The following is a 57,671-nucleotide window of genomic DNA, read 5'->3' as shown; positions in this document are numbered from 1 at the left end:
AAGCCCAGAACGACGGCGCAACCACCGGCCTTAAGGTCGGAGAGAAAATACCGGACTTCGCGCTTGCGGATCAGGACGGTAATCGAAGAACGTTTCGCGATCTGACCGGCCCTTCGGGCCTTCTTCTGGTCTTTAGTCGAAGCGCCGATTGGTGACCCTACTGTAGAAGCCAGCTCGTGGAGCTGGAACAATCGCACCAGGGCTTCGAAAAGCAGGGTGTAAGGATCGCGGCCATTACCTACGATTCTCAGGATATTCTGCAGCGCTTCAGCGCCGCTCATCAACTTGGTTACCCCTGCCTATCCGACAAGGGTAGCGTCGTCATTCGCGAGTTCGGAATCCTCAATCCGAATGTCCCGAAGGATCATCCGTTCTTCGGCATTCCGTTCCCCGGTGACTACCTGATTTCGCCCGATGGTGTAATCAAGGCCAAGTACTTCCTGCCCGACTATCAGACAAGAGTAGCCTCGTCAGAGATCCTGCTTAATGAATTCGGCGCGGACACGAATACTCAATCAGTGTCGCTAGCAGCCGGGGACATCCGAATCGTGATCACCCCTTCGACCGATCACGCGGTCGCCGGCCAGGAAATCGGAGTAGCCGCCCAGTTCACAATTGCAAAGGGCTGGCACATTTACGGACAGCCACTTCCGGCGAACTACACTCCGACGACGATCGTGTTTGACAGCGACTGCGTCGCCGAGCAGTCGTTCGAATATCCAGATCCAAAGAAGGTCGCCTTCCTCAATATCGGCGAGACACTTCCCGTCTACGCGGGCAACTTCCGAGTCAAGGGAAAAATTCTCGCGAGACGCGGACTGAAGCCGGGCGACTACAAACTAAAGGGAAAACTCAGCTTTCAGGAATGTAGCGAGCAGATTTGCAAGATCCCGCAATCGGTCACGTTCGAGATTCCTTTCAGGATCGAGCCAATGGCATCGGCGGCGCCCAAGCCTTCGACCGGAACTCGATCATAGACAACCGTTAGAGCTGAGCGGCTTGACCAACTAAGATTCGGAAACGCACGGCAGCCGGTAACAAATGCGCCCAAGAATACAGCCGGGACCGAGTGACAGCCGCACGCGAAGTCGCGATCTTTCGTTCTAGAGTCACCGGAAGGTCCAAGAGGTCGCAAACCTTCCACTCTGACGGCGGAAGCCGACGATCGTCACAAACTGCTGATTCTACAAGGAGAGTTGGTGGAGCGGGCGACCGGGGTCGAACCGGCGACGTCCAGCTTGGGAAGGGCGCCGACCAGGGTGAGCCAGGGAAACCCGAGGATGAAAATCCTTGAGCTATAAGGATTTTCTAATTTTCGACTTCCCGCCTTTGACCTCGATTTTGACCGCTCTCCCGGCAACTTTGACAGAAATTTGCCAGAAACTGACGTCCAGCTAAGGGGGTCTACAGTCGGCGGTCGCCAGCGATTTTTCAGATCTGTTCGACGTCCAGCCAGGTGTGAAAAACGTCAAAAACGGTGTTGGCCACGGAGCATCGAAATCATCGAGGCGCCCTACTTCCCTAATGCGACATCTCGCGCTCGCGAAACTCAACAGCGCCTTCCTCGGGTTGAAATACCACATCGAACTCTTTTCGACCGTAGTACCACGCTGGCTCGCGAGGTTTCGTCATCCAAGCCGCGACTTGTGGCAGCGCCTCGCTCGTCAGTTTCTCCTTGACCCTCGATTTCAACGATCGAAGCACGGGAAAGACATCGAGAGTCCACTTGCCTCGAAGATACTCTTGAATCCACTGGTCATCGCCGTAGCTCAGTCGCTTGTCCCAGCGCACAAATTGCACGCGGAGCACAACATACGGCCGCCGGTTCTCGAGCATTCGTCGGAAATCGGACTCGCTGAGTATGGGGCTCGAGGTGAAGCGCAGTTCAAGCTCCGGTAGTTCAGGTTGCTTTTCGAGCTCCTGGCTCAACAGCTCCGCGCCGATAGGGTAGGACAACCGTTCAGAGAGCTTCTGTCGCCATCGTGGATGCAGCACGTTTTTTATCTACCGGTCGGGGCTGTTCCGCTCAGCACTGCGAGCACAAACGCCCAGAAGCGGTTGCTCAATTCCAATCGCTCAAGTCGCTTATGCAGGTATGGCTGTCGAATGCTGAGCGCGCGCCTTCTCCGCCTCGACAACCTTCATCATCTCGTAAACGGCCTTTCGCTTCCCCAGATTCAGAGGCACTAGACGAAGAGCGGTATCACGAATCGCACATGCTATACTCGCCTCGAACTGAGCCATGACTCCGAACAGACGCGAACGTCTCTGCATCAGATTCACGCGCTTGAAGCGAATAGATTGATATCTTCCGAATGCCTCTTCGACGCTGCGATTTTCCGCCAGCAATCGCGCCAGCACGATTGCATCTTCAATGGCCATCGCCGCCCCCTGACCGAGATTCGGCGTCATCGCGTGCGCGGCATCTCCAAGCAATGCAACCCGCCCTTTCACCCAGCTACTAAGCACCACGTTCTCCAGATCGGTCGGAACTAGCTGCGCAGCCTCTACGACCTGCTCCAAAACTGCCGGTGCGGAACCTCGGAAATTCCTGAACTCACTGTGGAAACGCGCGACCCTTTTTTCGGGCGGGTCTCCTGAAGAGTCGCGTCCGACCGGGGGACCATTGAGGGTAGTGAAGCAATAGAGTTCATCTTCACTGATAGGTACAAGGCCAAGCCGGCGCCCCCGCCCCCACATCTCGATCGGACATTCGACCGCCCTTGGGCGCTGTACGATTGTTCTCCAAGAGAAGTAACCGACGTATTTTGGTTCACGTGCATTGAACAGTAATCTTCGAACGCGCGAATGCACGCCGTCGCAGCCGACAACCACATCGTAGTTTCCACGCGACCCATCGCTGAAGAATACGCTTAACAAATCCGCCGAGATGTCCACCGAATCAACGGTCGTCCCAAGCCTGATCTCAATACCCTCTGCGTTTCTCAGAAGCAGGTTGTGTAAAACAGCGCGATGCATCGCGACTCCCAAGATCTTCAGACCGAGGTCAGCGAATTCTGTCGAATTGATCTCACGCCCTCGATCGTCTGTAACGCGCGCGAGCTCGAACTGATGACCGCTTGCCAGAATTTCTTCCCTCAGCCCCAAGAGATCCAAACATGCAAGCGCGTTGGCTGCGAGCCCGATTCCCGCCCCAACCGGATTGAAAGAACCCGCGCGCTCAACGACATCGACCAACAGTCCCCGATGTCGAGCAGCTAATCCCAGTGTAAGTCCGCCGATACCAGCGCCGACTATCAGCATTCTCTTCTGGCGCATGCCGGACGAATATCAGGCTTTCCCTCCGAGAGGAATTGTAAATCAACGCGTCATCCGCGCGCGACTACTTCGATCACATTCAGGGACTCCAGGGAAATGGATCGTGTTTTGCTCACCGCTACAAGTGGCACCTGCACGGAACAGCAACGACTCGGAGCAGCACCGCATGGACAGCGAGTTCTATCTTCAGGCACGACGGGAGTGGGACGAACGCTACGGCGACCTCGTTCTCGGAAAACGCAACTGGCAGATCACCTCAGCCGGCCTGATGCTCCTGAGCCTAATTCTCGCTCTCGGCATCGTCTGGATGAGCGCGCAAACCAAAGTGATCCCATTCGTGGTCGAAGTCGACAAGCTCGGCTACGCCATCACGATCCCGACCGCACTCACCGCATCGAACACGCCGGCAACGGTCGAACGCATGAAGCGATACGAGATCGCCGCGTTCATCCGCAACGCGCGATCCGTCTGCAGCGATCCGGCCGTGGAACAAACCATGCTGAACGACTTGCTCGCACATGCACACGGCGCGGCGAACAAATTCCTCGAGTCGTACTTCCACGCTGATGACTTCGCGAAGAACCCGTTCCAGCTTGTGAAACACCAGACCGTCAGTGTCCAGATCGAATCGATCCTCCAAGCTTCGCCGAAGAGTTACGAGGTCCGGTGGAGCGAGACCGCCCTCGATATGAGCGGTGCGCCGCTCGGGACCAGTCATTGGGAGTCGATCCTCGAAACCGAGATTTCGCCGCAGAACTCGACCGACACCATCATCAGCAATCCTCTGGGATTTTATGTAACGCGGCTCAGTTGGGCCGAGCAGCAGAGCTGAGGAGCACCGAGATGAACCGCCTTGCAATTATCGGGGCCCTGTTGTTTGGAGCATTGGCGCTTAGTGCTTGCGCCGCAAAGCAACCCACTCCGCCGCCGCCGCTTGAGATCGTTCCCCAAGATGCGCCCGAGGCCGAGGCCACGGCGACACCACCCACCGCCGAAGACCTGCTCGCACAACAACCGCCCGACGTCCGAGCAGCCGTCAAGCAGCACGAGCAGGACGGATCATGGCAAGTGTTCAGGACCGATCAGACTCAGCTTTACCCCTACGGCGAACGCCCGGACCCTGTCATCGATTGTGAGCCGCTCCGATCGACCGACATTCAGCTTCAATCCGGAGAAACCATCACCGACGTCGTGATGGGCGACTCCGAACGCTGGCAAGCCACACCGGCCGCTTCCGGTGACCCCAGGAACCCGGTTCCTCATGTGGCGATCAAGCCGCAAGCGCCCGGCATCAGAACCAATCTTGCGATTTACACCACGCGCCACATCTATCACCTGAATCTGCGATCGAGGCCGGGGCACGGTGTCGAGCAGGTCGAGTTCTACTATCCGGATGAGCTGCTCGCTGCGATGAGAGACGCCGACAGACAGACGAGCCAGACAGGAGTGGACCATGCGAGCGGCAGCGACGGCGTCGTTGTCGCCAGCCTCAAGTCGGCCGATCCAGCGGATCTCAATTTCTCGTACAAGATTGCCGGACCCGACGTGCCGTGGCGTCCCGTGCGCGCGTTCGACGACGGCGCCCACGTGTACATCCAGATGCCTCCCACTATGAAGACCGCCGATGCACCCGCGCTTTTGATCGCCGCCTCGGGCGGAAACCAGATGGTCAATTATCGCGTGCGCGGCAACTACTACGTGGTCGACCGGCTCTTCGACAACGCCGTGATGGTCGCCGGCGTCGGACGCGAGCAGGACCGTGTGAGCGTCGCCTACACGGGAGGAGCGAGGTGAGCGCCATGTCGCAAGCTGAGCAACACGAGCTCCCAGCCGAGGAAGGCGGTGGCCGTCTCAACTGGCTGCTTGCAGTGCTGGTCCTCGTCCTCGCGATTGTGATGGGAATCGTGCTCGCCGCGGGCGTGCAATCATCCGGCGTCTCAAGTCAGTCGAGCGCCTCCTCTGACCCAGGAGATGCCAGCGAGACTGCCAACAAGGGCGAGGTCGCCGATCTCCTCTCGCACGGCGGGAAGGTTCCAGACACCGCACCCGCTCTTCCGTTATCGCCACCGCCGGCGAAGCTCCCGGTCGTCATGACCCAGCAACCGCCCCACAACCCCAGCCCATACGAGCAATGGGCCGAGCAGAAGTACATGAAGGCGCTGGAGTCGCCGCAGATCGTCGCTGCGTTCCACAGCTCCGCGCTGGAACTCCCGCAGACTCAAAGCCAGAGCGGCGGCTCAAGTGTCGCTTTCGGCGATTCCGGGGGCACGCCTGCGATCCGACTTCATCCGGCTCCTTCGCCGTACACCGTCATTGCTGGAAACGTGATCCCGGCGCTGCTCGTAAGCGGCATCGACTCGGACCTGCCGGGACCGATCGTCGCCCAGGTACGAGAGAACGTCTTTGACTCCGCGACCGGCCGCTATCTGCTCCTCCCCCAAGGCAGCAGGCTGCTCGGCTCGTACCAGAATGCTTCAGCTTACGGACAACAGCGTGTGCAGATCGCATGGCAACGGCTGATCTTCCCTAACACTTCCAGCATGGACATCGCGGGCATGCCGGGCGCCGATCAGAGCGGCTACGTCGGATTCTCCGACCAGGTCGATAACCACTACCTGCGCACATTCGGGACCGCGATCCTGATGAGTACCATCAGCGCCGGCCAGATGGTCGGACAGATCAGTTCTTTCGGAAGCGGGACTTACTCGCCCTACGGTTATGCGCCGCCGAGTCAGTGGGCGATGGCGGGCGAGGCCGCGGGCACAGGAGTGAGCGGACAGCTCGGACAAGTCGGGCAGCAGTCGCTGCAGCAAGGAATGAATCGTCCGCCCACGCTAACCATCCGGCCCGGTTACCAGTTCAACGTGATCGTGACACAGGACCTCGTAATGCCGGGTCCGTACAAGAACTAGGGAGCGAACCAACAATGAAACTCAAGCTGCGAGAAAAAGAGTTGCCTCCGGTTCAGTTGCGCCTGGTCGTGCCCGCCGGACTGAAGGCGAGGCTCGACCAGTACGTGGCTTTCGTGCACGAGGGTTCCGGGCGCGAGGTAGAGGCCAGGGAGATCGCCGTCGAGATGCTGGCGCAGTTCATGGAGAGCGACCGTCAGTTCAGGCGGTGGCAGAGGCGCGATCAGAGACCAGCGTTGCAGCGAAGCGTGCACGGATCTCAGAGAGCGGTCCAAATCAACGGAGAGGCGTCAGCCTGAGTAACGCGGGAGGTACGGAGTTGGAAATGGCGTGGAGTCAGAGATGGGGCGGGTCGGTCATAGGGCAAGATAAAGTGAACACGGCAAGGTACAGTACCGCGCGCACATTTTCCGCGAATCCCTTCGGGTTTTCGCACGGTCAGCGCACGGTGCGCGAGGTGTTGCGCGGTAGACCCCGACCCGCCCCATCAAGCCAGCAGATTCACACTCTCAAGCGCGCTCCCGGAGCCACTTTCCGGCTCCTCTGCGAGCAAGTCATATGGCTCGCGATGGGCGCGATTCTTATAATGCTGCTCGCCGCCGCAACGCGCGCAGGCGGCCTCATTTTCGTCGTGACGGACAGCTCCTGTCCGATCGGAATCTACCACGTCGTTCACCAACCTCTCGCGCGCGGCGAACTGGTCGAAGCATGCCTGCCCGAAGCGATCGCGAGCTATGGAATGGCCCGCGGATACCTTGCTTCAGGCGAATGTCCGAATGGCGCGGAGCCAGTGATCAAAGTCATCGGCGCGTTGGCCGGCGACCGCGTCGATCTATCGTCGGAAGAGATTCACGTGAACGGCACCGCATTGCCGCAGAGTTCAATGCGTCTACGTGATAGTCGCGGACGCGCGGTACGAACTCTGCCGCGCGGGAGCTACGAAACCACGGCCAATGAAGTGTGGCTCTTCGGGCTCCACGACGCGCGCAGTTGGGACTCCCGATACTTCGGACCAGTACCGGTCAACGCTGTTCTCGGAGCCGTGGAACCTGTGTTCACGTTGGGCCGATTCACGCCCGCGAAATGAGGAAACTTGTTATGGCGACGCACTCCAGAGAGCAAGGATTAAGAGTCCATCACCTCACCAATCTCGGCGGCCTCGTCGCGATCGCCGGGCTGGATTCGGAGCCACCGGATCTCCTGCTTGGAGCGTTGCTCAAGATCGCCAGCGATCTCTCGAATTCGAACGTCGAACTGCGCCGCCAACTTGCATCTCTCGGCCGCAAGAAACTCGATGAACGCGGCGCTGAAAAGCGCGCATTCAATTCGTGGCTGCGCGCGAACAACCTGCACAACCTGACGCTCAGCAGCGAGCAAATCGCCCGAATCGTCGACGCGCTTGGCTCGCCCGCACCATCGGATCGATCAGCGCTTGTCCCCGCGCTCAATGCCGCCCTGGACGGAGCGAGATGATGCGCCGCAGACGCTTCATAGATCGCAAAGAGGTCGAGATTCTCGTCCGTCACGCCCGCGGTCGCGAGCACAGGGCAACGCCATGGTGGAAGCTCGCAGGTGAGCGAGTCGGCCGAGTCCAACGCGCATCAACGCGCCGAGGCAGCGCTGGCATCGGGTCTCGCGGCAAGCTTCACACGCGAAGAAGCGTGGTCAAGGTGTCGTACTCGCGAAACGATCGAACCGGTCGTTGGACCGCTCACGCGCGTTACCTGACCCGAGAAGGCGCACAGCGTCAGCAAGCGCACGGGATCGGATTCGACTCGGCAGCGGACGGCCTCGACGTTGTGACCACAGTTCGTGGCTGGGAAAAGAGCGGAGACCAGATTATGTGGCGCCTGATCGTCTCACCCGAAGACGCTTCGCGACTCGATCTCGAAACGCACGCACGCGATCTCGTGGCGTCAATGGAACGCGATCTCGAAACGCGTCTCGAGTGGATCGGAATCGATCACAACAACACTGATAATCCCCACGTTCATCTCCTGATCCGAGGGCGAGACGAGCATGGCCAGAAGCTGGAGATCGCGAGCGAATATGTGAAGTCGGGCATTCGCGCGCGTAGCCAGGAAATCGCGCAACGAGTGCTCGGCTTGAGGCCGGAGCGCGAAGTCTTAGCTGCTCGCGAGAAGGTCATCGACCAAAGCAGGTGGACCGACCTCGACTGGTCCATCAAGCAGCGCAGCGGCGGAGATTCGAGGGTCTCCTACCACGGCGATTTGAACGCGCTCAGTGAGTGGCAGCGCGAACGCTACGGCCAGGAAGTGCGCCGCCTTCGCGCTCTGGAACGGCTCGGATTGGCTTCGAAACGCGGCGAAATGACTTGGGAACTCAAACAGGATTGGGAGCGCGAACTTCGTCGCATGCAACGCGACAACGATATCCAGAAGTCACGTGGCCGCAAACGCGATCACGGCCGGGAGGTGGAACGTGGCTGAGCACCGTCCGTATCGACCGCCGCATGCGTCATCCGGCGACTTGCGACGAATCAAAGCGCTCGCGGGAACCGCGATCGCACTCGCGTTTGTTGCCACCAATTCCGTGGCAGCTCAGCACGCTGCAGCCATGCTCGCCCACTCGACTTATCTCGGCTCGGAGTTCATCCGACTGCCCCGAATCGGCCGACTCTACCTGCCTTGGGAATGGCTCGTCTGGGCCGCAAGATGGCATTCAGTTCCGCAACTTTGGCCGATTTGGGTCACGTGCCTGCGTACCGCCGTCTACCCGATGGCGCTGATCGCGCCGGCCGCCATCGGCGTCATCGCAATCATACGGGGCGACGTATTCGGAAGGCGCGCCGATCTTCACGGTTCCGCCCGCTGGGCCACGAGCCGCGACCTGCGAAGAGCCGGGTTGTTGCCGCCACGCACGATTGTTCGGCGTTTGGGTCGTTATCTCCTGCGCATTCAATCTCGAACGCATAGCGCTGGAATCTATCTGGCTCGCTGGGAGGGTAGCTCGCGAATTCGCTTCCTCCGCGATACCGGCCCCGGCCACGTGCTGGTCTTCGCTCCGACTCGCAGCGGAAAAGGCGCCGGAGTAGTCGTACCCACTCTTTTGACTTGGCCTCATTCTGCGCTGATTCACGACCTCAAGGGCGAAAATTGGGCGCTCACCGCGGGCTGGCGGAAGCAGATGGGCCACGTTTGCCTGAAGTTCGATCCGACCAACACCACGGGCACGAGCGTCAAGTACAACCCGCTCGAACAGGTGCGCCTCAGAACCGAGCACGAAGCCGAAGACGTTCAGAACATCGTGCACATGATCGTCGACCCCGACGGTCGCGGCCTCCACGATCACTGGGTCAAAACCGGCGCCGCGCTGCTCACCGGGACCATTCTTCACGTGCTCTATGCGGAGCCGAACAAGACGCTTCGCGGCGTCGCAGGTGTGCTGAGCGATCCCAGCGCGGCGATGCCTGAGACTATCCAGCGGATGCTCTCTACGGAGCACGACCCCGATGGTTCGATGCGCTGGCGAAGCTATCGCGGCGAGCCGATTCGCACGCATCCGATCGTCGCCGAGAGCATGCGCGAGCTCCTCAACAAGAGCGAGAACGAGCGCTCCGGCGTTTTCTCAACCGCCATGTCGTTCCTTTCCCTCTACCGCGATCCGGTCGTGGCGGCGAACACAGAAAGATCGGAATTCCGGATCTCAGATCTCATGAATCACGCCCGTCCGGTCTCGCTTTACCTCGTCGTGCCTCTCTCCAGCCGCGACCGGCTTCGACCGCTGATGCGGCTGATTCTAAACCAGATCGTCCGCACCCTCACGACCACAATGAACTACCGCGACGGAAAAGCCATCGCGGACTACAAACATCAACTATTGCTGATGCTGGACGAATTTCCGGCACTCGGCCGGCTGGAAGTTTTCTCCGACGCGCTCGCGTTGATCGCGGGCTACGGACTTCGCGCCTGTCTCATCGCCCAGGACTTGAGCCAGATTCACGCAGCATATGGTCACGACGAAGCGATCACGAGCAACTGTCACACACGAGTCGCGTTCACCCCGAACCGCGTCGAAACAGCGCGCTTACTGTCACAAATGGCGGGCGAGGCGACCGTCAAGCACGCGCAGCGCACCTTCTCCAACTCAGGAACTTCAATTTCGGAACCCGAGATCTCGCGTCCGCTGTTGACCACCGACGAAGCAATGCGCCTCTCCGAAGACGCGGCTCTTGTGTTCAGCACCGGGATGCCAACCGCCAGGGCAAGCAAGCTCAGATACTACAAGCTCCCGGAGTTTGCCCGGCGCGTGCAAATTCCACCACCCGAGGTGAGCGATCGCCTAAGAGAAGTCGAAGGAATTGCCACCGAAGCGAACCACTGCGGCAAGAGTGTTTCGCACGCGCCGATTCTCAACAGCTCAGCAAAATCGGTTCAGGACATTTCCGACTCCGCGAGGCTCCTGTGAGACCACGAATTACCGTCTATTTGAGCGAGGGCCAACTCGATTACTTGCGCCGCGAGGCTGCGAAGCGCAGGCGTTCTCTATCGAGCTACGTCACCGATTGCCTACTCGATTACCACGTTGAAGCGGTGCCGCTTCCGAAAACCAGCACGGAGAGTTCCCCTCCTTTCAGTGCGCTGCTCCGCGACACTGAGGAGCACATCGCCGCTGAAATCGAGAAACGGACCTCCGGCGCAAGCAGGCAGTTGTCGAAACAGCTGATGGTTCTCACGGCGATGTTCGATCGCTTCGTGCTCAGCAATTTGGTTCACACGCCCGAAGTCCCCGAGGCCAATCGATCGGACGCCATCTCGAGCGGTGAGCGCCGCTACGCGAACTGGCGAGCTGCGGTTAAGGAAGTTCTCGACCAGCTCGGCGCGCCACCTCCCGAAGCTTGGCTTCAGAACCACCACCCAGAAACGCGCGAGGAGGACGCGGCATGACACCTCGCGACGTTCAGACCGCACGCCTTTCAGAGAAACTCCGGCGCGAGCTCGGGCCAGTAGTCCTCAAGGCTCTGTCCGATCCCGACGTGATCGAAATCATTCTCAACCCGGATGGTCGGATCTGGGTTGAGTCCCACACAGCCGGGATGTCGCAGACCGACGCATCGATGGCGCCAACGCAAGCAGAAAATCTGATCGGCACGGTTGCAGCGGCGCTCAACGCGGTCGCAAATCCGCAGAATCCGATCATCGAGGGCGAGCTTCCGCTCACCGGCAGTCGTTTCGAGGGGCTGCTTCCGCCCATCGCGCCGTCGCCATGCTTCGTGATCAGAAAGCGCGCGTCGGTCCTCTACACGCTCGACCATTACATAAAAGACAACATCGTAACCCGCGCCCAAGCGATCGTTTTGCGAGATGCCATCGCCAAGCGCCGGAACATCGTGATCGCAGGCGGAACCGGCTCCGGGAAAACCACGCTCGTCAACGCACTCATTCACGAGATGGTCAGTCTGGGCGATCAGGCCGAGCGCTTCGTCATCATCGAGGACACGTTGGAGCTTCAATGCGCCGCGCGCAACGCTCTCCAACTTCATACCACCGACGCCGCGGATATGACTCGGCTCGTGCGCGCAACCATGCGACTCAGACCAGACCGGATCATCATCGGCGAGGTTCGCGGCAAGGAAGCGCTCGCCTTGCTGAAGGCCTGGAACACCGGACATCCGGGCGGCATCACCACGCTACACGCCAACAGCGCTTCCGCGGCCCTACTGCGCCTTCTCAGCCTCGTCGAAGAGGCCGGCGTGCCCGCACAACCTCAATTGATCGCGGAGGCGGTCAACTTGCTCGCATTCATGGAGCGCACGTCGATTACGGGGCGTCGCCTTACCGAGCTTGTACACGTCGAAGGGTATAGCCAAAACGCCGGTTTCAAATTTGCGTCAGCAATTTAGCTGAAGGAGCCAAAATCATGTCGCGACTCTATAGACGAATTGTTCAATTCTGGACTGCCGTGTTCGTGCTCATGCCGATCAAAGTTTACGCGGCAATCGCTGCTGGTGGAGCGCTTCCTTGGGATCAACCGCTGAACACGCTCCAAACCGATCTTCAGGGTCCGGTCGCGCACGCAGTCACGACCGCGGCAATCATAGGAACCGGACTGACGTGGTCATTCAGTGAGCATGGCACCGGCGTGCGCAAGATGTCCTCGCTGGCGTTTGGCGGGGCCGCCGCGCTCGGCGCGACCCAGCTCATGACCGCGCTGTTTCCGCTGGGCGGAGGCGCTTTACTCTGACCAGCTCTCCAAGGGAATCGAGATGATCTACCGCGCCACCATCCACCAGTCGCTCACGCGCCCGATGCTCCTCGCGGGAGCCGAAAGAGCGCCAGCACTCGCCAATTGGATCATGGCGGCCGGAATTCTTTTTGGCGGCGGACTGCACTGGTACACAATCGCCACAAGCGCGATGCTCGTCACAATCGGGCATTGGGCTTTGACGCAGGCCGCGAAGTTCGATCCCGAACTGAGCCGAGTTTACTTGCGGCACGTGCGATATCAGCGCGTTTACCCGCCTCGCACCTCGGTCGCCGCGCCGCCAGCGCGCGTTCATTCATCTGTGCCGACACCTCGCGAGATTCGTCGCTGACACGGAGTACTTACGATGTTGCTGCCAGAGTTTAAGAAGCTTCGAAAAACGCCAGACCACGCAGTCGGCCTTCCAGACCTGCTGAATTATGCTGCGTTCGTCGCACCCAGCACCATTCTCATGAAGGACGGAGCCCTGCTCGCCGGATTTGCGTACGCCGGTCCCGATTTGAACTCATCTAGTCCGGAAGAACTCGCGTCGCTAACCCAGCACGTGAATTCGGCGCTGGCCCGCTTTGGTGACGGCTGGATGCTGAACGTTGATTTGATCCGCCACGAGAGCGCCAGCTATCCCGAGGACGGTGAATTCCCTGATCCGACGACCAGGCTGATCGATCGCGAACGCCAGATTCATTACACGGCCGAGCGGCGCCACTTCGAAACCAGTTTCGCGTTAACAACCACCTTCAGGCCTCCGCCCGACCTGCACCGAAGAGCCGCGCGTCTGTTCTTCTCGGACAACGCCACGACGACGGATTGGAGCCGCATGCTCGACTCTTTCCAGCGGACCGTTGCCGAGTTCCAGGATGCCCTCAGTGCAAGCTTGCGCGTCGTCCGGATGGATGACGCAACCCTTCTGACCCACCTGAATGCCTGCATCATAGGCCGCCTTGAATATCGTCGAGCACCGAAGTTTGCCAACTACCTGGACGCCCTCCTTGGAAATCATCGGTTCGTGAGCGGCTTCAAACCCGCCGTTGGCGGCCGGCATATTCGACTCGTCGCACCCGCGGGCTTTCCGCTTGAATCGCACGCCGAAGTCACGGCGTTTCTCAACGAGCTGGCGATTCCGTATCGATGGTCAACGCGCGCTATCTTCCTCGATCCGCAAACTGCCGTGCGCGAACTCTCTGTCTGGCGGCGGAATTGGTTTCAGAAGAGGCTCGGCTTCGCCGGGATTCTGAAGGAGACCTTCGGTTCCGGCACCACAGCGGCTTTTCAAAACCAACACGCTCTGCAAATGGCGACCGACGCGGATAACGCCGTCGCCGAAGCACAAGACGCACTGGTTCGATATTGCTTCTACACCACCGCGGTCGTCGTGACCGAAGACGATCCACAGACGGCGGATACGAACGCCCAGGAGGTTCTCAAACAATTTCAGCACCACGGCTTCGACGCGCGCATCGAACACATCAACGCCAACGAGGCATTTCTTGGTTCGCTTCCCGGACACGGTCACTACAATGTCCGCAGGCCGTTGCTACACTCGCGAAATCTCGCGGACCTTCTGCCGCTCACCAGCGCGTGGCCAGGCGAGGAGCGCAACCCGTGCCCGTTTTATCCGCAAGCCAGCCCGTCACTCTGCTACGCGGCGACGACTGGTGCGACACCGTTTCGCCTGAATATCCACGTCGGCGATGTTGGCCACACGCTGGTCTTCGGTCCAACAGGTTCGGGAAAGAGCACGCTGCTCGCACTTCTGATGGCGCAGTTCTTCCGCTATCCCAACGCACAGGTGTTCGCCTTCGACAAGGGATACTCCGCGTACGTTTTGACAAGCGCCGCTGGCGGAAATCACTACGACCTAGGGCTCGAAGACATTTCGTTTTGTCCCTTTTCGCTGATCGACCGCGACACCGAGCGTCTGTGGGCGCACGAGTGGCTGGAACTCCTACTGCGGCTCCAGAACGTCGCTTTGCTTCCGGAGTATCGAAAGGCGCTTTGGCGCGCGCTCGAGCTGCTCGCGAGCAGTCCATCGTCCGCGCGAACCGTCACGGATCTGATCAACACTGTTCAGGAGCACGCTCTTCGCGACGCGCTCGGGCGCTACTCCGTTACCGGACCGCTCGGAAGATTCCTCGACGCCGACCAGGACGGACTCGATGACGGCCGCTTTCAGACCTTCGAGATCGAGACGCTCATGTCGTTGGGAGAGCAGGTGCTTCTACCCGTGCTCACCTATCTGTTTCATGCAATCGATCGGCGGCTCGACGGTAGACCGACACTGATCGTCCTCGACGAAGCGTGGGTCATGCTCGCCAACGGCGCCTTCGGGGCCAAAATCGAGGAATGGCTGCGCACGCTTCGGAAGAAGAACGCAGCGGTGGTTCTTGCCACTCAGAGCCTCACCGAGGTCGCCAACTCGCCAGTTCGAGACGTGATTCTCGAGTCATGCCCGACGAAGATTCTTCTTCCGAACCCAGAAGCGCTAAATCCCGCAACCGGGGAGCTCTATCGAAAACTTGGGCTGAGCAACCGCCAGATCGAAATCGTCGCGAACGCCGTTCCCAAGCGGCACTACTATTATCTATCACCCATGGGACGACGCCTCTTCGACCTCTCTGTCGAACCCGTCGCGATAGCATTCACCGGAGCAGGATCGAAGGAAGAACTCCTGACTGCCAAGCGGATGCGGGAAGAGCATGGTCGGCACTGGCCGGAACATTGGCTCCGGGACCGCGGTCTGGATGACTGGTCCGAATGCTGGTGCAAGCTGGCCGCCGATGAACTGAACACCGAACCATCCCATCGGCCGCAAATTTTATCGGAGGCAAGCACATGCAACGGAGATACATCTATTTAGCGGCGGTCGTTCTCTGCATGACCCTGCCCGTACGAGCCCGCGCACAGTTCGGCGGCTCGCAGATTGTCTTCGACCCGAATATGTTCGCGCGCCAACTCCAGCAGCTTCAGCAGGAAACCGCTACCGTCACGAACCTCGCTCAACAACTACAGTACGCGATCAAGAACACGACTGGCGGCGGCGCAGGTGTCTGGCAGTCCAACCAGAATCTGCTTACCAACCTCGGCGATCTCATCAATCAGCAGGAAGGACTCTCGTATACCTTTCAGGGCCTTACGCAGCAGTTCCAGCAGCTCTATCCGGGCTACAACGCCACGTCGACCGCGGGAGTCCAGAGTCCGCAGGTCTCCGTCGATACCACGCTGGACACGCTCAACGGTGCACTCGCTTCAGCGCAAGCCCAGGCCCAGAATTTCCAAGCTGAACAGGCTACCCTTCAAAACCTTGAGCTGAAGAACCAGACGGCGATAGGTAATCTGCAGGCGGTTCAAGTGAGCAACGAAATCGCACTGGCACAGGTGCAGCAAATTCAACTACTTCGGCAACTCGTGATGGCCGAGATGAACTCGCAGAATCTCGTGGCTGCGAACCAAGTCAACGGGCAGGTGCAAAGCAATCTCGCCGCACAAGCTATTCTGTCCGCTCCCTCACCTCCCGGCACTCCCGATTGGCTCAGCGGTTCAGTCGGAAGCACTCCGCCGCAACCATGATCAACGGAGACTTCAATTGCTCATGAATTTCCGACGAATGAAGGAACTGATAGTCCTCGCTGGTGTCATCGCGTCGTTGTCAGCCTGTCTCGTCGCGTGCACGCGCAAAGAACAGACAGTCAATTCCTCCCAGACTACGGTCTCACCGACATCAACACCCACGCTGCCCGACTGGATTGGCGGCTCTCCCGGTCCGCCGCCGCCGCAGCCATAGCGGAGAGATTAATATGGATACTCTCAACGGGGTCGTCGCTCAGTTCAATACGGCATCGAGTAACTATGCGGCTGCGATCCAGCCATTCGCATTGAAACTTTTCATCAGTCTTCTCTTCATCGACATTCTGGCGACCGCGCTACAGTTCGGCTTGGATCAAGGCGACGCTCCGCACTATCTTGGGCGGCTTTTCAAGCACGTTCTGAGCGGCGGTTTCATATACCTGATGATCGTCAACGCGTTCCCTTGGATGGGTTACGTGCTGCAGAGTTTTAGCCGCGTCGGTACTTCCGTCTCAGGAACGCCCCATCTCGATCCAGGCACCGTTCTTCAGGTTGGCGGGAACATGGCTCAGACGATTTTCGACTCTCCGGCTAGCGCCAGTCTCATGCCGAATCTCGAACTCGCGATCGTCGAAAGCGTCTCCGCCTTTATTGTCTTACTCTCCTTCGTAATTGCCGCGGCGGCTCTCACGCTCACGCTGATCGAATCATACCTCGTGATCGGAGGCGCAGTTCTGCTGCTCGGTTTTGGCGGATCGCGCTGGACCGCTTCGATCGCCGAAGGCTACTTCGGCTACGTAATTCGAGTCGGGACTCGGCTCCTTTTTTTCTATCTCGTGCTCGGCATTGGAATGCAGATCGCGACACAGTGGCAGGCAGCCATTCTCGCAGCTTGCCATCCCGTCTCAACCGTCTTCCCGTGGTGGTCGACATATGGATCGCCGCCGAAACCAATCGTGACAACGGTGTGCTCGAACACCGTACCCGTTCACGCGATGCTGAATCTGACCGCCATGTCGATCGTTTTCCTCATCGTCACGCTCGCCGTGCCTTATACCGCTGCCAGTATAGTCAGCGGCACAGTTGGGCTCGCTTTGAGCCACGCGTTCGAGGCAGCTTACGTTGCTCAGACGATCATTCGACCCATCACGAGCGCGCTTCAAACCGGATTCAACAAGGTCGCTCAGATAGGCAACGGTAGCGCCGGCAGTAGCGGCGAACCGGCTGGCTGGGTGAAGGCAATGGACTTCGGCCGACAGACGCAGCAACTCGGCAATCTCGGGTCAGACGGCGGACAGCGTGTGCCGGCCCCGAAGGATGTTCGAGGCACACCTGTCATGCCGTCGCGCGCTCCGAACACTACGCCGATCAATTCAGGCGCAGCCCGTTATGGAAACGGCAACGGCACAACGACCATAAGAAAGGCAACCACGACAATGTGAGATCACACGTCGCCTTGGGGGTTAACTCTGTTAGACCTAGTGCGCGTGAGAACGACGACTGAACGAGCGGCGACTTTGTAGCGAATCGACGAGCGCGACTCACGACAGTCTGGCTCCAAGATGTCCTCCGGCGTATTGCGAGAAGTGTCTATCACCCTCAGCCACTCCTCCGCAGCGCCCTCTTGGACGATGAAATCAAGATCTTGCCAAAATGCATTGATCATTACATACAAATCGTCATCACCGACCTGTGACCCGCTCAAGAAAAAAGCCAGTGTATGGGAGTCGTGGGAAAGATCAGGTTGCCCGGTGACTCCATACCAGCGTACCTGGTCTCTCCAGAAGCCGCTGCGTCCGATCGACGGATGGCCCTTGCGGAAAGCGATCATATGCTTGAAGAATCGGAAAATGTCCCGGTTCACCTCAAGACGACTCCAATCAAGCCGGACAGTTTCGTCGTCCCTCCTGTATGGGTTGGGATCGCCGCGCTGGCTATTCATGAATTCATCTCCCGCTCGGAACATCGGGGTTCCGTTCGCAAGCATCAGAAGACAGCAAAAGTTCTTCACCTGACGCTTGCGTAGCGCAATCACATCTTCGGGCGCATCCGAGTCGCCTTCCCAACCACAGTTCCAGCTCTTTTGGCCGTTGTTCGTGTAGGAGACGAGGTCATTCAGACACATGCCGTCGTGGCAGGTTACAAAATTCACGCTTTGTGAAGGGCGAGAGGCATTCGCGAGATCATCTGGAAACAGGTCCGTACTACCGTAGAGCCTGGTCATCACAGCCGAAACTAGTCCGTCATTACCTTTGACGAAACCACGGAGGTCCTCGCGAAATTTTCCATTCCACTGCTGCCAGCCCAGCCCTGGAAACGAGCGACCCAGTACATACCCGCTACCAGCCTCGCCTTGCCAAGGTTCGGCTATCAATCGGACATTTTTGGCCAGATAGCTGGTGATTTCCGCGATGATGGCGGGGTCGTTGTAATTTAGAGAGCCGCTGCTGTCGCGCATAAAGATCGACGCGAGGTCGAAGCGAAACCCATCAATACCGAACTCCCTGGCCCAGTAATGCAAGCTGTCAGTCACCAATTTCCGAACCAGTGGGTGCGCCGTGCGGAGGTCATTGCCGCACGCACTGAAGTTCACGTACTGGCTCAAATCGCTCGGCTCGAGCGCGTAATATGTCGAATTATCAATTCCGCGGAAGCAATAAGTAGGGCCGCTCGGGTCGCCTTCGGTGGTATGATTGTAGACAACATCGAGTATCACCTCGATTCCGGCCCGATGAAGCGCCTCCACCATTTCTCGACACTCGCCCGCCGCAGCATGCGGGTTGGCGTGTTTTGCGTATAGATGGTGGGGAGCGAATAAGCCCAAAGGCATATACCCCCACTGACTTCCCTCTTGGGGATCGTATTGGCTAATGGGCATGAGCTCGACGGCTGTGACACCAAGGTCTTTGAGGTACGGGATCATCGCGCTGACGCCCGCATACGTCCCTTTAGTCCCGTCATTCAGCTTACAACTAGAATGTTTCGTGAAGTCGCGAACGTGCAGCTCGTAGATTACCAAATCATGAGTGTGTCGCCGAACACCTGTCTGCGCAGCCACTGCTTCGAAAGTTCTGTCGGGCAGAATACCTAAGGGGGCCTTGCCGTCATTTGGACCGGGCTTACACGCTGCGCTGCGGCTGAAATCAGGTGGTAGAAAGATCCGACGGGCATAAGGATCTAAGAGTATTTTGCCATGGTCGAAACGATCTCCCGTCACAGGATCGAACGGACCGTCAAGTTTGTAGGCATAGTACCTTGCCTCTCCGATTTCTGCGGCCGGCACGAACATGTGCCAGACTCTGGTGGTCTTGTTGGTCGGAAAGCGAAATCGATATACCTTAGCCGGGACACTAAAATCCGGTTCTTGATAAAGGAGAAGCGACACCGAGGTGGCGTTCTTGGAATAGATGGCAAAGTTGTAACCGCGCTCCGACGCTACCCATGTAGCTCCCAGTGGCAATGGGGAACCTTCAATACGGCTCCATGCGTCGAGGGCAACAGAATTGTGGTTTGAGGACATATCGCCTGACTTCAAACGTATCAATCGATGGGCGTGACTACGAGTCAATCCCGCTCATCTGCGCCGAATACGTGCGCAAGAACGTGATCAGAAAAATGACCAGTGGCAGACCAATCGCGACCTCCTGGGTTGAATGAGCGGCCATAACCGTCACGCCTGGATCTGAACGAGCATCCGCCTAAAACGCATCAAAGCTACCCCGAAGAAGAGAAGTCCGAGGGCCGCGATTACAGCGCAGTCTTTCCAGACGACATCGAAACCAGCTCCCCGGTAAAGCACGGCCTGGGCAAAGCTCACAAAATGTGTAGAAGGCGAAAACTGCATTACTCGCTGAACCGTCTCGGGCATGCTTTCAAGCGGCGTGGTACTACCGGACAGGAGGCTGAGAATGATAAACGCCGGCAGCGCAAGAAGTCCGAACTGCGGCATCGAGCTGACCTGAGTGGCGATCATGATGCTTAGGGAAGTAATCGAAAAGAGATATACCGCCGCGCCGCCCGCGAACAGCGCCAGAGAACCGGCGATCGGCACTCCGAGCGCTAACTTTACGACAATTATCAATGACAAGACCGCGGCGACGACGATCACCAGGCTGTTTGCCCCGATCTTCGCCAGGATTATTTCCGAAGGGCGTAGGGGCATCGCGAGAAGATGCTCGAGCGTGCCGTGCTCGCGCTCCCGTATTACCGCCGCTCCGGCCAGGAATAACGCGAGCATCGTGATACTGTTGACCACCTGCATCACGCTGATAAACCATGCAAAAGTGAAATTCGGATTGAATTTTCCCCTGACCACAAGATTGAACTGCGGGGCGGACGATTTCTCGGTGTGATTGATCGTATAGAAAATTTCCTGGGCCAGAACCTGTTGTATGTAGACCGCGCCCCGACCAGCCTCGGACATCGCTGTTGCGTCCACGTTGACCTGAATGGTCGGCCGGCGGCCATGCTTAAGATCCCGCTCAAAGTTGGGTGGAATATCAATCACGAAGGTGTATTGGCCTCGGTCCATCGCGTCGTCAATTCCCTCGACTGATATCTCAGCGGCCCTGACGAACAGCGGCGGCATAAATGCCTCCACGATGTGCTGCGACAGCGGGGAACGGTCCTCATCGACCACCGCGAGCGACGCATGGTCAACATCCATGTTGACGTCTTTGGCGGGACTGTAAACGAACTGGGTCAGCGCAAAAATGATCAAAAAGACCAGTGCCGCATCGCGCTTTAAGCTGAAGAGTTCCTTGCCGCCAAGCCAGAATATGTTTGCCAGCATGCGGCGCACTTCATTTTTCCTGCTTGTTTAGCAGAGCCATGCTCACGACCAGATAGACAACTATAAAGCAGGCCAGCGCCGCGAAATTGGGGGAAAGGCTGCTGAAATCGCGCCCTTTGGTAAAAGCGCCCAGGCTGATCTGTTGAAAGTAAGTTGCGGGAAAGGCGCGGCCGAAGATGCGGCCAGAGTAGCCTAGGGAAGAAACCGGAGTAAGCCAGCCCGAGAACTGTGTGGCGGGCAGATTAGTGATAATTGCGGCGGCAAAAATCGCCGCGAGCTGGGTCCGAACGAAAACCGAGACCAGTAGTCCGAAACTGGTCGCTGCAGTCACGTACAAAACCGCTCCCAATACGAGTGCGCCGACGCTGCCTTTTACGGGAATCCCAAACAGGAAAACCATTAAAGCCAGCATGGTCACAAACTGCACCAACGCTATCGCGATGTAAGGTGCTTGCTTGCCCCACAGAAATTCCAGTCTCGTGGTGGGCGTGGCGTAGAAATTTGTTATTGAGCCGAGCTCTTTTTCCCGCACGATGCCGAGCGCCGTGAGCATGGCGGGAAAAAATATAAGAAGGATCATCAAGTCGCCGGGCAGCATGGCGAACACGCTCTTAAAGTCCTGGTTGTAGCGAAATCGAACCTCCATATTCGCCGGATCCGGCGGCGATTTCTGCAAGCTTGGCGCGTGAGCAAGGAAATCATCTAGATAGAGTTGGCTCACCGCGTCGATGTAGTCACGCAGAGTATCCCCATAAAACGAATTCGATGCGTCAACCCAGGCGGCAATTTCAGGACGGCGGCCGGATTTGAGGTCGCGTCCGAACCTCGGTGGTACCTCAAGGGCCACCTTCATCTCGCCCGCTTGCAGGCGCCGCTCCTCTTCTGCCTGCTCGTGAATCACGGGATGTTGGTCGAAATAACGCGAGCCCCTGAAGTCCTCCAGATAGTTTCTGCTTTCGGGCGAATTGTCCTGATCGAGTGCCGCGTAGCTGACGTGTTCGACGTCGAGCGAAATTCCGTAGCCGAGGATGATCAAAAGCAAGGCGGGCGCCACCAATGCGAACGTCAGGCGAACGCGATCGCGCAGCAGTTCCCTGGTCTCGCGGCCAGCATACGCCCACAAGCGCGTCAGGCTAAACCAGCTATTGCGGACCTGTTCATGCGCCGAAAGCCACTCTGCCGAGACCGGCGCCTGTTCCGGTTCACCCGTTCCGCCAGCCGTGGCTTCTTCAAGCGCAGAGATAAAGGCCTGCTCCAGGTTGTCGGCGTTGCGCGAGTGTACCAGCTCTTGCGGCGTACCCTGGGCCAGCACCTTTCCGGCGTGCATTAATGAAATGCGGTCGCAACGCTCCGCCTCATTCATAAAATGCGTCGAGAGGAAAATGGTGACTCCGTCTTTACGCGATAGATCTATCAGCAACTGCCAGAACTCGTCGCGCGCGATCGGATCGACGCCCGAGGTCGGTTCATCGAGAATCAGCATTTCGGGCCGATGGATAACGGTAACGGCCAGCGATAACCGTTGTCGAATTCCCAGTGGGAGGGCATCCGGCAATCCGTTGAGGTATAGCGACAAGCCAAACTGAGCCACGAGCTCATCCACCCGACCATCGATTGTCTCCCGCGGCAAATGAAACAGACGGGCGTGCAAGGTCAAATTCTGCCTGACCGTTAACTCGCCATAGAGAGAGAAGGCCTGCGACATGTAGCCGACTCGATTGCGTGTTTGCAGGTCATCAGCTTCGGGTTGATGTCCAAACAGGCGCGCTTTGCCTTCCGTAATGGGCAACAGGCCAGTCAGCATCTTCATGGTCGTGGTCTTGCCGCAGCCATTGGAGCCAAGGAAGCCGAATATCTCTCCGCGCTCGATATGGAAGCTGACGTGATCGACCGCAGTGAAATCGCCGAAGCGCCGGGTAAGTCCCTTTGCTTCGATGGCTACCTCCGTGGAGGGGATGCGTGGCGCAATTACGAAGGCTCGCCGGCCCGCGCGACGTTCGGGCGGCAGCAATTCTACGAAGGCCTTTTCCAGCGTTGACGAGTTGGTTCGCGAACGCAGCTCGTCCGGGGTCCCGGTCGCGAGCACTTTGCCCCCGTCCATCGCCACGAGCCACTCGAAGCGTTCAGCTTCCTCCATGTAAGCAGTCGCCACTAACACGCTCATGCCCGGACGGCGGCTGCGTATCCGCTCGATAAGCTCCCAAAATTGCCGGCGCGATAGTGGGTCGACACCTGTGGTGGGTTCGTCGAGGATGAGCAGATCGGGGTCGTGGATCAATGAGCAGCACAACCCGAGCTTTTGCTTCATTCCGCCCGACAGCTTGCCTGCCGGGCGAGCGCGGAATGGGGTTAAAGCGGTGCTGGCAAGCAATTCGTCGATCCGCGCCGCGCGCTCGCCCGCTGATTGACCGAAGAGGCGTCCGAAGAAGTCGATGTTCTCTTGCACCGATAGGGTCGGATAAAGATTTTTTCCCAAACCTTGGGGCATGTACGCGATACGGGCACACAATGCGGCACGGGTCCGAGCGTCCTCAACGTCATTACCAAGAACTTCGACGCGGCCAGATTGGATTTTTCGCACTCCTGAGATCAGGGCGAGGACCGTGGACTTGCCGACCCCATCGGGACCGATGAAACCAATCAACCGGCCGGCTGGCAGTTCCAAAGCAAGAGACTCGACAGCCGTCGTCTTGCCGTAACGATGGGTTACGCCCTGAAGCCGGGCAACGACGTCTGGTTGGGAACTCATTGATGAGGAATGATTTTCAGCAGTTCAGTAGGTTCTCGCGCCTGGAGTTGCGCCGGCCATTCGACATGCTGATCGACCTTTATATATGCGACGCCGGGCAGGCCGACCTTAACCCAAGGCTCGTATTTTCTAAGCAATTCCGGATCGAGTTGAACCTTTATGCGGAAGGTCAGCTTCTCGCGTTCGACCTGGGTCTCTACGGATTTAGGGGTGAACTGGGCCCTTGCCGATACGTAAGATACTTCCGACGCAAGCGGCCATTGCGGCGCAGCATCGAGCACGACGCGGGCATCAGCGCCAATGGGAACTTCTCCTGCTTCGAGCTCGGGCAGAAAAATCGTCATGTACACATCGGTGAGATCGAGAAGGGTGACGACTTCACCTCCGGCAGACAGGACCTCGCCCGGCTCGGCGAGCTTGTAGAGCACTCGCGCTCTCACCGGCGCCTTCAATTCCCTGTCATCAAGCTGAGTTTGAAGGCGATCGATATCGGCCCGAGTCGCATTGATTGTGCCCACATCGGCAGCGACTTTCGCGGTTGTGGACTCAAAAGCGGAACGATAAGTGTCCATCTTTGTCTGATACGTATCCAGCTGTTGTGAAGCAATAACTGCTTGTTGAAAGAGCTTCGAATATCGGTCGTAGTCCCTCGCCGCAAACCTGAACTGTGTGTTGGCAAGATCGGCGAGCTTCTGATCAGCGACTTTCGAATCCTGGGCCTGTTGCAGTTGGGCTTCCGCCTGATGAAGCTCCGCCAGCATCTCGCGGGTATCCATGCGCGCAACTACCTGACCCGCATTCACCGTGTCGCCTTCTCGCACCAACACTTGGTCGATGCGACCAGCGTACTTGGTCGCTATGTCGATTTCGGTGGCTTCGATGCGGCCATTGCTATACACGAAGCCTGCAGGGATTCCCGCCGGCCGCAGGCGGTACCATGTGTATCCGGCCGCGACGCTGGCCGCGATAAAAACCATCGCTAGCAGCCATTTTGTAAATCGCTTCAAGGACACACTCGCCTAAAATAACGGGCCAGAACTCAGCAACTCGTTGCTGCACGCTTCCCTAGGCGCCGCGGAGGTGCGACCGCGTCGGCTCATGAACTCTCAACTGCGATGGCTCATTCCGAACAGCGCTCTCTGAATCGTCGGAAAGAGTCGCCGCTCTTCGTCATCGATTGCATCGTCCAAGTTGACCGCCAGGCCGCTCAAGTTGAATTCCGTGTAGATGGCTATAATTGGACCCGAGTCGTAGGTACCTACCTGCACAACGATCACCGGATTGACGGTGCCCGTCGCTGTGACCGAGCGAACCACGGCAGCGGGCCATAACCGTTTGACAGGCGGTAAATTCATATAGCTTCCGCAGGTCTAAGCATTCGCTGTGCCACGTTAAATCAAGCGAATTCTGCCCCGGATGCTCACTCGCTGTATCCGATCGAGCCACCCCGAAGCGTGCTCGCAATTCCTTTTCGAGTCAGCATTCCGACAAGTTGGTGATATCCCTCGAGAAGGCCGGAGAAGACGATTCTTGGGGGGAAGCTATTTAAAATCGGGGTGGGATAAGCGCATTAACTTTCACGGCCTCTGTAGAGCCCTGCGCCAATAAGGACCACGCCCAATACGAGTGCACCAGCGCTCACAGCCTGGGGGACCACGTGCGTAGATTGCTCGGTGTTCTGAACTTTAAGATTGCCCAAGTCTACTACGTTCTTGGTTTGTGAGGTCGTAAACACCGGAATCGCTAAGCCCAAAATCCCTAACAGCGCGAGCAGCGCACCAAGCCATGTAATCGATTTCATAAGTACTACTCCATTAGACACCGTTTACGATTTGTTGTTGCCGTTGCCGTGCTGCTTGTCCTGTTGCTGACCCGGGGGCTGCTGCTGATGCTCTGGATGGGTCGTCGCCTGCTCCGGCTTCTGGTTCTGTTCGTGCGCCGCTTGCTGTCGCTGGTTCTGCTGATTCTGCTGGTGCGTGGCCTGCTGCTGCTGAGTATTCCGCTGCTTCTGCTCGCGCATCGCCTGACGTTGCTGGTCCTGCTGCTGGATCTGCTGATTTTGTTGGTGCGAGGCTTGCTGCTGCTCTGCGTTTCGCTGCTGCTGCTCACGCGACGCCTGACGCCGCTGCTCTTGCTGCTGGTTTTGTTGATTTTGTTGATGCGCAGCCTGCTGCTGTTGAGCGTTGCGCTGCCGTTGTTCCTGCATCGCTTGCTGTTGCTGGTTCTGCTGATTTTGCTGGTGTGCGCCCTGCTGTTGCTGTTGAACGTTTCGATGCTGCGGTTCGTGTGCCGCCTGCTGTCGCTGGTCCTGCTGTTGGTTCTGCTGCTTCGATGCCTGGGTTGTCCAATTTTAATGTTGCTTGAGCCAATTCGGATGATGACTATTCACCCAACCTGGATCCTTCTGGTACCACCATTGTCCGTAGTGCCACACGTGCTGTTGGTCCTAGTCACCGTCACGGTCGCGCCAGCGTGGGTCGAGCGACACCCAGTTCGGGTGATTGTCATAGAACCAGTCGGGATTGTTCTGATGCCACCAATAGGCGTCGCGCCATTGGTGCTCGTCATCGTAGTCACCCCATGGTGTTTCGGCTGGTCCTGTAGACCAGTATTCATTGTTGAGGGCCTGCCACTCGTAAGGATGGTTCTCCAAGTACTGCTCCAACGCCGGATATTGCGAACGCCAATTGGCGTCGTAGAGCAGACTCGGATTTCGAGAGAGTGCTTCCGCGATATTCGGATGGTTTGCCAGAAACCAACGAAAGGTCTGGTCTCCCTGATACTGCAGGACATCGTAAGTAATTAGAGAAGCCAGGCACTTGCGGCGTCCCTATCTGGATCGTTACCTGCGCCGACGCGGGAGCAGCGATCACAAGCGTGAACAGTGCAGCGCCAAGCCATACAATTGATTTCATCTGAATTTTTCTTGAGCGCGGCATTTGTCTGTCCTCCTCGTGCTGTTTGAGAGCTATCGAAAGTCGAAGGCAACATGCCCTAGTGGGGCGTGATTCATCGACTCGGATTGCTCAATTTCGCAATTTCCCTTGTGATGAGAGTTCTCTCTTCTGCGATCTTTCTTTGCGCATCCTGAGCAACGGTAAAGGCATCGGTTGCTTCATCCAATTCCCTTTGAGAGCTACTGACAGTCTCGCGCGCTGACAGCGTATCCAGAACAGCTTGCGTCCTCGCATTGTAGAGGCTGGTCAACTTTTGCTGCATCGGCGCCGAATGATCCCCTGGAAGAGTATTCAGATAACTTAGGCAGTCGATGTATGCTTGGCGTGCTTTGGTTTCATCAAGGATAGCTCCGTCCAAGCGCTCCTGGGCTGTTTGAACGTTAGCGCTTGCTCTTTCGAGCTGCGCTCGGCAGTCCGCCGAACGCTTCTCGCTTGCTGAGATTTGTTCCGTCGCAACCCTCAGCATTTCCTTAAAGGTCAAGAGACGTGTATCGCAAGGCATATGAATTATTTGCCTCGATTGATCGGATGACCGTCCTATTTTTGCGCGGCAACGGTCGCTTTGTTCGCTGGTTGCCACGTCCCATCCGGATCGTACGACACCATCGCGCTGGCTATCTGCTCGGTGTTGGGACCCAGGTCTTTTTGATAGACCTGACCGTCCTGATCGACGACGAAAGTCATCACTCCTGACGCGCGATAGTTCACCGGATAAGCCGCCAGCGCGAATCCTCCGGTCATCTTCCCATTAACGATATAGTTTCGCGCGCCACCCGGTGCGTTGGCTCCTTGACTGGCTAGTATCCGATAGACGTAGCCGTGAAAGGGATGCGGCTCGCCGTTGGTGTGATGTTGGTAGCCTTCGTAAGCAGCTTCAGCGACCAGAGGACCCAACGGACTCTCCGGTTGTGTGCCCGCCTTGACCTCCCAGTATAAGCCGTCCTGCATTCCCGCAGTGCTATGGAACTTCTGCGCATATTGATGCTCCGACGAACCGTCGTGCAGCGTTGAGTAGTAGTCCCGCTGAGCATCGGCGATTGCTCCGCATACTTTGATTGCGTCTATCTCATCGGAGCCGATCCTCCGATATAAGATTTCCTGCTTGCCGTAATCTGTGTCGAAGTACCATTGAGATCCAGTTTGGCGCAGAGGTATAGGAGTGGGCCAATTCTCGGTACCTAGATAGAGGAAGGTTCGTCCGTCGCCAGCGGCAGCAAACTGGTGCGACGCATGATACTGGGCGGTAAAGGAATCCTGTTTGTTCTTGTCGGCGACCGGATCGCCAGACGAAATCAGGTCCTCGCCGGATGGTCCCAGAATAGCCAGCATCGCCGCCTCATCGTGATTTTGCACAGCTACGGCGAAAGCGTCCGCGGCCTCTGCGGCCGAACTGAAGGTCTTCTGGCCCGGCTGTTGTGCCAGGGCTGCGCTGCCGCTTCCAAACCCAAGTACAAGGCAGACAGACAAGAAGCGGATAGCTTGCAAACCGGTCGTCATTTTTCGATTACCATCTATTGGGTGAAGCATTGCTTTTTCCGGACGTCGACGATTAATGGCCATGATCGCTACCTCCATCGTGCTCTGCGCCACCTCCGGTGCTGCCGTGTCCACTGTGTCCGCTGCTCTCGCCCCCACCGTGTCCACTGTTCCTGGCGCCGCCATGTTCTCCGCTTTCGCCACCACCATGTCCTCCAGTGCCATAGCTGGTCCGGCCCCTGCTGCTATCGTTCCAAGCCTCGTGAGCCGGAGCATAACCGCCGAATAGACCGGGCTGCGGATAACTGCCGTAGCCCCGGTAGACGTTCTTCGAGTAGTAGGTATTTCCGTAGCCTGGACTTGCGTAGTAGCCTTGGCTTCCATAGTAACCCGAATTTCCGTAGTAGCCCGGACCTCCGCCTCCCCATCCTGAGTCGTAACAACCCGTCAGAAGGGTTGCTAAGAGCAAAGCTCCTAGGATCCTCGTATTTCGGTTGCCGATAGATCCCTTTTTCATTTTAACCTCGAGTTCTCGCCCGGCGAATTGCGATTCGATCATGCAGACAGTCGTCCGAAGAAATAGTCGGAAAGTGTCATGAAACTACAACGACAGGATCTTCAGCTGATTCAACAAATCGAAGTCCGTGGGAGCCGCGTTTTTTTGTCTGTCCATTTTGCTTTCCTTTTCCTGCGACGAAGATTCCTATCGAGAGTAAGGCAAGGACCATACCAATCGTGCGGCAAGGTGAGATGAGTTTTCGCAGAGGTTCAGGGCGGTTGAATTGCGGACGATATCACCGAGCCGGTTCTTTACGCCACGACAATGTATCCGATGGAACCAGTCTTGAGTTCTTTTTGATACAAAGCTTCCGGCCCGAAGAGTACCTCTCCTTTCCGGGCAAAAGCGTCGCGGCGTGTTTTACCAACCAGTTAACGGAGACTTCCGCACAGCCGTCTGTATCTATCTGCACATCTGCGCGAACCGTCCCAATCGTACCATGGGAACAGCTATCGGATCTGGGAGGAAAGTGAGGCACAGAAAATGCACAGGCACACAGCAGTATAAATCATTGGAAGATGGAGGTTCTCATATGCACAAAGGTTTAACAGCAATCATCATGAGCTTGGCGTTGTCGGGTTCACTTGTTGTTGCGGGATGCTCTGGGCAGCCGCTCACGACTCGCGAAGAAGGCACCATCGGCGGTACGGCGATAGGCGCTGGGGCTGGAGCAATCGTAGGCGCGGCCGTAGGTCATCCGCTCGCGGGCGCCGCGATCGGCGGTGTTATGGGCGGTGGCACTGGCTACGTAGTTGGCAATTCGATGCAGAACCAGGAAAATGCCAACGCGCAGACCCAAGAGCAGGTACAGCAGCAACAGCAGGAAATCGAGAAGCAACACCAGCAGCTCCAACAGATGAAGTCGGAGTCGGAAACTGAGTAATCGACCGCGCGATCAAGAGAGCGGCGCTGTGTTCGGCGCCGCTCTAGCAGGCGACTTTGGTATGTTCGTGAAAACTGTATCCGAGCTCCACTTGCAAAGGGACTCGCTGGATCCGTGAGTCCGTTCCAACCAAGTTTCTCTGCTGCCCTCTCCCGATCGACTACGGCCACGATTCGTTGATTTCAAATGCGGTGGTCGATCCCGAAGAGCGCTTTTCGAATCGTCGGGAAGAGACGACGCTCTTCGTCATCGATCGCATCATCCAGGCTGACCGCGATTCCGCTCAACGCTCGTCCTACCTCGCGGGCCTGCACCTCGGTGAGACGGTCCGCATCGGCGTTAGCCATAGCACCGACGAGCGATCGCAGGCGCTCGTGGTATGCGCGGACCTTTCGCGCCGCTCCCGGCGAGAGACCGCCTTGCTGCTCCAGCCACGGGAGTAGCTGTTTGTCTTCGGCATCGAGATGATGGAACAGGATTGGCTCGATCGCACTCCAAATCCGCGCAGCATCGTGCCTGAGCTCTGGCAATTCCGGATTACGCGCCAAGCGCAAACCTGCGAGTGCCGCATCGAGCAGGTGGGACCTCAGCTCGGAATCTTCACGATTGAGTTCAACTGAGAGACTGGGGATTCCGTCGAGGACGACCGGATCCGCAGCGCTTGACACCCTCGCATTCATTCCAGACTTCCTGATCACTGAGCTGGTACTTGTTCCATCCACTTGTTGCATCCGCAAAAACGACCGCAGCACTTGTCCGAATTGTTCCAGCGAGAATGGTTTCGACACGTAGTAGTGAGCACCGTTTGCGCGCGCACGTTTCTCGTTCTCATCGCTGTGGCTGCCAGCGATGTAGAGCAATGAAATGCCGGAGAAGTGTTTGCGAATCTGTGCCAGCACTTGGCCGCGGTCGTGTTCTTCAATCTTCTGATCATCGAGTACAACGAGCCGCACGTTAGGCTGAGCGAACGCCTCGCGATCAATGTGGTGGTCGATGGTCGGCCGAACCAGTTTCCAAGGCGCCTTGACCGCTTGACACACGAAGTGGGTCAACTCCACATCGCTCGAGAGCAGCAGCACCCTTGGCGAGAGGCCGATGTTTCCCAAATCGGTATTCAGGTTCATTTCGCGTTTCCGCTTCAACTCCATCCAAAAGCATCAATTGTGCCAAGGCCATGGCCCTCTTCACACGACATTACTAGAACCAAAGGAGACAATTTCGCGCACCTGTCTCCATCGGAAACAGCGCCAAGGTTCCAAGGCCAGTGGGCTGAGACCACAGAAGATCGTGTTTCTCTCTGAAACGAACATTTGGGGATGCGGCGTTTCGTACTAGGGCCGCCTCGGCCGCGACATTCCCGACGGCGATTTCGGAGCGCTTAAGATCGTAAGCTCGCCTGAATTTTCGTGGGGTCGATGATGATCCGCCGGTGTTCGCGAATCACAACTCCTTCGGCAACGAGTTGCTTAAGGCACTCGCTCGCTCGCGGTCGCGAGCAGTCAACCAGATCCGCGATGTCCTGACCGCTAAGGCGCAGATTTATCATTATACCGCGGTCATCTCGCACACCTAGCTTGTGGCCGAGATCGAGCAAGGCGATCGCGATTCTTTCTCGAATCGTCTGGTCAAGAAAATTTGAATGGCGCTCGAGAAGCCTCCACCATCGGCCTACCGTCAAACTCAGCGCCTCGTTGAACTCGCGAAATGGAATGCCAATGACACCCTCCACCAGCTTGCTTGGGCTTATCAACCCTATTTGACAATTGGTGAACGCCTCGCACCGGAGACTGTGATGAATATCGGGCAGCAATGAGGGAATTTCGATGACGTCGCCGGGTCCCAGCACCTCGAGCAAACTGCGTTGGCGATTTCGACCGAGGCAAGTAAGACGAGCGATGCCCGAGAGCACAACGTATACGACGCCTTCTGATGAGCCCTCATAGATAATCGAGCGTTTGGAAAACCGAAGAATCCGTATCCTCGCCCGCAAGGCTTCCAATTTGCGTAACGGAAGGCCAGCAAGACCTTCCAACTTCGCCAAATCCCTGGCGCTGAGCGCGCGAGGCCGAGGAGGCCTCGGTACACTTAGTCTAATCGATGGGTCTCGTGTCGTTCGCGCTGCCATGAGTTCGAGGATCGAAGATAAGTCAGGCTGTTTTCAGTCTTAAAATACCGCGATTCGGATCAAGAGCAATCGTTGTATGTAACGAGCGGGCAACGAGAAAACAACAGAGTATTTGTTCCAAATGTTACATAATCGGCGTTGAATCCAATTCTTTGTCTCAAGATCATCAACCGTAGTTAAGACGAATTCTTCCGTCCAGTAGCCGTCTTGGGAGACGGATTTTGGGGAACGTCTTCGTACATGCCAAGAGCAGTCGTGTTCATGGGGACTTCGGACAACTGCAGAATTCGAAGTCGGTGAGCGAGCACTCTATGAACGGAAACAGAAGGAGATCGAAATGGCTGAGAAAATGGAGGTCACACAAAAACCCGTAGCTGGAGAAAGTCCGCAGCCAACTGAAGACGAGATCCGTAAGCGTGCATACGAGATATACTGCGAGCGGAACGGAGGCGCTGGGAGCGAGCAGGACGATTGGCTGATGGCGGAAACTGAACTAAGAAAAGGGCGCGCGACGGCTGGTTAGTCATCCGACTCCAGCTTGTCGCGGCGAGCAGCCAGGAGGGCGCTTGCTTTGCAACACGGATAACGAAAGGAGGCAGTTTCGTCTGCAAGTCTCAATTGGAAACGGCGAAAAAGGACCAAGCGAACGCGGCCAGAGCTCCAGGAGGTGGTCCGCGACACTTCCACCTCCTTTGGGACGAGGAGTTGGAAGCGCTGCGACCGATATTAGCGCGGGTGCTCGAACGCCTGGAGCAAGTCGTAGAGCACTGGTATCAGCTCTACGCCCTTCACTTCGGCGATACGCGAAGTCTGTCAGAGCCTGAATTCCGCGACCTCTTCTACACCGCACTTTCTCGAAACACTAAAGATCTCATCGAAGGCGACATGGATCGCTACGCGATCGATACGATCCGGACAGGCGAACTGTTGTGCGAACGCAACGTGCCGTTTGCGGAGATCATCGCATCGCTTCATCTGTACGAGGAAAGCGCTTATACCGCTTTTCCCACCGACCCGCGTCCGCCGCTGGAGATCTACACCACGTTCGACAAGCTGAGCCACATTCGCATGATCCTGCTCGCCGACGCGTACTTTCGTTCTGCATCAGCGAGTGCTGGTGCGCGCATCCAAGCGCTCGAACGTCAGGCAACTTTGCTGGCGCGAGACAAGCGGAGTATCTTTCACGGCTTGGTTGGTTCCACTCCTATAATGCGACGCCTCTACGAGCGTATCGAGGCGGCGGCGGGTACACGGGGCACGATCCTGATTGTCGGCGAAAGCGGAACCGGCAAGGAACTGGTGGCACGTGCAATTCACGAGTGTGGCCCGGAGCCCTCCGCTCCATTTGTCGCGCTCAATTGTGCGGCGGTTCCCAAGGATCTCATTGAGAGCGAACTATTTGGATACCGGAAGGGCGCCTTCTCCGGCGCAAATGCCGACTACCTGGGACTCTTCCGGGCAGCCGAAGGCGGTACGCTGTTCCTCGACGAAGTGACCGAGATGGCGGCTGAGACGCAGAGCAAGCTCTTGCGCGCCGTGCAGGAACGGACGGTGCGGCCAGTGGGCTCGACCAAGGAGATGCCGGTAAATGTGCGCCTGATCGCATCGACCAATCGCGATCCCGAAGAAGCGGTCCGAGCAGGCAACTTGCGGCAGGACCTTTATTATCGGCTGCAGGCTGGCGTCCTGAGTGTGCCACTGCTGCGGGAGCGATCCGATGATATCCCGCTGCTGGTCGAGCACTCTATTGAGTTCTTCAATGAGAAGGTTCACCCGCGAATTCCGGTGCGAGGCATCGAGGAAGAGGCGCTGGCGGCGATGCTGGAATATCCCTGGCCCGGGAATGTCCGCGAACTCTCTAATGTTATCGAGAGCGCTTTCACATTCGGCGGATCGCCTATGATTCGGCTGCAGGATCTGCCGGCAAATGTCGGCGGGAGCCGGCTTGAGCGTGCTTTGCCCAACACGAACGGATCCTCGTCGCAATCTGAGCTGCCGATTGGCTCTTTTGCCGAGGCTGAGCGCGATCTGATCGCACGGGCACTCAAGAGTACCGAGGGCAACAAGGTACAAGCCGCTGCTATGCTTAGAATCTCGCGTAAGAAGCTATACGCGAAGATCGAAAAGTACGGACTGTAGCAGGGGCGCGCGCCGCTAGGTCGTCCAATGTGTCCTTTGGGTGTCAGCAAGCCGTCTCGGTGATGCTTTAGGATACACTTCTCCCTTCTTTCTGAACTCCAGAGCTGGATTTCATTTGTGTTACTCGCAGTTCGCCGTGGCACACTTGATGCTGCCTGCTAACTGAATCATCGGAGACCGCAATGAACGAGAAATCTTTTGTGCGCGAAGTGGCCCAGTTCGTGGACTACGATGAGCGCAGAGCCGAGGCCGTGATCTTTGCTGTGTTCCAGGAATTGCGAGATAGGCTCACTCCCGATGAGGCCGCCAAGGTTGCCGCGCAACTTCCGGCCTCGTTGAAAATGCTATGGGTGTCGTTTGATCGACCTGATCGGCAGGTCCGGCGCCTTCACGAGCCCCAGTTCCTCGGCGAAGTGGGGCGAATGGCTGCCATCGACAACGAAATCGAGACCGAGCGAGCTGTCGTCGCTGTATTTGGGGCGCTACAGGATGCCTTGGGCAGTGTTACCGGGACCACCGGCGCGGCGGGGCATGTTATGGGCCAACTTCCTGCAGATCTCAAGCGGCTATGGCTCGCCGCGGCACAGCAGAAATAAATGGAAAACCCGCCCGCCAGCTTGGGGCGCTAAATGCCAACTAGAGGCGAGGGTTTCATGATCACTTCAAACTCGAATCGTTGGGGACTCGTCCTCGCCGGGGGCGAGGGCACGAGATTGAAGTCCTTCACGAAGCGAATCGCAGGGTACGAACTGCCGAAACAGTTCTGTCCGGTACTAAGCTCCAAGCCCCTTCTGCGGGAGACTCTCGACCGCGCTGCCCGACTCATCTCACCCAACCGGACTCTCATTTCCGTGAATCGCAAGCATCGCGGCTACTACTCTCCAATGCTTCACGGGGCGCCGCAGCTACTCATCGAGGAGCCGCTCAATCGGGGAACTGCTCCGGCAATCCTTCATGCTCTGGTGCGCCTTTGGGACCTTGCACCTTCGGCGATCGTTGGCCTGTTTCCTTCCGATCATTACATCGGTGATGAAGCCCGCTTCGCTTCATATGCCGATTCCGCTTTCGACATCGCCGCGGACTCAAACGCTGTGATCCTTCTCGGGGCAGAAGCCAAGGGGCCCGAGCAGTCCTACGGATGGATCGAGCCTGAGACGTCACTGACCTCAGCTGAGCAGCGTCTGTTTTCGGTGCGGCGCTTCGTTGAAAAGCCCAGCGCCCGACTGGCGAACGAGCTGTGGCGGGGCGGCGCGCTATGGAACACGTTGGTGCTTGTGGCGCGTTTGTCTACGCTCTTGGAAATGTTCATCCGCGCGACGCCTCGGCTCTACAGGTCTTTCGGCAATACCCGCGCTCTACTGGGAACGGTGCTCGAAGCCGAGGTACTGACGCGCCTGTACCACGAGCTCCCCACATCGGGCTTCAGCGAAGTCATATTGCAGCAAAACGCGGCGAAACTAATGGTCATGCCATTGCGCGGTGTTGAGTGGTGCGATCTTGGTCAACCTGGACGCGTAATGCAGGTCGTCCGGCAGATGGGAGTACCTCCACCGTGGGCGGTCGCGTAGTTTCACTAACCGACTATCGCCACCTGCGCGCTGTGGAGTGTGGACCAGCAGCGACAGGCCTGTCCCGCGTTCGCGCGAAGAAGCCCCTTCCACATACGCCGAAGACACACCTGCGTGTGACAGGATCGTACGTCGACTCGTTCTATCCCACTGAGACGAATTTGGCGCATCCACACAAAGTTAGCCCGAAGTGGTGGGATTCCGGACTCGTCGTCCCACTCTTGGCTCTTCTCTGCTGCCTGGTTGTCGCAATCGGGCTCTAAGGCTCGGTCGAGTTCGAAAGCCTATCTATTCGGCAGGGCGTCGGAAGAGGCGGCAGTCCAACTCCACCATCCGCCTCCGAGTGCAACCGAAAGCGCACCCGTGACCATGCAATCGATCCAGGAGGTTCGCTTTTTCCTAGGGCTGCGACTGAAAGTCCGCCTTTCCGGTCGTCAGATCGACCGGCACCGAAACGTGCTCGTGCGCGATTAGCCACTCATTTCCAAAATTCGCATAGCCATCGGTGACGCGAAAAATCACGTCGAATTTCTTATCCTGCTGATTGGTGCAGCTGAAATGCTGGATGCTATGGCTGTAAGCGAATCGGTTGCCTCCGTATGTCTCAAGTTCGCTGATCTCGAACTTTGGGTTGTCTTTGCACTCGGCCAGAAACTTCCGCCAATCTTCTTTGTAGGCTATCCAGCCGGTGTACTGGCGCGGTGGAACAACATCAAAAACGACAAGACTCTCGCTCTTCGTGTAATGCGACATAATCTTGTCGAGGTCTTTTTCTCTCACAGCCCTTGCAAAACTGTCTTCCAACGAGCGGATCGCACCTTGTGTATCAGTGGCTGATACTTCCGTGCGGCTCGCGAGCATCAACAGCAGGACGCTGATCATTGCCGCTACAATCTTTGCTATAGGTTTAGACACTTTCGCTCCTCCTCGCTTGGATGCCATTTTGTGCGGATTAATCCCCCAGCGCCCTCGACGCCGCATAGCTCTATTTCTCCTGCATCGCCTCGATATAACGGGCGAGGGCCTCGATTCGTTTTCTCACTGCCGCATCGCTCTGCCGCGAGAACTCTGCACCCGGTTTCTGCATCGTAACGCCCCAGAAGGGCATTTGGATTCGCTCGTGCTCGGGAATATCGCGGCGACCGTCGATGATCTCGACAACGTCTTCAAATGGAAAATGGCCGCCGTTCTTCTTCGCCAGTTGGGTAATATCCGGCATTTTCGTCGATACGAGCAAACCCGCATCTTCGCCGTTGCCTTTGCCTGTGGGTCCGTGGCAGCCCGCACACTGTTGCTCGTAATCCTGCTTGGCGGATTGGGCCTTAGCCGGCCGCACTCCTGCGACCAGCAAGAAAACCAGAAAGGATGCGATCGCGAATCTCTTAAGTGCGTTGCGTCGAGCGCCGCTTCGTAGATGCAATATCGAAATAGTCTTCATTCGACGATTTCTCCCCCGGGGATTCCCCAATCACGATCGCCGGATCGGATTCTCCGTGGCGTTCCACCATCCTCCGCCGAGTGCAACAAAAAGCGCGCCGGTGTCCTGAAAGCGTTGGCCCATTGCCTGGATATAGCCGAGTTTCGCTTGCTGAAATTGATAGTCGGCGATCAGGACCTGTAGGTAGTTGACCGTGCCCGCCTGATAGTTCGCCTCAATCAAGTGCAATGCCTCAGCGGCTGCGCGGAGCGCCTGGGATTGCGCCCCCAGTGTTTCGGCATCGTGTTGCATAGCGTCGAGCGCATCCGCCACCTGCGCGAAGGCTGCAAGAACTGTCTGCCGATAGTTAGCGAGCGCCTGCTGATATGCATCGATCGCTGCTTTCCGCTGATACCAGAGAGTAGGTCCTTGAATCACAGGTGTGGCTAGACTGGCGCCGAGCGTCCAGAATGCCGCGCTGCTACCGAACAGGGTTGAGAGAGACGTGCTGTTCAAGCCGTAGTTGGCATTCAAGGCGAAACTCGGAAACAGCGCTGCCGTCGCCACTCCGATCTGGGCGCTGGCGACATGGAGCTGCGCTTCCGCTACGAGGATATCCGGACGCTGTCGAATCAGATCGCTCGCCAGGCTGACGGGGACATCATCGGGAAGCGTCAGCTCTGCAAAAGTGACTCGCGGTGGCGCCCAATCGCCGGACTCGACGCCGGCCAATGTCGCGAGCAGGTGCCGCGTGTGCGCCAATTGCTGGCGAAGAGGCGGCAGCGTCGCTTGAGTCGTTGCCAGCTCGCTCCGAATGCTGAGCAGATTGGAGTAAGGAACGACGCCAGCTTCGGCTTGCGCCCCCGTGATGTTGGCCTGCTCTCGCAGAAACCCGATGAGCTGTTGGGTCGCGTCGATCTCAGCCTCGTACGCTGCCTCCGCGACGATCGCGTTAACGACGTTACCCGATAAGGCGAGATAAGTGCCCTCGGCGTTGTAGTACTCGACATCTACCTGCGCGCCCAGGCTTTCAACGGTGCGGCGCTCGCCGCCAAACACGTCGAGCACGTAGGTGGCAGTCGTTGAGAGCGTATATAGACTGAAGATGCTGGTCGTGGAGTTCTGACCGAAGCGTGCGGACGAAAACTGTTGGCGCGTCGGTTGGAAGCCGGCGCTAATCTGGGGGAAGAAGATTCCATACCCCGCACGAAGATTATCCTCACTCTGGCGCAGGCTGGCTTGGGCGGCTTGCAGACTAGGGTTGTTGGCGATGGACTCCAGTACTACTGCGTCCAGCTTGGGACAGTTGAATAGCCGCCACCAGTCCGCGGCGATTTCCGCACCACGGCTAAAGTGTTGTTCGGTTCCGTCAGCGGCGATCGTTCCTGTCGGGTCCTCTTGATAGTTGTACGTCATCGCCGATCTGGGCGTGGCAGGACGCTCGAAACTCGGACCGACTGCGCACGCCACGAGACCGCAGGAGAGGATCATCGCGCCGAGACCCATCCAAAATCGAGGTTGGCAACTCGCCACGAAGCTATTTTTCCGCCACGTACACATCGACTAACTGCCCCGGATAGACCGGAAGCTTGTCCGATTTTGCAAAACGGAAGATCACAGGCAACACCCGTACATCTACTCTTTCGAGTCGCTCATCCGACAATTCAATCTTGGGCGACACATAAGGCTGCACTCTCACGTATTGGAGTGCAACGCTGATGTTGGTACCGCGAATGGACATGCGAGCTTCCATCTGCGATCCGAGTTTGAGCCTGTGAATCAGGATTTCATCTATATAACAACGCACGCTGACGTAGTCTTCTGATGCTCCCATCACGATGATCGGGTCGAAGCTCTGCGTGTAAGCATCGTACGTGCCTTGAGAAGTAACCGCGTAGCTGCCAACTGCCGCTTGAATCGCGAGAACGTTGCCATCGGCCGGCGCCTTAATAGCGTACCAGGCAAGAAGAGCTTGGGCGGAGTTATAGTTTTTCACCATAACCTCCAGATTGGCCGCCGCCACCTTGGCTGCGTTTGTCGCGTCGTCCAGCGCGTACTTGCTTACCGACTTGGGTTCTAACCGGTAGGAGTGTTCCTGCTTCGCGAGTTCGTCCTGGGCGTTCTTGAGTTGTGCGCGGGCGTACGCGACTTGAGCCTTGGAAGCTTCCACGGTCGCCTTCTGGACTGAGTCATCAAAGCGCACCAGGACTGTTCCCTTGCGTATCGATTGGCCCTCGCGGACAGGAATGTCGACGATGGTGCCCGATATGTTGGGATAGATATTTATGTTAGCGCCGCTGTCCTGGTAGCTTTCGACGATACCCTCGGCGTAGATGCCCTTGGCGTAGGGATCAGTGGCAGGATTAAAGGCCGGCGGCTGTGGTGCCGCATGTAACCCATACACGTAGGCGCCAATCAAGCCGATAGTCAGTCCAGAGAAAGCGAGCAGCAATTCAAGCCTCGGCTTCATACGCTGCTCCCTGTCCAAGACCCGTTATGCGGCCGTCTTCCATTCCCATAATTCTATCGCTGTACTCAAAAATTCGGCTGTCGTGCGTGACGATCAGCAGGCAGCGCTCGGCCGTCAGGATGTTCTCCTTCACGAACGAGACGATCATGCGGCCGGTCTCTCCGTCGAGTGAGGCGGTCGGCTCATCGAAGACCAGGATCCGCGGTTGATGAACAATCGCGCGAGCGATCGCGATCCGCTGCTGCTCTCCACCACTTAGTTTGTTCGGCGCAAGTTCAGCCTTGTCGGCCAACCCCACAATCCGCAGACATCGGTCTGCGGCATCCAGCGCTTCTTTCCAGCTTCGCTTCTGCAGGACCAGCGGAATCGCCACGTTCTCGGCGGTCGTGAGGCGCGGGAAGAGGTGATAGTCCTGAAATACAAACCCGATCGTGTTGAGGCGAAAGTCGGCGATCTCATCGTCCGAGAGGCTCCACAGATCGCGCCCGTCGACTTCGACCGTGCCTGAATTGGGTCTCAGAATTCCGGAAAGCATGCTGAGCAGCGTCGTCTTGCCGCTGCCCGAAGGTCCGACAATATAAAGCATCTCTCCCCAGTAGGCCTCGAAACTCGCTTCTTTGACTGCGTAGGTTCGTGACTCGCCTTCGCCGAACCATTTGCTGAGCTTATTCGCCATAATCGCCGTCCTCGCCGCCATGTCAGCCTCGGAAGATATCGAACGGTTCGATTTTAAGTACGCGGCGCACCCCGGCGTACCCGGAGACGCTCGCAATTATTACGACCAGGAGAAAAGCGAGGCCGAGATTGGTGTAAGTCACGCGGGAGGCATACTCAGGCAGTCTGAGCTTTGCGGCTGCTATCAAAACGGTGGCCAGGCCGATTCCCAAGCCGTAGCCGACGAGCGCGGTAAACCCGGCCTGGAACAGGATCACGTACACAAGTTCGCGGCCCTTGGCGCCCATGGCTTTGAGCGCACCGAAGTGTTCGAGATTCTCGATAATGAAGGTGTAGAAGGTCTGACCGCAGATCGAGAGGCCTACAAGAAAACTTATCACCGTCATCAGCAGCGTGTTGGTGCCGATGCCGGTTTTGTAGATCAGGTAGCTCTCGATCCCATTCTGGAATTCATCATTCGTCTGAGCCAGATAGCCGAGCCGCGCAACCTGCTCTGTGATGCGCGGAATGTCGGAATCAGACTTGGGTTCCAGCAAGATGTACGACGTAGTGAACCGCGTTGAAGGGATGTACTGAATTGCCCGATTGTAGGTGGTATACAGCGTCGGCGTCCCGAACAGTGCGCCAGTCGCAACCGTCGCTATTCCCACGATGACTCCGCGATGGTCGTTCAGTTCAAACTCGGTCCCAAGCGTTGGATTTCCGAGCTTGGGGAATTCTTCGTCCTTCACGGCGATGAATCCATTCTCGGCAAAGATGTCGTCGATGTTGCCTTGGACCAGTTCCGGCCGCCCGAGCAAGCTCGTGTCATCAAGTCCGATCACGGTGGCCGACTGATATGTGCCGTCCTGTAGCTTTAGCAACGCCGAACTCACGTAGAGCGGAACGGCGTAATTGACGCCATCAATACTACGAACCGAATCGAGGACATAGTCGGGCATCGGAATGCTGCCGAAGACGCTGTTCGTTGCGGCCGGATCCATGACCCACATCTTCGCGCCGATATTGATGACCGTGGCGGACGCCTTGGTCAGAATCCCAGCGAAGGAGGACGTCATCTGGACGATGAGGAAGACCGAGAAGGTGGTCCCCACAAGGAGCGCGGTGTACTTGCCTTTGTCTTTGACCAAAAGCTTGTAGGCGAGGATCAGAATTCCCTTCATGTTTTCAAGTGAGAGCAAGAATTGTGCGCGTTCTCAGGGCTTCATTTTCAGCTTGTGGGCGACAGCGCTATTGGACCTCTGGGTCCGAAAGCGACAACGGTGCAAACTTTAAACTGTAGCGAAAGGACGCAGTGCCCGCGCTCGAAGGGTGAGCAATTACTCGACGTAATCCAGATCTACTATACGGCTGCCCTCAGAAGTGAGACGAGGTTCGCCAATTGCGGCGAGAGTCTCTGAAAGGGTCTTTGCAGTGACTTCTCTTTTGCGTCCGGCTCCTTTTTCGCGCCGGACTTCCCGAGCAATGTCGTTGAGCGACAGGACTCCAACCATGTGTCCACTCCGGTCGACGACCGGCAGGCGTCGCACCTGATTGGCTCTCATCAGGGCTTCGGCCTTCGTTATGTCGTCGTCGGCGTGACAAGATATGGGCTTGCGGGAGATTAAGCGGGATAGCGGGATCGCGAGCGGCGGCTTGCCTTGGATATACGTGGCCATCGCGATGTCACGGTCGGTAACGACGCCGATTAAGGCGCCGTTCCCGTTACTTGAGATCACCGGGACGAAGCCGCAGTCACGTTCCCACATTATCTGGGCCGCACGATTGAGGGATTCGTGGGCTTTGCATACCTGGATCTCACGAGTCATCAAATGGTCGACTTTCATTGAAAATTCCCCGTCTCAGCTTCGGACCCTTGGTCCGGCGGTGCGATTGTCGAGGCCCGGGCGTTTCTTTCGTAGGAGGCGCTTCACGGGTTTCGGGTCCCGGCTGAACTCTCTATCGCCTCGCGCACAGTCCATTGGTCATCATACGGCGCATGGCCCCATCCGCCTCTTTGGCGATTGATTCCTTTCTCGCAGTTATCGCAGTACGAGGCGAAGGGAATCGCCATCAGACGCTCGATCGAAATTAAATCGGAGCAATTCTGACATCGGCCATATTTATCCGCCTCAAGGCGTGCGAGAGCTTCATCGAGGTATCTGAGCTTCTCTTCCGTCATCGCGACGAGTCCTGCGTGAGTTTCGGCCTCGCCGGTCGTGCTCGCCGAATTCATCTCGTCAGCCGGCCCTAAGTTGGACACTTGCTCCTGATCCCTTTGGAGGTCCTTTATTTTCCGTCGAGCTTCGTCCTGCAGCCGGGCCAGCATCTCCCGAAGGGTCTGTCGACGTTCCGTGACGGCCTCTACCGAGATGTGACGCGCGTCGATCTGAACATTGCGCTCGAAGGCTGCTTCAATCTGCGACCTGACCTCTGTCGGCTTCGCATTCGGCACTATCACAAGACCATTTTTGACACCCTTTACGCCTGCGAGATGGCGGACTAAATCCTCGGCTGCTGTTTTCTGATATTGCCAGTCGACGTTGCCCTCTAAGGTGATCCAACCGCGTTCCACGATGGCCTTAACGTGGCCCGGGGGCACGGTTCCGCTGATCTTAAGTGCAAGCGCTGCCTCCTGAGCGACCTCCGTGTCAGTCCGTTCGGTGTTCAGCTTTAGTTCAATCTCGTTTGCCAAGCCCGCCACGCCTGCGATGCGTTTAGCAATCCGCTCTGCTGCCCACTTTTCGCCGCAGCTGGACACTTGGCCGGTCAGGGTGACCACGCCATCTTTAGCGGCGACGCCAATGTCGCGAGCATCGACGCCCGGGTCCCATTGAAGTTCCATCTCCACATCGCGACGCAGTTCATTGTCAGTTTTCATATCCAGTCGCTCCTTCACCTAGGGCATCCGCTGACTCGATCCTCGGTTATCTCGTTCGGCGTCTTTGTGCCTCTTACCATCTGCTTCTTTGTGTGCGATTCGGGGATCTCCTCTTATCCACTGCTTGAGCAAGCAACGCGCCATCCAAATTCAGGCTAGAGCGACTCAAATTTGCGCGGGCGATGTAGCCGATCGCGTCACTGCGTCCGGACCATTGATGCGTATGGACCCATTGCACGCCTCGAACATGATTCTGAGCGATCCCTGTCCTGGCCGCTCGAGCTACTTTGAGAATCAAAACAACGACGAGAAGGGTGGTCTCGCTGAGTGCTCGCCCCGCCCAAGCATTTGCCTCAGCTTGGCACGGTTGTAGCTCAGAGACTCCAGAGGACTCAGAAAATGCCCGTAAATGTCGTCCGAACACCAGAAGAGGAAGTCGCATGGGAGCGGGCGAAAGCGCGTGCCCGCGAAGAGTATCCCGACGCGACGGGCGAGCGCTTCTATCGGATCGTCATGGCCATCTACAAGAAGATGGCTCACTACCAACCACATTCGTCCAGAGCCAGCCACGCAAGGAGATTTCGATGAACAAGGGTCTCGTACGAAGTTTGGATCGACGCGGTACCCGGTCGGACAAGAGCCCGCCGGTCGCCAGAAAGCAAAAATTCAGCGATCCCTCGATATGCGAACGGTGCGGCGCGGTATACACCGGGAAAAGCTGGCGCAGCGGCCGCCAGCTGGCGCGCGAGGTTATGGACAAGGCGCCGTGGGTCAAATGTCCCGGTTGCGCACAAACGGCTGCTGGCCAGTATCACGGCCGGGTGCTGATTGCTGTCGACGATAGCGCGACCATCGAGGCCGTTTCGGCTCGGATCGCCAACGTCGAGAAGCGCGCGCAGTTTACACAACCCGAGCGTCGAGTAGTCGCGACCAACCGAAACGGCAACAACCTCGAAGTACTGACGACTTCGCAGAAGCTCGCCCATCGCATCGCACGCGAAGTCGAGAAGGCGTTCGGTGGACGCTCACACTTTTCGTGGTCCCATGAAGACGGCAGCCTGTTGGCCACGGTGAAGATCGCGCAAACGCATGCGCAAGCGAAGAAATCGAAATGAACGCTTCGGCCCGTCGGCTCTCGTGGAATCTCGCGACACGTGCTCTCGTCGCGTCAGCTCTGGTTTTGCTCCTCGCCACACCAATCCGGGCTGCGTCGAGCGGCGCTTCCGAAGCGGTCTGCAATGTCAGCGCTGATTATGCCCTAGGTGTCGAAGACTATCCGGAGGCAATCCGCCTTCATGAACAAGTTGTGCGGCACGATCCCAACGATGCCCTGGCCCACTATCACCTGGGCTTTGCTTATGGAATGAGCCACAACGCAGCGGGGGAACTGCGCGAATATCAGCGCGCCGAACACCTTGGCCTGCGAGAATGGGACCTCTTCTTGAACCTTGGCCTGCTATACCTGGAGAACGGTAACACCATCTCCGCGATAGACGCCTTGAGGACCGCGACTCGGCTTGGTCCTCAGCATAGCGAAGCGCACTTTGATCTGAGTCTCGCGTACGAGCGCGCTGGAAGGCTGTCAGAGGCTCTGACTGAAATCCTGGATTCTCTAAAGATCGATCCTGATCAACCAGATGCGCAGAATACTCTCGCGGTAATCTATGCGGGAATGGGCAACAATAACGGTGCCCGCGCCGTATGGACAAAACTGATCCGCATCGATCCGGATTATCAGCCGGCACGGAGGAACTTCGACTTCTTCGAGCGCGCGACCGCGAATGAGGCTTCGGAACTCCGTCCTAATCTGATTGCGGACTCGTCGCCGAGTTCGCGCTGAGTGGAGGATGCCTGAGATGTCCGCAGATTTGCGTCACATAGTCTGGTTCTCCGATCCCGAGTCTTCAGACGTCGCGCAGTTGGGAGGCAAGAACGCCTCCCTCGGCGAGATGACCCGAAACATGAGTGACGCCGGAATCGCGGTGCCGGAAGGCTTTGCGATCACAGCCGCGGGTTATTGGTCTTTCCTGGACGCAAACCATCTCCGACAGAAAGTTGCGGCAGTCCTTCAGCAGCTCAAGAAAAAAGAGGTCACACTTGCCCGTGCCGGCAGCTCGATACGCAGAATGATTGCCACTGCCCGATTCCCCAAGGATATGGAAGATGCAATCACGAAGGCGTACCGGCTGATGTGTGAAAAGAGCCGACGAAACAATTTCGACGTTGCCGTCAGGAGTAGCGCGACCGCCGAGGACTTGCCCGACGCGAGTTTCGCGGGGCAGCACGAGACCTATCTCAATGTGCGCGGCGAGCGAGACCTGCTCGACGCCTGCAGGCGCTGTTTCGCTTCGCTGTTTAAGGATCGTGCGATTGTCTATCGCGAGAATCATCACTTCGAGCACATGAAAGTCGCGCTCTCGGTCGGAGTTCAGACGATGGTTCGCTCCGACGTGGGCAGTGCGGGCGTCATGTTCTCAATCGATACTGACAGTGGGTTTCCGAGGACCATTTTGATCAACGCCGCGTGGGGATTGGGCGAAGCGGTGGTTCAAGGCGAGGTCGATCCCGACGAGTACATGATCTTCAAGCCCCTGCTGGCAGAGCCGGGGCTCCGTCCGATTATCGAAAAGAATCTGGGCGCAAAGAAAGAGAAGATCATCTATGCGAGCCGGGGTGGGAGCACCCGTACTGTTCGTACTTCAGCCCGAGAACAATCGTCTTTCGTTCTGACGGACGAAGAAATCCTCCGGCTCGCGCGGTGGGCGGTGGCGATCGAGGAACACTACAAGCGCGCGATGGATATCGAATGGGCGAAGGATGGCAAGACCGGCGAGTTGTTCATCGTGCAAGCACGGCCGGAGACGGTGCAATCACGCAGAGAGGCCGCAGCGACCAAAACCTACACCCTCAAGGGCAAGGGGAAGCGGCTGCTGACCGGGCTCAGCATCGGTGACGCGATCGCTTCCGGCAAGGTTTGCAAGCTCAAGAGTCCCTCGGAGATCGGACAATTCCAGAAGGGCGCAATCCTGGTAACCGCGACCACCGATCCTGACTGGATGCCGATCATGAAGCGCGCCACCGCGATAGTTACTGATCACGGCGGACGCACCTCGCATGCGGCGATCGTCAGCCGTGAGCTCGGCTTGCCCGCGATCGTCGGCACCGGCAACGCTACGTCGATACTCAAGAGCGGCCAAACCATTACCGTCTCATGCGCCGAGGGCGAACAGGGTTACGTTTACGATGGCGCAGTTCCGTTCGAGGTCTCCGACCGCGTGTTCGAAGACACCTGGAGAACGCACACGAAGGTGATGCTCAATATGGCCAATCCTTCAGCGGCGCTTCGGTGGTGGCGGCTACCGGCCGACGGTATCGGTCTTGCGCGCATGGAATTCATCATCGGCAACATCATCAAGATTCATCCGATGGCGCTGGTGTCATTTGCAAAACTTAGAGATGCGAAGGCACGGCGGCAGATCGCCGAGTTGACCCGAGGGTATCGAGACAAACCTGATTATTTTGTCGATAAGCTGGCTTTCGGGATCGCGCAAATTGCCGCCGCGCGATATCCCAATCCGGTGATCGTTCGCATGAGCGATTTCAAAACTAACGAGTATGCGCGGCTCATCGGTGGAGTGCAGTTCGAACCCACCGAAGAGAACCCGATGCTCGGATGGCGGGGCGCTAGCAGATATTACGACGAAGGATATCGTGAAGGCTTTGCGCTCGAATGTCGCGCGATTCAGAAGGTGCGCGATCAAATAGGCCTGCGCAACGTTATCGTGATGATTCCTTTTTGCCGCACTTTGGACGAGGCGGACAAAACGCTTGCGACGATGGCCGATTACGGTCTTAAGCGAGGGCAGGACAAGCTCGAGGTTTACGTGATGTGCGAAATTCCATCGAACGTAATCCTGGCTGAGAAATTTGCCGAGAGGTTCGACGGCTTCTCGATAGGCAGCAATGATCTGACGCAGCTCACCCTTGGAGTCGATCGCGATTCCGAGCGGCTGGCGCCGCTTTTCGACGAACAGAACGAAGCTGTAACCACGCTGATCACAGACGTGATCCGATCGGCGCACAAGCTCGGGCGCAAAGTCGGTCTATGCGGCGAGGCGCCGAGCAGCCATCCGGAGTTCGCGCGCTTCCTCGTCCACGCCGGCATCGATTCTATTTCTGTCAGCCCGGACAGCTTCGCCCGCGTGAAGCGAGCTGTCGCTTCAGCAGAGTCCGAAGTAATGACGCCTGCGGCATGAAAATGAAGGGCCAACAGGATGGCGAATACAATTGACCTGACAAATGAACGGCTTCAGATGGTTCGCGATTAATTTGCGAAGCGCGGAGTCCTATGGTATTTCGTCCGGCGTTTTCATTGCGTCGTTGATCTCAAACCACGAAACCGGCTCTCGGGCTTCAAGTTTATTGATAACTCGCGTCGCTCGCCTTGCCTGAATATCGCATAACAGGGTAAGCCACTCTTCATCTTCGCTTCCCAGGTTGTTGTGCCACTTCTCATCGTCGAGCGCCTTTGCTTGCTCCAACCTCTCCACTAACTTTGCCCTCAGCTCGGGCGAGATATGCTTTGGCGGAACGAATAGCGCCTCTGTTATCTCCGATCGGTCGACATTCGAGTTTTCGTTCAAGTCTCTGATCGCCGAATCGGCCTTCTCGGCCTGCCTAAGACAGTCGCCTTCCGTGACGAAACCCAAGGAGATATCGTTCGCCTCATCCAAGTCGGCTTGCCTCGCTTGTCGCAACTGCTCAATTGCCTGGCCGCGCTCTTGAGATGACACCACGTCACTTGAGCAGGACAAAAGCCCGTCGAATAACGAAAATGCGACTATTGATGCGGGAATGAAATCGAAGGCGCGCTTTCTCATCTCGTGAATTTAATCATTGCGTGTCGTCGCGCCAGCCCTGCACTTGTGCCTTGCTTGCTCGCTCCTCGGCTACTTGCCGCGCACGATCGAACTTGGGTTGCGTTCCAGATAGTCAGTCAGTTCACGCATCGAGCGCGCCGATTTGGACAACTCAGTCAGAGTCTCGTTGAGCTGAAGGGCGAGCGGCGCCTGCGGATCGAAGGTGGCTTGCAGGTTGGCCAGCGCGGCCTGCGCGTGCGCCAAGGTCACATTTGCATTGTCCGCCGTCTGGCGCAGGCTTTTGGCCAGCGGTCCAGTTTGGGCATTCATGTTGTCGGCGAGGTGGCGAATGCTCGCTGCGGTTGCGGCCAGCTCCGCCGATGCCTTTGCGAGATTGGCGACCGCATCCTGCAGCTGCTGCGAGCTCGTAAACTTTCTCAGCGAGTCTAGCGTCGCGTTCAGGTCTGCCAATGTCTTCTCGAAGTCAGCTCGCTGCAGATGCTCAAGAATCTGCGTCACCGTAACCTGGGCCTGCTCGAGTGCGGTTGGAATCGTCGGAATTTCAACGTACTCGTCATTTTGCTGCTGCACGAAATTGGCGGGAGTGTCCGGCAGCATCTCCAGATCTACGTACAAAATTCCTGTGAGGAGACTTTCCATCGCGAGCACGCCGCGCAATCCGTGCTGCACGGCGCGCTCAATATGCTGTGGGTCCGCCAAATCTGTATTGCGGACGCCGCGCGCGCGCAGCATTGTCTCATCGAGTTCGACGATCACCGCGATTTTTACCTTGGTCGGAAATTCCTCGACCGGCTCGCCGCGCGGATTGAAGCCAAGCCGAATTTCCTTCACCGCGCCGACCGGCACGCCTTCCATCTTGACCGACGCGCCGACCAGCAGGCCGTTCACACTGCCCGAAAAGTACATGACGTATTCGCGGGTCTTACGGAACAGGCGGCCCGAACCAAGCGCGACGATCGCGATGACGATAATCGCGACAGCGCCAATCGCGAACGCGCCGACCAGCGCCGGACTCACGCGCCTACCCATCGCTAAGAGCCTCTGCGCGACTTTCCAGGTCAGGGCGGAGAAACTTCTGCACCGCTGGGATATCGCAATGGTCACGCAGTTCGCGCGGATCGCCTTGCGCGATCATCCGGCGCGATATCCCGTCGAGGAACACGGAGTTGTTTGCGATCATGAAGATGCTCGCGAGGTCGTGCGTGACGACCATAATCGTCGCGCCCAGACTGTCGCGGAGTTCGATGATCAGCTCGTTGAGGAGCCGGGTGCTTATCGGATCGAGTCCCGCGGACGGTTCGTCAAAGAACAGCACGTCCGGATCCAGCGCCATCGCACGTGCCAGCGCGGCACGCTTTTGCATACCGCCGCTAATTTGGCTCGGATAATAGTCTTCAAAACCCTTGAGCCCAACCAATCCGAGTTTGAGCTTCGCGATTGCTTGAATTTCCCACTCGCTTAGATCGGTGAACTCGGCCAGCGGCAATGCGATATTTTCCGCGAGCGTCATCGAACTCCACAGTGCACCGGACTGATAGGTTACGCCGAAGCGCCGCAGCATACGCTGGCGTTCCTCGGTTGATGCGCGGGTGAAGCTCTTTCCTTCGTACAAGATTTCGCCGCGTGCCGGCTCCAGCAGCCCGATCATGTGACGTAGCAGTGTGGATTTGCCACATCCGCTGCCACCCATCACCACGAAGATATCGCCGCGACGCACGATGAAGTTCAGGTCGCGCATCACTACAAAGTCACCGAACGCCATAGTGAGATCGCGCACTTCGATCCGCGCCTCGGAACTGCCGGCCCGCGCGGGTATCGCGGCTGTTTCGCTCGATTTCGTCATTCGCTACCCGGGTTCATATACCAAGCGCGTGGTAGACGAACGCGAAGATGCCGCATGCAAGGACGATAAACACGATGCCGGTCGCTACCGCCGATGTAGTCGCCTCGCCGACCGCCGATGAACTGCTGCCACATTGAAATCCGCGCATGCATCCAGAGAGTGCCACCAACGCGCCATAGACGGTGGCCTTCACCAGTCCGCCAATTATGTAACCTGCGGTTATCGATCTGGCCGTTTCGTGCAAGTAGACAGTCGGCGAAATACCGAGCATCAGCGATCCGATCGTGGCTCCGCCAAAGATAGCGATCAGATCCGAGTAGAGGCAGAGCAGCGGCATCATCAATATCAGCGCGATCATGCGTGGCAGCACGAGAAACTCGAGCGCCGAAATTCCCATCGTCGAGAGCGCGTCGATTTCCTCGGTCACCTTCATCGTGCCGAGCGCCGCCGCGAACGCGGCGCCGGTGCGGCCTGCCATGATGATCGCTGTCATCATCGCACCCATCTCGCGGGTGACGCCGATTCCGACCAGGTCGGCGACGTAGATTTGAGCGCCGAACTGACTGAGCTGGATCGCGCCCATGAACGCCAGGATGATTCCCACCAGGTAGCTGATTAGCGCTACGATTCCGAGCGCGTCCGCGCCGCACTCCTGAATTTCAAGCATCAAGTCCGATCTGCGAAAGCGAGCTTGCCCGCGCATCATGCGGCCGAACGCGAGGATGACTTCTCCGATGAATTCCAGCGAGTCGGCGACCGATCGCTCGTAACCGATACTTACCGTACCGACGCGCTCGAGAATCTTGAGATGCTGAACCTCATGGCGCGCGCCTTCGGTTTCGGGCACCGCGCGTGCCAAATCGAGGAGGCGTCGCACACCCTCGGGCAGGCCGCCGCGATCAACGGCGATCGAGCGCACATCGCAGGCTTCAATCAGTATTTCCACCCAGGCCACAAGCCCGCTTCCCCATTCGCGCAGGGCGCCGGCATCGAAGGTGATCCGCGCCGGAGGCGGGGCAGTATCGAGTATTCTTTCGATGGGCTCATCAGACACGCCGGTGAGATGAAGATGCCACTCGCCCGCGAGCCGAACCGTCACGGTAGCGTCCCTCGTCCGCGAAAACGAAACGCGAGCCGAGGCGGCGGAGATTGGCGAAGAGACCATGGGGCTGGCAGGTGTGCTCAGTCAAACCTCCGGAAATATTGATGATCGAGCATGAGAAATCGCCATTACGCTAACAGACTTTCGCGTCCCCTGAACATCAGCGTCATCATTTAGTTGTTGGCCGGGTTCGAGCATTCGCTCCGGCAGGAAAGACTGAAGACCTGGGAACGACTGTCACCATAACTGTGTCCGATCGCGCCACTTGCTAAGCGGGGTCATGAGTCCGTTCGAATCAGCGTATCGGGTTTTCTATGCGGGCTTTCGCTTGGTTCGGAGTTTCGCAACGCACAAACCTCCTTTGCGCAGAGAACAAACATTCCGAAAAATCTATCTTGGGTTGGTCTTCGGCGAGTCTTGGCACGGCAGTAGCTAAGATAAAGCGAGGATGAAGAAGGTCTCGGGTCGCTCGGCAACTTTTTCGAGGAAATAATCATGCTTGATTTGACAAACGAACGCCTTCGGATGGTCAAAGATCAGATTGCAGGCCGTGGAGTTCACAACCCGGCTGTGCTCGAGGCGATGCGGCATGTCCCGCGCGAGGCTTTCATTCCCGAAGAGCTTGCCGAGTTCGCTTACCGCGATACGCCTTTACCGATCGAGGCCGACCAGACGATCTCGCAGCCCTACATCGTCGCCCTGATGATCGAGAGTGTGGAACCGCGCGCGGGCGACCGTGCGCTGGAGATAGGGACCGGCTCTGGATATGCGGCGGCTGTGCTCTCGCAGGTAGTTGGCGAGGTATACACCATCGAACGCCACGAGCAACTGGCCAAGCTGGCGACGGAACGTTTAGACAGTTTGGGCTATTCGAACGTCAAGGTTCTTTATGGCGACGGTACTCTTGGTTGGCCCGAGCATAGTCCCTACGACGTGATCATCGTGACGGCCGGCGGTCCGCAGGTGCCCAAGCCGTTGCTGCAACAGCTCGCGATTGGCGGCCGTCTCATCATCCCGGTAGGCGAAACCTCGCGACTGCAACGCCTGGTTCGAGTGACCCGGACCAGTCAGGACCGTTTCGAAGACGAGGATCTCGGCGACGTTCAATTCGTTCCATTGATCGGATCGGAGGGTTGGGACGCCGGCGTTGCAAAAGCTGTGCGCCCTTCTACTCAGCGCAGCCGTTCCACGACGATCGCCAAGCTAATCCGCGAGACTGCCGAACCCATTGCGGACATCGACCAAGCCGACGTGAGCTCTCTGATAGAGCGGATCGGGGATTCGCGCGTCGTCCTGCTCGGCGAGGCAACTCACGGAACGTCAGAGTTCTACCGGATGCGTGCCCGAATCACGAAAGAACTGATCTTGCGGCACGGGTTCAATTTCGTCGCAGTCGAGGCTGATTGGCCCGACGCGGCACGGATCAACCAATACATCCGCCATGCTCCGGTGCGCCAAGAACAGTGGAAGGCCTTCGCGCGATTCCCGACCTGGATGTGGCGAAACCATGAGGCGTTGGATTTAATTGAGTGGCTGCGCGCCTGGAATGCCGAGGTATCGGAACCAGAGCGACGCGCAAGCTTCTATGGATTGGATCTCTACAGCCTGTTCACCTCGATCAATGCGGTCATCACGTACCTGAACAGCGTCGATCCAAAGATGGCAGCGGTCGCGCGGCAGCGTTACGCATGCCTGAGTCCATGGGAACAGGATCCCGCCGTGTACGGGCGAGCTGTGCTGAGCGGACGATATCAAGACTGCGAAGCGGCGGTTGTTGCGATGTTGCGCGACATGTTGAATCGGCGAATCGAATACTCGCAGCGCGACGGTGATCGCTTCTTCGACGCGGCGCAGAATGCTCGCCTCGTAGCAGCGGCCGAGCGTTACTACCGCGTCATGTATTACGGAAACGTCGAGTCATGGAATCTGCGCGATCAGCACATGTTCGACACGCTCGAGAGATTGCTGGAATTTCACGGGCCTGGCAGCAAGGGCATCGTGTGGGAGCACAACTCGCACGTTGGCGACGCCTCGGCTACCGAGATGGGCACGCGTGGTGAACATAACGTCGGACAGCTATCGCGCGCGCGGTTCGCCGAGTCGGCATACTTGGTTGGCTTCGGTACTGACCATGGGACCGTGGCAGCAGCCTCGGATTGGGACGGGCCAATGGAGATCAAACGGATAAGGCCGTCGCACGAGGCCAGCTATGAACGTCTATGCCACGATTCCGAGATCAAAGCTTTCATGCTGCATCTTAGAGACCCTGTGCGGCAGGCGGTTCGCGACGAGCTGGAATCCGCGCGCCTCGAACGCGCGATTGGAGTAATCTATCGACCCGAATCCGAACTCCAAAGCCATTACTTCCAGGCGTGTTTGCCCCGCCAATTCGACGAATACATCTGGTTCGACGAAACGCGTGCGGTATCGCCGCTTCCATCGGTCGTCGCACCGGGCGTGCCGGAGACGTATCCGTTCGGCGTCTGACTGCCGATGCGTGTCACTAATAAAGAACGAAATGAATGCGAATATCAAAAAGGTATTACACAAGCTCGACTGGATGCGCGAACAAAGCATCTGGCCCAACGGCAAGCGATACCTATGGACCGATGCTTTCGGTGTCGTTCTGCTGGTCTCGCTCTACCACGAACTGAAGCAGAAAAAGTTTCTCGACGAAGCTCAGCGCGTTGTCGCCGAGGTCGAGCGTGTTCTCGGCCGACAGCGCGGCTTTAGAATTGGTGAAGCTCCGGACCGCGACGGCCAGTACTTTCACTATCTGGCGATGTGGATTTTCGCGCTGACACGCCTTGGCAAAATAATTCCTGAATACCGCGCGAAGGCGATCCAACTGGTGAAGGACATCCATCCAGCCTTCATAATTCCGGGCATAAGTGTGCATTGGAAAATGCTGGAGGATTTAAGCGCACCGTACCCCGGTTTCGGACTCGGTGCACTCGATCCGTTCCATGGGTACCTTGTTTACAAGCTGCTTCACGAAGATGCGCTCGTGGATGAAATCCGAGAGATGAAGGTCATCGTCGAACGAAGCTACCGAGATCTCGTTATCACCCAAGACCTAGGTCTCGGAATGATGCTATGGATGACGAGTTTTTTTCCCGAAGAGCGTTGGGCAATTGTTCATCGCGAGCGGAGTCTCGCCATGCTCAACAGGATGTGGATCGATCGGCCCGGGTATTTTTGCCGCGAGTTGGGAGTGCCTTCGGTCAAGTTTGCGTTTACGAACTACGGCGTCTCCCTCGGTCTCCAGGCGGTTGACGAATGGCCCGCGCGCGTGGCGCGATTGAACTCGTTTTTCGAAGGGTACCGCTCGGGCGACGAATACGACACTGATGCGATCACGCACGTGATGGCTTGCGTATCATCTTGCCCCGGCGAGTTCATACCGCAGCGCATCGGGACCTAGCGTCAGATGGCTGAGCAGCAAGAAAAGACGCAAAGGGGCACGCAGGGTAAGCCACCGCCGCTCCCCCGCGGCGTTATGTTCTGGTGGCTGATGTCCCTTGCATTGCTGATCTGGTACGTCGTCGGCTTGTGGCCACGATCGCAACCCAAGGCTGCTATCCCCTATTCGTTCTTTGTCGCGCAGGTTCAAGAGAACAACGTCTCCCGTGTCCATATCGCTGCAGACATGATCGAGGGAAAATTTGTAAAACAAATCGTTTGGCCACCGAGCGAATCTCCGACAAAGCCAGCATCGAAACCCACGCAGCCTCCGTCTGTGCCTCCAACAACTACCGGCGCCGGCCCTGCGGTACAGCCCCCCTCTGCGTATAGCGAATTCACTACGACCTTTCCCGCTACCGTCGGTGACCCCGCTTTGATGCCGCTGCTCATCGCACACCACGTGGTCGTCGATGTGTCGTCGTCTTCGACTCCGTGGTTCATCGAGCTCCTAGTCACGTGGGGGCCTTTGCTAGTTCTATTCGGATTTTTCTGGTGGCTAAGTAACCGAGCCGTACGTAGCCAATCGGGTATGTTCGGCTTCGGGCGCATGAAGGCGCAGCGTTACAGCAGCGAGCAGCCGAAAGTCACTTTCAATGACGTGGCAGGAGCGGACGAGGCCAAGGCTGAGCTTCAGGAAGAGGTCGATTTCCTGAAGCATCCCAAGAAGTATCACGATTTGGGCGCACGAATTCCCAGAGGAGTGCTTCTCGTCGGAGCACCAGGGACAGGCAAGACTCTTATGGCACGCGCTGTAGCGGGAGAGGCCGGGGTCCCGTTCTTCAGCCTGAATGCATCTGAGTTTGTCGAGATGTTCGTCGGCGTGGGAGCGAGCCGGGTCCGAGACTTGTTCCGGCAGGCCAAGGAGGCGGCGCCGGCGATTGTGTTCATCGACGAGTTGGATGCGGTCGGACGGCGACGTGGCGCTGGCATAGGCACCGTCAACGACGAGCGCGAACAGACGCTCAATCAGCTACTGGGCGAGCTCGACGGTTTTGACGAGCGGATCGAGGTGATTATTCTGGCGGCGACCAATCGCCCCGACGTTCTCGATCCAGCGCTGCTGCGTCCGGGACGTTTTGATCGTCAGGTGGTGATTACTCTTCCAGACAAGATAGGGCGCGAAGGAATCTTGCGCATCCACACTGCCAAGCTCCGACTCGCCGGCGATGTCGACCTTGCCATACTTGCGAACAGCACCATAGGCATGAGTGGTGCGGATTTGGCAAACCTTTGCAACGAAGCTGCGCTTACCGCGGCCAGACATGACCATCAGGCTGTTACAATGTCGGATTTTGAAGAGAGTCAGGACAAAGTTCGGATGGGTGCGGCTCATCCACAATTGGTGAATCCCCGCGAACGGCGCGTGGTTGCATATCACGAATGTGGGCACGCTGTCGTTGCGTGGCTGACTCCGGGCTCTGACCCGGTGCACAAGGTGACGATCGTCCCGCATGGACAAGCTCTCGGAATGACGCAGCAGGTCCCCGGCGAAGAGCGTCACAACCTGAGCCTGTCCTATCTAAGGGCGCGACTGGCAGTGCTGCTCGGCGGACGCACGGCAGAAGAGATCGTTTTCGGCGACGTGACCACTGGCGCAGAGAACGATCTTGTGGAAGCTACTCGCCTGACTCGCCGCATGGTGACCCGATGGGGGATGAGCAAGCTCGGGTTGGTGGCTTTCAAAACCGACGAGCAGCAACCTTTCCTCGGATACGAGATCTCGCAAGGACGCGATTACAGCGAAGCGACTGCGGCCCGAATAGACCAGGAGGTCTCGCGTCTGCTGCAGGAAACCCACGATAGTGTCCGCCGTTGCTTGACTGAATCGCGGGAGCGGCTGGATCGGCTCGCCGAAGCTCTTCTGCGAGAGGAAACCGTTAGTTCCGAGGAATTGCATCATATCCTGGGTCCTCGTCCCGATTCAGGACTAGTAGAGATGGAGAAGAGCGTTGCAGGTTTACGGAAATAATTTTCGCAATACTCAGCCAATTCTCAAATCCAGGTATGCATGGCGGGCGGTTAACCTTGATTTTAGACAGCATCCATATGTGGCGATCTAGCTGCCAATGACTCCAACGGGCAGTGCGACGGTTCGCAATCACTCGCTGCTGAGTTCGGTCCGCCTTCTTTTAACGCGAAGGTTCGGTTCGTTCTGGGTCGGAAGCCTGCTTTCCAATCTCGGGACATGGATGCAGCAGGTCGCCGAGCCGTGGCTCATCTTGAGCATGAGTGGCTCTTCGTTTCTGCTCGGCCTCGACGCTTTCGCGATGGATGCGCCGGTCTGGATTCTGACGCTCTTGGGAGGAGTGCTCGCGGACCGTCGCGACCGAAGTAAAGTCATCGCTTTTTTTCAGACTATCCAGATGCTCTGCCCGATTCTCCTGGTTCTGTTGATTCTCACGCGGACGATTCATGTCTGGATGATTATCGGCTTGTCACTCATCGTCGGCATCACAGATGCGCTCTCGATGCCCGCCTTCCAGTCTATCGTGCCGTCGATCGTCGCTCCCAATCAGATCGGAACGGCGATCGCTCTGAATTCCACACAATTCAATTTATCGAGGGTGCTGGGTCCGGCGATTGCCGGCGTGGTGATGGCCCGGTACGGCCCGGTCTGGTGCTTCGGAGCGAATGCGCTCTCTTACATACCCCTGCTACTCACGGTTTATTGGATTCGAGTGACACGCAAGGCTGACCGCCGATTCGCGATGAGCAGCGGCCGACCGTGGTTCGCGGAGATTCGCAGGATCGGTCGCCAGCCTAGACTTCTGGGCGCACTATGCACGGTCTTGGTCACAAGCATGTTCTGCGGCCCTCTAATCGCCTTCAGCCCGGTGTTGATCAAGCACGTGTTTCACTCCGACGCCAGTCACTTTGGACAGGCAATCGCCGCATTCGGTGCGGGCGGTCTGATTGGAGCAACGGGGATTCTAGCCGTCGAAGGACGCGTCGATCGCATAAAGTTATGTTCGGGAGCCGCCGTTCTTTACGGCGCGCTTCTCACGCTCGTCGCGGTGAATCGATCGCTTCCACTATTGAGCGTTCTTCTGGTGTTGTGCGGAGCTGCGATGACAGCGAGCAACACCTCGGCGAACTCGATCCTCCAATACACAGCTCATGACAGGATTCGGGGCCGGACTTCGAGTCTCTACATGCTCGCGATGCGGGGAGGCCTATCACTTGGAAATCTCGTGGCAGCCGTCTCGGTGACTTATCTAGGGGTAAGTCATGTATTTTTGATCAACGGAATTGCGGCAGTACTGATCCACGCCTGGATCTACCGAAAATGGGTATGTGCTACCGCAGCGGTCGTGCAACAAATCCCTTCTAGCTCCGAGCACACGCTAGTTCTCGGGCATGAAGCAGGGCCACAGACAGCTATCGCTTTGCCAGCCCAGAAGAACGTTTCGAAAATATGATAGCCTCAACCGCTTGAACGCAAGATCTGCGGAGCCGGGAACTATGAACCTGATTTTCAGAAAGAATTCACTTCGACCAGATATCATTCTGCTGCTCGGATTTTTGCTACTTGCCACGCCGGCGATTGCCCAGGGCAACGATATACGCGAAGGTCGAGAACAATATCTACAGCATTGTGCCGCTTGCCATGGAGTCAAAGCTGATGGTCACGGACCTCTGGAACACGAACTTACAGAGCCCCCAGCTGACTTGCGTCTGCTCTCCCGGAAATACGGAAATCCGCTGCCCGAGGACCAGATAGCGCGATTGATGGA

General features: G+C 57.6%; 56 protein-coding genes and 1 pseudogene (1 of these 57 running past the window's edge). 33 read left to right on the top strand and 24 right to left on the bottom strand.

Annotated elements, in window-relative coordinates:
• From WB650_RS01670 to WB650_RS01660, 3 genes and pseudogenes are all read left to right on the top strand, one after another.
• Positions 1-155 carry the 3' portion of a hypothetical protein gene (locus WB650_RS01670; RefSeq protein ID WP_423959182.1) on the top strand. Its footprint begins 103 nt before the window's first position, so only the last 155 of its 258 coding nucleotides appear in the window; its start codon lies off the left edge, out of view; the stop codon is at positions 153-155.
• Between the two features lie 12 nt (positions 156-167).
• Positions 168-419, top strand: a pseudogene (locus WB650_RS01665) (redoxin domain-containing protein); the annotation flags it as partial.
• A 99-nt stretch (positions 420-518) separates the two neighbouring features.
• Positions 519-977, top strand: a complete 459-nt coding sequence (locus WB650_RS01660; RefSeq protein WP_423959184.1) for a protein-disulfide reductase DsbD domain-containing protein — start codon at positions 519-521, stop codon at positions 975-977.
• A gap of 544 nt (positions 978-1,521) precedes the next feature.
• Here WB650_RS01660 and WB650_RS01655 read toward each other — a convergent pair.
• Entirely contained in the window at positions 1,522-1,956 is a 435-nt protein-coding gene (locus tag WB650_RS01655) for a hypothetical protein (protein WP_422304256.1), read from the bottom strand.
• A 129-nt stretch (positions 1,957-2,085) separates the two neighbouring features.
• Complete coding sequence (locus WB650_RS01650) at positions 2,086-3,264, bottom strand: FAD-dependent monooxygenase (RefSeq protein ID WP_422304255.1); 1,179 nt, start codon at positions 3,262-3,264, stop codon at positions 2,086-2,088.
• A 181-nt stretch (positions 3,265-3,445) separates the two neighbouring features.
• Between WB650_RS01650 and WB650_RS01645 the strand changes: the two genes are divergently transcribed.
• The 15 genes from WB650_RS01645 to trbL all read left to right on the top strand — a co-directional run bounded on the left by WB650_RS01645 (position 3,446) and on the right by trbL (position 17,419).
• Complete coding sequence (locus tag WB650_RS01645; RefSeq protein ID WP_422304254.1) at positions 3,446-4,111, top strand: VirB8/TrbF family protein; 666 nt, start codon at positions 3,446-3,448, stop codon at positions 4,109-4,111.
• Positions 4,112-4,122: 11 nt separating this feature from the next.
• Positions 4,123-5,073, top strand: coding sequence for a P-type conjugative transfer protein TrbG (trbG, locus tag WB650_RS01640; RefSeq protein ID WP_423959179.1), 951 nt, complete (start codon positions 4,123-4,125; stop codon positions 5,071-5,073).
• A 5-nt stretch (positions 5,074-5,078) separates the two neighbouring features.
• Entirely contained in the window at positions 5,079-6,191 is a 1,113-nt protein-coding gene (locus WB650_RS01635; protein ID WP_422304252.1) for a TrbI/VirB10 family protein, read from the top strand.
• A gap of 14 nt (positions 6,192-6,205) precedes the next feature.
• Complete coding sequence (locus WB650_RS01630; protein WP_422304251.1) at positions 6,206-6,487, top strand: DUF2274 domain-containing protein; 282 nt, start codon at positions 6,206-6,208, stop codon at positions 6,485-6,487.
• A 269-nt stretch (positions 6,488-6,756) separates the two neighbouring features.
• Positions 6,757-7,275 carry a conjugative transfer signal peptidase TraF gene (traF, locus tag WB650_RS01625; protein ID WP_423959177.1) on the top strand — a complete coding sequence of 173 codons (519 nt, stop codon included), beginning with the start codon at positions 6,757-6,759 and terminating at the stop codon, positions 7,273-7,275.
• An 11-nt stretch (positions 7,276-7,286) separates the two neighbouring features.
• On the top strand, positions 7,287-7,661 hold the full coding sequence (locus WB650_RS01620) for a conjugal transfer protein TraD (RefSeq protein WP_422304168.1): 375 nt from the start codon (positions 7,287-7,289) through the stop codon (positions 7,659-7,661).
• A 197-nt stretch (positions 7,662-7,858) separates the two neighbouring features.
• The gene (locus tag WB650_RS01615) at positions 7,859-8,638 is read left to right on the top strand and encodes a hypothetical protein (protein ID WP_423959176.1); all 780 of its coding nucleotides are present in this window, start codon (positions 7,859-7,861) and stop codon (positions 8,636-8,638) included.
• Positions 8,631-10,616 carry a type IV secretory system conjugative DNA transfer family protein gene (locus tag WB650_RS01610; protein WP_423959175.1) on the top strand — a complete coding sequence of 662 codons (1,986 nt, stop codon included), beginning with the start codon at positions 8,631-8,633 and terminating at the stop codon, positions 10,614-10,616. The genes WB650_RS01615 and WB650_RS01610 overlap by 8 nt, the downstream gene beginning before the upstream one ends.
• On the top strand, positions 10,613-11,095 hold the full coding sequence (locus WB650_RS01605) for a hypothetical protein (RefSeq protein WP_422302811.1): 483 nt from the start codon (positions 10,613-10,615) through the stop codon (positions 11,093-11,095). The genes WB650_RS01610 and WB650_RS01605 overlap by 4 nt, the downstream gene beginning before the upstream one ends.
• On the top strand, positions 11,092-12,051 hold the full coding sequence (gene trbB / locus WB650_RS01600) for a P-type conjugative transfer ATPase TrbB (RefSeq protein WP_422302813.1): 960 nt from the start codon (positions 11,092-11,094) through the stop codon (positions 12,049-12,051). The genes WB650_RS01605 and trbB overlap by 4 nt, the downstream gene beginning before the upstream one ends.
• Positions 12,052-12,068: 17 nt before the next feature.
• Complete coding sequence (locus tag WB650_RS01595) at positions 12,069-12,392, top strand: TrbC/VirB2 family protein (RefSeq protein WP_422302815.1); 324 nt, start codon at positions 12,069-12,071, stop codon at positions 12,390-12,392.
• Between the two features lie 22 nt (positions 12,393-12,414).
• Entirely contained in the window at positions 12,415-12,744 is a 330-nt protein-coding gene (locus tag WB650_RS01590; RefSeq protein ID WP_422302817.1) for a VirB3 family type IV secretion system protein, read from the top strand.
• Positions 12,745-12,759: 15 nt separating this feature from the next.
• Positions 12,760-15,270: a helicase HerA domain-containing protein gene (locus tag WB650_RS01585; protein WP_422302819.1), complete on the top strand. Its 2,511-nt coding sequence runs from the start codon at positions 12,760-12,762 to the stop codon at positions 15,268-15,270.
• On the top strand, positions 15,246-15,980 hold the full coding sequence (locus WB650_RS01580) for a hypothetical protein (protein ID WP_422302821.1): 735 nt from the start codon (positions 15,246-15,248) through the stop codon (positions 15,978-15,980). The genes WB650_RS01585 and WB650_RS01580 overlap by 25 nt, the downstream gene beginning before the upstream one ends.
• A gap of 227 nt (positions 15,981-16,207) precedes the next feature.
• Positions 16,208-17,419, top strand: a complete 1,212-nt coding sequence (trbL, locus tag WB650_RS01575; RefSeq protein ID WP_423959171.1) for a P-type conjugative transfer protein TrbL — start codon at positions 16,208-16,210, stop codon at positions 17,417-17,419.
• Between the two features lie 2 nt (positions 17,420-17,421).
• On the opposite strand, the gene WB650_RS01570 is transcribed toward trbL, so the two are convergent.
• The 6 genes from WB650_RS01570 to WB650_RS01545 all read right to left on the bottom strand — a co-directional run bounded on the left by WB650_RS01570 (position 17,422) and on the right by WB650_RS01545 (position 25,319).
• On the bottom strand, positions 17,422-19,497 hold the full coding sequence (locus tag WB650_RS01570; protein WP_422304956.1) for a glycogen debranching protein: 2,076 nt from the start codon (positions 19,495-19,497) through the stop codon (positions 17,422-17,424).
• A 150-nt stretch (positions 19,498-19,647) separates the two neighbouring features.
• Positions 19,648-20,769 (bottom strand): ABC transporter permease, encoded by a 1,122-nt coding sequence (locus tag WB650_RS01565; protein ID WP_422304958.1) that lies wholly within the window; start codon positions 20,767-20,769, stop codon positions 19,648-19,650.
• Between the two features lie 10 nt (positions 20,770-20,779).
• On the bottom strand, positions 20,780-23,518 hold the full coding sequence (rbbA, locus tag WB650_RS01560; RefSeq protein ID WP_423959169.1) for a ribosome-associated ATPase/putative transporter RbbA: 2,739 nt from the start codon (positions 23,516-23,518) through the stop codon (positions 20,780-20,782).
• Positions 23,515-24,495 (bottom strand): HlyD family secretion protein, encoded by a 981-nt coding sequence (locus WB650_RS01555; protein ID WP_423959168.1) that lies wholly within the window; start codon positions 24,493-24,495, stop codon positions 23,515-23,517. The genes rbbA and WB650_RS01555 overlap by 4 nt, the downstream gene beginning before the upstream one ends.
• 129 nt (positions 24,496-24,624) lie before the next feature.
• A complete protein-coding gene (locus WB650_RS01550) occupies positions 24,625-24,873 on the bottom strand; it encodes a hypothetical protein (RefSeq protein ID WP_422304964.1) in 249 nt (82 codons plus the stop codon).
• Between the two features lie 215 nt (positions 24,874-25,088).
• Positions 25,089-25,319, bottom strand: coding sequence for a hypothetical protein (locus WB650_RS01545; RefSeq protein WP_422304965.1), 231 nt, complete (start codon positions 25,317-25,319; stop codon positions 25,089-25,091).
• Positions 25,320-25,367: 48 nt separating this feature from the next.
• Here WB650_RS01545 and WB650_RS01540 point away from each other — a divergent pair, with 48 nt between their 5' ends.
• Entirely contained in the window at positions 25,368-26,324 is a 957-nt protein-coding gene (locus WB650_RS01540; protein WP_423959165.1) for a hypothetical protein, read from the top strand.
• Between the two features lie 203 nt (positions 26,325-26,527).
• Here WB650_RS01540 and WB650_RS01535 read toward each other — a convergent pair whose 3' ends face one another.
• Together WB650_RS01535 and WB650_RS01530 are read right to left on the bottom strand one after the other, a co-directional pair.
• A complete protein-coding gene (locus WB650_RS01535) occupies positions 26,528-26,956 on the bottom strand; it encodes a hypothetical protein (protein WP_423959163.1) in 429 nt (142 codons plus the stop codon).
• A 56-nt stretch (positions 26,957-27,012) separates the two neighbouring features.
• Positions 27,013-28,176 carry a DUF2950 domain-containing protein gene (locus WB650_RS01530; RefSeq protein WP_423959161.1) on the bottom strand — a complete coding sequence of 388 codons (1,164 nt, stop codon included), beginning with the start codon at positions 28,174-28,176 and terminating at the stop codon, positions 27,013-27,015.
• A 773-nt stretch (positions 28,177-28,949) separates the two neighbouring features.
• Here WB650_RS01530 and WB650_RS01525 point away from each other — a divergent pair.
• A complete protein-coding gene (locus WB650_RS01525; protein WP_422307883.1) occupies positions 28,950-29,393 on the top strand; it encodes a glycine zipper domain-containing protein in 444 nt (147 codons plus the stop codon).
• A gap of 182 nt (positions 29,394-29,575) precedes the next feature.
• Here WB650_RS01525 and WB650_RS01520 read toward each other — a convergent pair whose 3' ends face one another.
• Positions 29,576-30,517, bottom strand: coding sequence for a hemerythrin domain-containing protein (locus tag WB650_RS01520; protein ID WP_422307881.1), 942 nt, complete (start codon positions 30,515-30,517; stop codon positions 29,576-29,578).
• A gap of 254 nt (positions 30,518-30,771) precedes the next feature.
• Positions 30,772-31,434, bottom strand: coding sequence for a Crp/Fnr family transcriptional regulator (locus WB650_RS01515; protein ID WP_423959160.1), 663 nt, complete (start codon positions 31,432-31,434; stop codon positions 30,772-30,774).
• Positions 31,435-31,855: 421 nt separating this feature from the next.
• On the opposite strand from WB650_RS01515, the gene WB650_RS01510 reads away from it, so the two are divergent.
• From WB650_RS01510 to WB650_RS01495, 4 genes are all read left to right on the top strand, one after another.
• A complete protein-coding gene (locus tag WB650_RS01510) occupies positions 31,856-32,041 on the top strand; it encodes a DUF2934 domain-containing protein (RefSeq protein WP_422307877.1) in 186 nt (61 codons plus the stop codon).
• 182 nt (positions 32,042-32,223) lie between these two features.
• The gene (locus WB650_RS01505; RefSeq protein ID WP_422307875.1) at positions 32,224-33,657 is read left to right on the top strand and encodes a sigma 54-interacting transcriptional regulator; all 1,434 of its coding nucleotides are present in this window, start codon (positions 32,224-32,226) and stop codon (positions 33,655-33,657) included.
• A gap of 182 nt (positions 33,658-33,839) precedes the next feature.
• Positions 33,840-34,253, top strand: a complete 414-nt coding sequence (locus WB650_RS01500; protein ID WP_422307873.1) for a DUF2267 domain-containing protein — start codon at positions 33,840-33,842, stop codon at positions 34,251-34,253.
• Positions 34,254-34,286: 33 nt separating this feature from the next.
• The gene (locus tag WB650_RS01495; protein ID WP_422307871.1) at positions 34,287-35,225 is read left to right on the top strand and encodes a sugar phosphate nucleotidyltransferase; all 939 of its coding nucleotides are present in this window, start codon (positions 34,287-34,289) and stop codon (positions 35,223-35,225) included.
• Between the two features lie 399 nt (positions 35,226-35,624).
• Here the strand turns inward: WB650_RS01495 and WB650_RS01490 are convergent, their stop codons facing one another.
• From WB650_RS01490 to WB650_RS01455, 8 genes are all read right to left on the bottom strand, one after another.
• Positions 35,625-36,107: a YybH family protein gene (locus WB650_RS01490; RefSeq protein ID WP_423959157.1), complete on the bottom strand. Its 483-nt coding sequence runs from the start codon at positions 36,105-36,107 to the stop codon at positions 35,625-35,627.
• Positions 36,108-36,210: 103 nt separating this feature from the next.
• Positions 36,211-36,663, bottom strand: coding sequence for a c-type cytochrome (locus tag WB650_RS01485; RefSeq protein WP_423959155.1), 453 nt, complete (start codon positions 36,661-36,663; stop codon positions 36,211-36,213).
• Positions 36,664-36,693: 30 nt separating this feature from the next.
• Positions 36,694-38,175: an efflux transporter outer membrane subunit gene (locus WB650_RS01480; protein WP_423959153.1), complete on the bottom strand. Its 1,482-nt coding sequence runs from the start codon at positions 38,173-38,175 to the stop codon at positions 36,694-36,696.
• 4 nt (positions 38,176-38,179) lie between these two features.
• The gene (locus tag WB650_RS01475) at positions 38,180-39,112 is read right to left on the bottom strand and encodes an efflux RND transporter periplasmic adaptor subunit (RefSeq protein WP_422305834.1); all 933 of its coding nucleotides are present in this window, start codon (positions 39,110-39,112) and stop codon (positions 38,180-38,182) included.
• Positions 39,096-39,788 carry an ABC transporter ATP-binding protein gene (locus tag WB650_RS01470; protein WP_422305832.1) on the bottom strand — a complete coding sequence of 231 codons (693 nt, stop codon included), beginning with the start codon at positions 39,786-39,788 and terminating at the stop codon, positions 39,096-39,098. Before WB650_RS01470 ends, WB650_RS01475 begins: the two co-directional genes overlap by 17 nt.
• A 22-nt stretch (positions 39,789-39,810) precedes the next feature.
• Positions 39,811-40,950: an ABC transporter permease gene (locus WB650_RS01465; protein WP_422305830.1), complete on the bottom strand. Its 1,140-nt coding sequence runs from the start codon at positions 40,948-40,950 to the stop codon at positions 39,811-39,813.
• 156 nt (positions 40,951-41,106) lie between these two features.
• Positions 41,107-41,613, bottom strand: coding sequence for a CBS domain-containing protein (locus WB650_RS01460; RefSeq protein ID WP_422305828.1), 507 nt, complete (start codon positions 41,611-41,613; stop codon positions 41,107-41,109).
• A gap of 83 nt (positions 41,614-41,696) precedes the next feature.
• Entirely contained in the window at positions 41,697-42,647 is a 951-nt protein-coding gene (locus tag WB650_RS01455) for a BON domain-containing protein (protein WP_422305826.1), read from the bottom strand.
• Positions 42,648-43,046: 399 nt separating this feature from the next.
• Between WB650_RS01455 and WB650_RS01450 the strand changes: the two genes are divergently transcribed.
• From WB650_RS01450 to ppsA, 4 genes are read left to right on the top strand one after another with little or no spacing between them, the layout of a single operon-like run.
• Entirely contained in the window at positions 43,047-43,235 is a 189-nt protein-coding gene (locus tag WB650_RS01450) for a hypothetical protein (RefSeq protein WP_422305824.1), read from the top strand.
• Entirely contained in the window at positions 43,232-43,762 is a 531-nt protein-coding gene (locus tag WB650_RS01445; RefSeq protein WP_422305822.1) for a hypothetical protein, read from the top strand. Before WB650_RS01450 ends, WB650_RS01445 begins: the two co-directional genes overlap by 4 nt.
• Positions 43,759-44,487 carry a tetratricopeptide repeat protein gene (locus tag WB650_RS01440; protein ID WP_423959150.1) on the top strand — a complete coding sequence of 243 codons (729 nt, stop codon included), beginning with the start codon at positions 43,759-43,761 and terminating at the stop codon, positions 44,485-44,487. The genes WB650_RS01445 and WB650_RS01440 overlap by 4 nt, the downstream gene beginning before the upstream one ends.
• A gap of 16 nt (positions 44,488-44,503) precedes the next feature.
• Positions 44,504-46,903 carry a phosphoenolpyruvate synthase gene (ppsA, locus tag WB650_RS01435; RefSeq protein ID WP_422305818.1) on the top strand — a complete coding sequence of 800 codons (2,400 nt, stop codon included), beginning with the start codon at positions 44,504-44,506 and terminating at the stop codon, positions 46,901-46,903.
• Between the two features lie 90 nt (positions 46,904-46,993).
• On the opposite strand, the gene WB650_RS01430 is transcribed toward ppsA, so the two are convergent.
• The 4 genes from WB650_RS01430 to WB650_RS01415 all read right to left on the bottom strand — a co-directional run bounded on the left by WB650_RS01430 (position 46,994) and on the right by WB650_RS01415 (position 50,469).
• Complete coding sequence (locus tag WB650_RS01430; protein ID WP_422305816.1) at positions 46,994-47,527, bottom strand: hypothetical protein; 534 nt, start codon at positions 47,525-47,527, stop codon at positions 46,994-46,996.
• Between the two features lie 69 nt (positions 47,528-47,596).
• Entirely contained in the window at positions 47,597-48,556 is a 960-nt protein-coding gene (locus WB650_RS01425; protein ID WP_422305814.1) for an MlaD family protein, read from the bottom strand.
• Positions 48,549-49,370 carry an ABC transporter ATP-binding protein gene (locus WB650_RS01420; protein WP_422305812.1) on the bottom strand — a complete coding sequence of 274 codons (822 nt, stop codon included), beginning with the start codon at positions 49,368-49,370 and terminating at the stop codon, positions 48,549-48,551. The genes WB650_RS01425 and WB650_RS01420 overlap by 8 nt, the downstream gene beginning before the upstream one ends.
• A 13-nt stretch (positions 49,371-49,383) precedes the next feature.
• Positions 49,384-50,469 carry an MlaE family ABC transporter permease gene (locus WB650_RS01415; RefSeq protein ID WP_422305810.1) on the bottom strand — a complete coding sequence of 362 codons (1,086 nt, stop codon included), beginning with the start codon at positions 50,467-50,469 and terminating at the stop codon, positions 49,384-49,386.
• A gap of 498 nt (positions 50,470-50,967) precedes the next feature.
• On the opposite strand from WB650_RS01415, the gene WB650_RS01410 reads away from it, so the two are divergent.
• From WB650_RS01410 to WB650_RS01390, 5 genes are all read left to right on the top strand, one after another.
• On the top strand, positions 50,968-52,959 hold the full coding sequence (locus WB650_RS01410) for a protein-L-isoaspartate(D-aspartate) O-methyltransferase (RefSeq protein WP_422305808.1): 1,992 nt from the start codon (positions 50,968-50,970) through the stop codon (positions 52,957-52,959).
• A gap of 31 nt (positions 52,960-52,990) precedes the next feature.
• Positions 52,991-53,896 carry a hypothetical protein gene (locus tag WB650_RS01405; protein WP_422305806.1) on the top strand — a complete coding sequence of 302 codons (906 nt, stop codon included), beginning with the start codon at positions 52,991-52,993 and terminating at the stop codon, positions 53,894-53,896.
• 6 nt (positions 53,897-53,902) lie between these two features.
• A complete protein-coding gene (ftsH, locus tag WB650_RS01400; RefSeq protein WP_422305804.1) occupies positions 53,903-55,906 on the top strand; it encodes an ATP-dependent zinc metalloprotease FtsH in 2,004 nt (667 codons plus the stop codon).
• Between the two features lie 97 nt (positions 55,907-56,003).
• Positions 56,004-57,356: an MFS transporter gene (locus tag WB650_RS01395; protein WP_423959146.1), complete on the top strand. Its 1,353-nt coding sequence runs from the start codon at positions 56,004-56,006 to the stop codon at positions 57,354-57,356.
• Positions 57,357-57,399: 43 nt separating this feature from the next.
• Positions 57,400-57,671: c-type cytochrome (locus WB650_RS01390; RefSeq protein WP_423959144.1), on the top strand; the 272-nt coding region annotated here is incomplete at its 3' end.

The organism is Binatus sp. (SeqCode) (assembly GCF_049584895.1).
GTDB lineage: Bacteria > Desulfobacterota > Binatia > Binatales > Binataceae > Binatus.
The sequence above is the reverse complement of the archived record's forward strand: the minus strand, read 5'-3'. Positions and strand labels throughout refer to the sequence as shown.

Coding starts and splice junctions, on each gene's coding strand:
- WB650_RS01465 (WP_422305830.1), bottom strand. CDS start 40,950: ATGAAGGGAATTCTGATCCTCGCCTACAAGCTTTTGGTCAAAGACAAA.
- trbL (WP_423959171.1), top strand. CDS start 16,208: ATGGATACTCTCAACGGGGTCGTCGCTCAGTTCAATACGGCATCGAGT.
- ppsA (WP_422305818.1), top strand. CDS start 44,504: ATGTCCGCAGATTTGCGTCACATAGTCTGGTTCTCCGATCCCGAGTCT.
- WB650_RS01645 (WP_422304254.1), top strand. CDS start 3,446: ATGGACAGCGAGTTCTATCTTCAGGCACGACGGGAGTGGGACGAACGC.
- WB650_RS01595 (WP_422302815.1), top strand. CDS start 12,069: ATGTCGCGACTCTATAGACGAATTGTTCAATTCTGGACTGCCGTGTTC.
- WB650_RS01565 (WP_422304958.1), bottom strand. CDS start 20,769: ATGCTGGCAAACATATTCTGGCTTGGCGGCAAGGAACTCTTCAGCTTA.
- traF (WP_423959177.1), top strand. CDS start 6,757: ATGGGCGCGATTCTTATAATGCTGCTCGCCGCCGCAACGCGCGCAGGC.
- WB650_RS01405 (WP_422305806.1), top strand. CDS start 52,991: ATGAATGCGAATATCAAAAAGGTATTACACAAGCTCGACTGGATGCGC.
- WB650_RS01525 (WP_422307883.1), top strand. CDS start 28,950: ATGGGAACAGCTATCGGATCTGGGAGGAAAGTGAGGCACAGAAAATGC.
- WB650_RS01425 (WP_422305814.1), bottom strand. CDS start 48,556: ATGGGTAGGCGCGTGAGTCCGGCGCTGGTCGGCGCGTTCGCGATTGGC.
- WB650_RS01555 (WP_423959168.1), bottom strand. CDS start 24,495: ATGGTTTTTATCGCGGCCAGCGTCGCGGCCGGATACACATGGTACCGC.
- WB650_RS01410 (WP_422305808.1), top strand. CDS start 50,968: ATGCTTGATTTGACAAACGAACGCCTTCGGATGGTCAAAGATCAGATT.
- WB650_RS01450 (WP_422305824.1), top strand. CDS start 43,047: ATGCCCGTAAATGTCGTCCGAACACCAGAAGAGGAAGTCGCATGGGAG.
- WB650_RS01445 (WP_422305822.1), top strand. CDS start 43,232: ATGAACAAGGGTCTCGTACGAAGTTTGGATCGACGCGGTACCCGGTCG.
- WB650_RS01650 (WP_422304255.1), bottom strand. CDS start 3,264: ATGCTGATAGTCGGCGCTGGTATCGGCGGACTTACACTGGGATTAGCT.
- WB650_RS01490 (WP_423959157.1), bottom strand. CDS start 36,107: ATGATCAGCGTCCTGCTGTTGATGCTCGCGAGCCGCACGGAAGTATCA.
- WB650_RS01620 (WP_422304168.1), top strand. CDS start 7,287: ATGGCGACGCACTCCAGAGAGCAAGGATTAAGAGTCCATCACCTCACC.
- WB650_RS01440 (WP_423959150.1), top strand. CDS start 43,759: ATGAACGCTTCGGCCCGTCGGCTCTCGTGGAATCTCGCGACACGTGCT.
- WB650_RS01580 (WP_422302821.1), top strand. CDS start 15,246: ATGCAACGGAGATACATCTATTTAGCGGCGGTCGTTCTCTGCATGACC.
- WB650_RS01545 (WP_422304965.1), bottom strand. CDS start 25,319: ATGAAATCGATTACATGGCTTGGTGCGCTGCTCGCGCTGTTAGGGATT.
- WB650_RS01420 (WP_422305812.1), bottom strand. CDS start 49,370: ATGACGAAATCGAGCGAAACAGCCGCGATACCCGCGCGGGCCGGCAGT.
- WB650_RS01460 (WP_422305828.1), bottom strand. CDS start 41,613: ATGAAAGTCGACCATTTGATGACTCGTGAGATCCAGGTATGCAAAGCC.
- ftsH (WP_422305804.1), top strand. CDS start 53,903: ATGGCTGAGCAGCAAGAAAAGACGCAAAGGGGCACGCAGGGTAAGCCA.
- WB650_RS01455 (WP_422305826.1), bottom strand. CDS start 42,647: ATGAAAACTGACAATGAACTGCGTCGCGATGTGGAGATGGAACTTCAA.
- WB650_RS01530 (WP_423959161.1), bottom strand. CDS start 28,176: ATGGCACTGGAGGACATGGTGGTGGCGAAAGCGGAGAACATGGCGGCG.
- WB650_RS01430 (WP_422305816.1), bottom strand. CDS start 47,527: ATGAGAAAGCGCGCCTTCGATTTCATTCCCGCATCAATAGTCGCATTT.
- WB650_RS01500 (WP_422307873.1), top strand. CDS start 33,840: ATGAACGAGAAATCTTTTGTGCGCGAAGTGGCCCAGTTCGTGGACTAC.
- WB650_RS01470 (WP_422305832.1), bottom strand. CDS start 39,788: ATGGCGAATAAGCTCAGCAAATGGTTCGGCGAAGGCGAGTCACGAACC.
- WB650_RS01495 (WP_422307871.1), top strand. CDS start 34,287: ATGCCAACTAGAGGCGAGGGTTTCATGATCACTTCAAACTCGAATCGT.
- WB650_RS01395 (WP_423959146.1), top strand. CDS start 56,004: ATGACTCCAACGGGCAGTGCGACGGTTCGCAATCACTCGCTGCTGAGT.
- WB650_RS01590 (WP_422302817.1), top strand. CDS start 12,415: ATGATCTACCGCGCCACCATCCACCAGTCGCTCACGCGCCCGATGCTC.
- WB650_RS01570 (WP_422304956.1), bottom strand. CDS start 19,497: ATGTCCTCAAACCACAATTCTGTTGCCCTCGACGCATGGAGCCGTATT.
- WB650_RS01550 (WP_422304964.1), bottom strand. CDS start 24,873: ATGAATTTACCGCCTGTCAAACGGTTATGGCCCGCTGCCGTGGTTCGC.
- WB650_RS01485 (WP_423959155.1), bottom strand. CDS start 36,663: ATGAAGACTATTTCGATATTGCATCTACGAAGCGGCGCTCGACGCAAC.
- rbbA (WP_423959169.1), bottom strand. CDS start 23,518: ATGAGTTCCCAACCAGACGTCGTTGCCCGGCTTCAGGGCGTAACCCAT.
- trbB (WP_422302813.1), top strand. CDS start 11,092: ATGACACCTCGCGACGTTCAGACCGCACGCCTTTCAGAGAAACTCCGG.
- WB650_RS01475 (WP_422305834.1), bottom strand. CDS start 39,112: ATGAAGCCGAGGCTTGAATTGCTGCTCGCTTTCTCTGGACTGACTATC.
- trbG (WP_423959179.1), top strand. CDS start 4,123: ATGAACCGCCTTGCAATTATCGGGGCCCTGTTGTTTGGAGCATTGGCG.
- WB650_RS01510 (WP_422307877.1), top strand. CDS start 31,856: ATGGCTGAGAAAATGGAGGTCACACAAAAACCCGTAGCTGGAGAAAGT.
- WB650_RS01630 (WP_422304251.1), top strand. CDS start 6,206: ATGAAACTCAAGCTGCGAGAAAAAGAGTTGCCTCCGGTTCAGTTGCGC.
- WB650_RS01635 (WP_422304252.1), top strand. CDS start 5,079: ATGTCGCAAGCTGAGCAACACGAGCTCCCAGCCGAGGAAGGCGGTGGC.
- WB650_RS01585 (WP_422302819.1), top strand. CDS start 12,760: ATGTTGCTGCCAGAGTTTAAGAAGCTTCGAAAAACGCCAGACCACGCA.
- WB650_RS01520 (WP_422307881.1), bottom strand. CDS start 30,517: ATGAACCTGAATACCGATTTGGGAAACATCGGCCTCTCGCCAAGGGTG.